General features: G+C 67.1%; 53 protein-coding genes, 2 tRNA genes and 1 pseudogene (2 of these 56 only partly in view). 30 read left to right on the top strand and 26 right to left on the bottom strand.

All coding sequences use genetic code 11. The features are described 5' to 3' along the window. The 3 genes from CJ022_RS16325 to CJ022_RS16315 all read right to left on the bottom strand — a co-directional run. On the bottom strand, nt 1–1186 hold the 5' portion of the coding sequence (locus CJ022_RS16325) for an acetyl-CoA C-acyltransferase (protein WP_101927688.1). Its footprint begins 20 nt before the window's first position; the window shows 1186 of its 1206 coding nt (coding positions 1–1186); it begins with the start codon at nt 1184–1186; the stop codon falls past the left edge of the window. Nucleotides 1187–1334: 148 nt separating this feature from the next. Continuing rightward, nucleotides 1335–3707 carry a 3-hydroxyacyl-CoA dehydrogenase/enoyl-CoA hydratase family protein gene (locus CJ022_RS16320; protein WP_101927745.1) on the bottom strand — a complete coding sequence of 791 codons (2373 nt, stop codon included), beginning with the start codon at nt 3705–3707 and terminating at the stop codon, nt 1335–1337. 41 nt (nt 3708–3748) lie between these two features. Further along, nucleotides 3749–4366, bottom strand: a complete 618-nt coding sequence (locus CJ022_RS16315) for a TetR/AcrR family transcriptional regulator (protein WP_101927687.1) — start codon at nt 4364–4366, stop codon at nt 3749–3751. Between the two features lie 220 nt (nt 4367–4586). On the opposite strand from CJ022_RS16315, the gene ndk reads away from it, so the two are divergent. The 11 genes from ndk (at nt 4587) to CJ022_RS16260 (ending at nt 15686) form a co-directional block, all read left to right on the top strand. Next, complete coding sequence (gene ndk / locus CJ022_RS16310) at nt 4587–5012, top strand: nucleoside-diphosphate kinase (RefSeq protein ID WP_101927686.1); 426 nt, start codon at nt 4587–4589, stop codon at nt 5010–5012. A 32-nt stretch (nt 5013–5044) separates the two neighbouring features. Continuing rightward, the gene (gene rlmN, locus CJ022_RS16305; protein ID WP_101927744.1) at nt 5045–6196 is read left to right on the top strand and encodes a 23S rRNA (adenine(2503)-C(2))-methyltransferase RlmN; all 1152 of its coding nucleotides are present in this window, start codon (nt 5045–5047) and stop codon (nt 6194–6196) included. Next, nucleotides 6177–6995, top strand: a complete 819-nt coding sequence (gene pilW / locus CJ022_RS16300) for a type IV pilus biogenesis/stability protein PilW (protein ID WP_101927685.1) — start codon at nt 6177–6179, stop codon at nt 6993–6995. Before rlmN ends, pilW begins: the two co-directional genes overlap by 20 nt. Beyond that, on the top strand, nt 6992–7828 hold the full coding sequence (locus tag CJ022_RS16295) for a helix-turn-helix domain-containing protein (protein WP_101927684.1): 837 nt from the start codon (nt 6992–6994) through the stop codon (nt 7826–7828). The genes pilW and CJ022_RS16295 overlap by 4 nt, the downstream gene beginning before the upstream one ends. Nucleotides 7829–7926: 98 nt before the next feature. Next, nucleotides 7927–8559, top strand: a complete 633-nt coding sequence (locus CJ022_RS16290; RefSeq protein ID WP_101927683.1) for a YfgM family protein — start codon at nt 7927–7929, stop codon at nt 8557–8559. 11 nt (nt 8560–8570) lie between these two features. Continuing rightward, nucleotides 8571–9782 (top strand): outer membrane protein assembly factor BamB, encoded by a 1212-nt coding sequence (gene bamB / locus CJ022_RS16285; RefSeq protein ID WP_101927743.1) that lies wholly within the window; start codon nt 8571–8573, stop codon nt 9780–9782. A 105-nt stretch (nt 9783–9887) separates the two neighbouring features. Further along, nucleotides 9888–11300 carry a ribosome biogenesis GTPase Der gene (gene der, locus CJ022_RS16280; RefSeq protein ID WP_101927682.1) on the top strand — a complete coding sequence of 471 codons (1413 nt, stop codon included), beginning with the start codon at nt 9888–9890 and terminating at the stop codon, nt 11298–11300. Continuing rightward, nucleotides 11297–11887: a molybdenum cofactor guanylyltransferase gene (gene mobA / locus CJ022_RS16275; protein ID WP_233198849.1), complete on the top strand. Its 591-nt coding sequence runs from the start codon at nt 11297–11299 to the stop codon at nt 11885–11887. The genes der and mobA overlap by 4 nt, the downstream gene beginning before the upstream one ends. Continuing rightward, nucleotides 11880–13112, top strand: coding sequence for a molybdopterin molybdotransferase MoeA (locus CJ022_RS16270; RefSeq protein ID WP_101927681.1), 1233 nt, complete (start codon nt 11880–11882; stop codon nt 13110–13112). Before mobA ends, CJ022_RS16270 begins: the two co-directional genes overlap by 8 nt. Nucleotides 13113–13411: 299 nt before the next feature. Continuing rightward, complete coding sequence (gene moeB / locus CJ022_RS16265) at nt 13412–14545, top strand: molybdopterin-synthase adenylyltransferase MoeB (protein WP_101927680.1); 1134 nt, start codon at nt 13412–13414, stop codon at nt 14543–14545. 85 nt (nt 14546–14630) lie between these two features. Continuing rightward, nucleotides 14631–15686, top strand: a complete 1056-nt coding sequence (locus CJ022_RS16260) for a DUF2272 domain-containing protein (protein WP_101927679.1) — start codon at nt 14631–14633, stop codon at nt 15684–15686. Nucleotides 15687–15693: 7 nt separating this feature from the next. On the opposite strand, the gene CJ022_RS16255 is transcribed toward CJ022_RS16260, so the two are convergent. Both CJ022_RS16255 and CJ022_RS16250 read right to left on the bottom strand, forming a co-directional pair. Beyond that, a complete protein-coding gene (locus CJ022_RS16255; RefSeq protein WP_101927678.1) occupies nt 15694–16461 on the bottom strand; it encodes an alpha/beta hydrolase in 768 nt (255 codons plus the stop codon). 5 nt (nt 16462–16466) lie between these two features. Next, entirely contained in the window at nt 16467–16808 is a 342-nt protein-coding gene (locus CJ022_RS16250) for a DUF1244 domain-containing protein (protein WP_101927677.1), read from the bottom strand. A gap of 118 nt (nt 16809–16926) precedes the next feature. Between CJ022_RS16250 and folD the strand changes: the two genes are divergently transcribed. From folD to guaA, 3 genes and pseudogenes are all read left to right on the top strand, one after another. Then, entirely contained in the window at nt 16927–17811 is an 885-nt protein-coding gene (gene folD, locus CJ022_RS16245) for a bifunctional methylenetetrahydrofolate dehydrogenase/methenyltetrahydrofolate cyclohydrolase FolD (RefSeq protein WP_101927676.1), read from the top strand. Nucleotides 17812–18052: 241 nt separating this feature from the next. Further along, nucleotides 18053–19510, top strand: a complete 1458-nt coding sequence (guaB, locus tag CJ022_RS16240; protein WP_101927675.1) for an IMP dehydrogenase — start codon at nt 18053–18055, stop codon at nt 19508–19510. Between the two features lie 120 nt (nt 19511–19630). Next, nucleotides 19631–21142: pseudogene (guaA, locus tag CJ022_RS16235) on the top strand (glutamine-hydrolyzing GMP synthase). A 357-nt stretch (nt 21143–21499) separates the two neighbouring features. Here the strand turns inward: guaA and CJ022_RS16230 are convergent. Next, nucleotides 21500–22597, bottom strand: a complete 1098-nt coding sequence (locus tag CJ022_RS16230) for a branched-chain amino acid aminotransferase (RefSeq protein ID WP_101927674.1) — start codon at nt 22595–22597, stop codon at nt 21500–21502. A 98-nt stretch (nt 22598–22695) separates the two neighbouring features. On the opposite strand from CJ022_RS16230, the gene CJ022_RS16990 reads away from it, so the two are divergent. The 4 genes from CJ022_RS16990 to tadA all read left to right on the top strand — a co-directional run bounded on the left by CJ022_RS16990 (nt 22696) and on the right by tadA (nt 25791). Then, nucleotides 22696–23073, top strand: coding sequence for a hypothetical protein (locus CJ022_RS16990; protein WP_143704029.1), 378 nt, complete (start codon nt 22696–22698; stop codon nt 23071–23073). After that, nucleotides 23073–24623: a cryptochrome/photolyase family protein gene (locus CJ022_RS16220; RefSeq protein ID WP_101927672.1), complete on the top strand. Its 1551-nt coding sequence runs from the start codon at nt 23073–23075 to the stop codon at nt 24621–24623. The genes CJ022_RS16990 and CJ022_RS16220 overlap by 1 nt, the downstream gene beginning before the upstream one ends. Before the next feature lie 103 nt (nt 24624–24726). After that, on the top strand, nt 24727–25284 hold the full coding sequence (locus tag CJ022_RS16215; RefSeq protein WP_101927671.1) for an NADPH-dependent FMN reductase: 558 nt from the start codon (nt 24727–24729) through the stop codon (nt 25282–25284). A gap of 6 nt (nt 25285–25290) precedes the next feature. Beyond that, a complete protein-coding gene (gene tadA / locus CJ022_RS16210; RefSeq protein WP_255407598.1) occupies nt 25291–25791 on the top strand; it encodes a tRNA adenosine(34) deaminase TadA in 501 nt (166 codons plus the stop codon). 4 nt (nt 25792–25795) lie between these two features. On the opposite strand, the gene CJ022_RS16205 is transcribed toward tadA, so the two are convergent. Continuing rightward, entirely contained in the window at nt 25796–26290 is a 495-nt protein-coding gene (locus tag CJ022_RS16205; RefSeq protein ID WP_101927670.1) for a DUF2721 domain-containing protein, read from the bottom strand. Nucleotides 26291–26353: 63 nt separating this feature from the next. On the opposite strand from CJ022_RS16205, the gene orn reads away from it, so the two are divergent. Continuing rightward, entirely contained in the window at nt 26354–26935 is a 582-nt protein-coding gene (orn, locus tag CJ022_RS16200; RefSeq protein WP_101927669.1) for an oligoribonuclease, read from the top strand. Here the strand turns inward: orn and CJ022_RS16195 are convergent. Together CJ022_RS16195 and ppsA are read right to left on the bottom strand one after the other, a co-directional pair. Next, entirely contained in the window at nt 26932–27825 is an 894-nt protein-coding gene (locus CJ022_RS16195) for a mechanosensitive ion channel family protein (RefSeq protein WP_158238447.1), read from the bottom strand. The two genes, orn and CJ022_RS16195, sit on opposite strands and share 4 nt — an antisense overlap. A gap of 127 nt (nt 27826–27952) precedes the next feature. Beyond that, nucleotides 27953–30325: a phosphoenolpyruvate synthase gene (ppsA, locus tag CJ022_RS16190; RefSeq protein WP_101927667.1), complete on the bottom strand. Its 2373-nt coding sequence runs from the start codon at nt 30323–30325 to the stop codon at nt 27953–27955. A 115-nt stretch (nt 30326–30440) separates the two neighbouring features. On the opposite strand from ppsA, the gene ppsR reads away from it, so the two are divergent. Both ppsR and CJ022_RS16180 read left to right on the top strand, forming a co-directional pair. Beyond that, nucleotides 30441–31262, top strand: coding sequence for a posphoenolpyruvate synthetase regulatory kinase/phosphorylase PpsR (gene ppsR, locus CJ022_RS16185; RefSeq protein ID WP_101927666.1), 822 nt, complete (start codon nt 30441–30443; stop codon nt 31260–31262). A 117-nt stretch (nt 31263–31379) separates the two neighbouring features. Beyond that, a complete protein-coding gene (locus CJ022_RS16180) occupies nt 31380–31883 on the top strand; it encodes a DUF1249 domain-containing protein (RefSeq protein WP_101927665.1) in 504 nt (167 codons plus the stop codon). 94 nt (nt 31884–31977) lie between these two features. Here CJ022_RS16180 and CJ022_RS16175 read toward each other — a convergent pair. Beyond that, nucleotides 31978–32053 (bottom strand) — tRNA-Glu (locus CJ022_RS16175). A 45-nt stretch (nt 32054–32098) separates the two neighbouring features. Further along, nucleotides 32099–32174, bottom strand: a tRNA-Ala gene (locus CJ022_RS16170). Nucleotides 32175–32756: 582 nt separating this feature from the next. Between CJ022_RS16170 and CJ022_RS16985 the strand changes: the two genes are divergently transcribed. Both CJ022_RS16985 and CJ022_RS16165 read left to right on the top strand, forming a co-directional pair. After that, complete coding sequence (locus tag CJ022_RS16985) at nt 32757–32945, top strand: small membrane protein YohP (protein WP_143704028.1); 189 nt, start codon at nt 32757–32759, stop codon at nt 32943–32945. 300 nt (nt 32946–33245) lie between these two features. After that, on the top strand, nt 33246–33563 hold the full coding sequence (locus tag CJ022_RS16165; RefSeq protein ID WP_101927664.1) for a DUF3653 domain-containing protein: 318 nt from the start codon (nt 33246–33248) through the stop codon (nt 33561–33563). A gap of 126 nt (nt 33564–33689) precedes the next feature. On the opposite strand, the gene CJ022_RS16160 is transcribed toward CJ022_RS16165, so the two are convergent. From CJ022_RS16160 to CJ022_RS16130, 9 genes are all read right to left on the bottom strand, one after another. Next, entirely contained in the window at nt 33690–34877 is a 1188-nt protein-coding gene (locus CJ022_RS16160) for a zonular occludens toxin domain-containing protein (RefSeq protein WP_101927663.1), read from the bottom strand. 2 nt (nt 34878–34879) lie between these two features. Further along, complete coding sequence (locus CJ022_RS16155) at nt 34880–35173, bottom strand: hypothetical protein (RefSeq protein ID WP_101927662.1); 294 nt, start codon at nt 35171–35173, stop codon at nt 34880–34882. A 4-nt stretch (nt 35174–35177) separates the two neighbouring features. Then, complete coding sequence (locus CJ022_RS16980) at nt 35178–36713, bottom strand: hypothetical protein (RefSeq protein ID WP_143704027.1); 1536 nt, start codon at nt 36711–36713, stop codon at nt 35178–35180. Nucleotides 36714–36852: 139 nt separating this feature from the next. Then, nucleotides 36853–37101 (bottom strand): hypothetical protein, encoded by a 249-nt coding sequence (locus CJ022_RS16145; protein ID WP_101927660.1) that lies wholly within the window; start codon nt 37099–37101, stop codon nt 36853–36855. Nucleotides 37102–37115: 14 nt separating this feature from the next. Then, on the bottom strand, nt 37116–37316 hold the full coding sequence (locus CJ022_RS16140; RefSeq protein WP_101927659.1) for a hypothetical protein: 201 nt from the start codon (nt 37314–37316) through the stop codon (nt 37116–37118). Nucleotides 37317–37441: 125 nt separating this feature from the next. Beyond that, on the bottom strand, nt 37442–37780 hold the full coding sequence (locus tag CJ022_RS16135) for a single-stranded DNA-binding protein (RefSeq protein ID WP_158238446.1): 339 nt from the start codon (nt 37778–37780) through the stop codon (nt 37442–37444). Further along, nucleotides 37777–38634 carry a rolling circle replication-associated protein gene (locus CJ022_RS16975; RefSeq protein WP_143704026.1) on the bottom strand — a complete coding sequence of 286 codons (858 nt, stop codon included), beginning with the start codon at nt 38632–38634 and terminating at the stop codon, nt 37777–37779. Before CJ022_RS16975 ends, CJ022_RS16135 begins: the two co-directional genes overlap by 4 nt. After that, nucleotides 38631–38795: a hypothetical protein gene (locus CJ022_RS17165; protein WP_158238445.1), complete on the bottom strand. Its 165-nt coding sequence runs from the start codon at nt 38793–38795 to the stop codon at nt 38631–38633. The genes CJ022_RS16975 and CJ022_RS17165 overlap by 4 nt, the downstream gene beginning before the upstream one ends. After that, nucleotides 38792–38974 (bottom strand): hypothetical protein, encoded by a 183-nt coding sequence (locus CJ022_RS16130; RefSeq protein WP_101927657.1) that lies wholly within the window; start codon nt 38972–38974, stop codon nt 38792–38794. The genes CJ022_RS17165 and CJ022_RS16130 overlap by 4 nt, the downstream gene beginning before the upstream one ends. A 133-nt stretch (nt 38975–39107) precedes the next feature. Between CJ022_RS16130 and CJ022_RS16125 the strand changes: the two genes are divergently transcribed. The 5 genes from CJ022_RS16125 to CJ022_RS16105 all read left to right on the top strand — a co-directional run bounded on the left by CJ022_RS16125 (nt 39108) and on the right by CJ022_RS16105 (nt 45093). Beyond that, on the top strand, nt 39108–39497 hold the full coding sequence (locus tag CJ022_RS16125; RefSeq protein WP_101927656.1) for a DUF3693 domain-containing protein: 390 nt from the start codon (nt 39108–39110) through the stop codon (nt 39495–39497). Nucleotides 39498–39575: 78 nt separating this feature from the next. Next, complete coding sequence (locus tag CJ022_RS16120) at nt 39576–40298, top strand: ABC transporter ATP-binding protein (RefSeq protein WP_101927655.1); 723 nt, start codon at nt 39576–39578, stop codon at nt 40296–40298. Further along, nucleotides 40295–41734 (top strand): ABC transporter permease, encoded by a 1440-nt coding sequence (locus CJ022_RS16115; protein ID WP_101927654.1) that lies wholly within the window; start codon nt 40295–40297, stop codon nt 41732–41734. Before CJ022_RS16120 ends, CJ022_RS16115 begins: the two co-directional genes overlap by 4 nt. Then, nucleotides 41731–42981: a DUF3526 domain-containing protein gene (locus CJ022_RS16110; RefSeq protein ID WP_101927653.1), complete on the top strand. Its 1251-nt coding sequence runs from the start codon at nt 41731–41733 to the stop codon at nt 42979–42981. The genes CJ022_RS16115 and CJ022_RS16110 overlap by 4 nt, the downstream gene beginning before the upstream one ends. 69 nt (nt 42982–43050) lie before the next feature. Continuing rightward, nucleotides 43051–45093, top strand: coding sequence for a TonB-dependent receptor (locus CJ022_RS16105; protein WP_101927652.1), 2043 nt, complete (start codon nt 43051–43053; stop codon nt 45091–45093). 336 nt (nt 45094–45429) lie between these two features. On the opposite strand, the gene CJ022_RS16100 is transcribed toward CJ022_RS16105, so the two are convergent. From CJ022_RS16100 to CJ022_RS16095, 3 genes are all read right to left on the bottom strand, one after another. After that, nucleotides 45430–47649 carry a TonB-dependent receptor domain-containing protein gene (locus CJ022_RS16100; protein WP_101927651.1) on the bottom strand — a complete coding sequence of 740 codons (2220 nt, stop codon included), beginning with the start codon at nt 47647–47649 and terminating at the stop codon, nt 45430–45432. Nucleotides 47650–48224: 575 nt separating this feature from the next. Further along, complete coding sequence (locus tag CJ022_RS16970) at nt 48225–48647, bottom strand: hypothetical protein (protein ID WP_143704025.1); 423 nt, start codon at nt 48645–48647, stop codon at nt 48225–48227. 124 nt (nt 48648–48771) lie between these two features. After that, nucleotides 48772–50064, bottom strand: coding sequence for a replication-associated recombination protein A (locus CJ022_RS16095; protein ID WP_101927740.1), 1293 nt, complete (start codon nt 50062–50064; stop codon nt 48772–48774). Nucleotides 50065–50192: 128 nt separating this feature from the next. Here CJ022_RS16095 and CJ022_RS16090 point away from each other — a divergent pair, with 128 nt between their 5' ends. Continuing rightward, entirely contained in the window at nt 50193–51041 is an 849-nt protein-coding gene (locus tag CJ022_RS16090; RefSeq protein ID WP_158238444.1) for a TraB/GumN family protein, read from the top strand. A gap of 69 nt (nt 51042–51110) precedes the next feature. On the opposite strand, the gene lolA is transcribed toward CJ022_RS16090, so the two are convergent. From lolA to CJ022_RS16075, 3 genes are all read right to left on the bottom strand, one after another. Next, nucleotides 51111–51749: an outer membrane lipoprotein chaperone LolA gene (gene lolA / locus CJ022_RS16085; protein WP_101927649.1), complete on the bottom strand. Its 639-nt coding sequence runs from the start codon at nt 51747–51749 to the stop codon at nt 51111–51113. Nucleotides 51750–51854: 105 nt separating this feature from the next. Next, nucleotides 51855–54230 carry a DNA translocase FtsK gene (locus CJ022_RS16080; protein WP_101927648.1) on the bottom strand — a complete coding sequence of 792 codons (2376 nt, stop codon included), beginning with the start codon at nt 54228–54230 and terminating at the stop codon, nt 51855–51857. A 46-nt stretch (nt 54231–54276) separates the two neighbouring features. Then, nucleotides 54277–55344 (bottom strand): alanine dehydrogenase, encoded by a 1068-nt coding sequence (locus CJ022_RS16075; protein WP_101927647.1) that lies wholly within the window; start codon nt 55342–55344, stop codon nt 54277–54279. A gap of 154 nt (nt 55345–55498) precedes the next feature. On the opposite strand from CJ022_RS16075, the gene trxB reads away from it, so the two are divergent. Then, nucleotides 55499–56364, top strand: partial view of a thioredoxin-disulfide reductase gene (trxB, locus tag CJ022_RS16070; RefSeq protein ID WP_101927646.1) — the 5' portion only. Its footprint extends 109 nt past the window's final position; the window shows 866 of its 975 coding nt (coding positions 1–866); it begins with the start codon at nt 55499–55501; the stop codon falls past the right edge of the window.

Genomic DNA, 56364 nt, shown 5'->3' with positions numbered 1-56364 from the left:
CCGCCGCGCCCATGCCTGTTCCGATGCACATCGTCACCAGGCCGTACTTCTGCTGGCGACGCCGCATTCCGTGCACGATCGTCGCAGTGCGGATCGCGCCCGTCGCGCCGAGCGGATGGCCCAGTGCGATCGCGCCGCCCAGCGGATTGACCTTCGACGGGTCGAGGCCGCTGTCGCGGATCACGGCGAGCGCCTGCGCTGCGAATGCCTCGTTGAGTTCGATCCAGTCGATCTGGTCGAGTGTCAGGCCCGCCTGCTTCAGCGCCTTCGGGATCGCGGCGATCGGCCCGATGCCCATGACCTCCGGGCGCACGCCCGCGACGGAGAAGCTGACGAGGCGTGCGATCGGCGTCAGACCGTAGTCCTTGATCGCCTGCTCCGAGGCCAGCAGCACCGCCGCTGCGCCGTCGCTCATCTGCGAGCTGTTGCCGGCGGTCACGCTGCCGCCGAACTGGCCGTTGCGGAACACCGGGCGCAGCTTGGCGAGTCCTTCCAGGCTCGAATCCTGGCGCGGGCCTTCGTCGTGCTCGACTAGCAGCTTGCGCAACTGCACGGTATTGCCGGCGAGGTCGGGCTGGTGGGAGTGGATCTCGTAGGGCGTGATCTCGTCACGGAATTCGCCCGCCGCGATCGCCGCGATCGCCTTCTGGTGCGAGGCGAGGGCGAAGGCGTCCTGGTCGTCACGCGACACCTTCCATTCCTCGGCGACCTTCTCGGCCGTGATGCCCATGCCATAGGCGATCGCGACGTGGTCGTTCTTGAACACGCTCGGGCTCAGCGCAACCTTGTTGCCCATCATCGGGACCATGCTCATGCTCTCGGTGCCACCGGCCAGCATCAGGTCGGCATTGCCGAGCCGGATCTGGTCGGCCGCGAGGGCCACGGCCTGCAGGCCGGAGGAACAGAAGCGGTTGATGGTCTGCGCCGCGACGGTGTCGGGCAGCCCGGCCAGCAGCACCGCGATGCGACCGACGTTCATGCCTTGCTCGCCTTCCGGCATCGCGCAGCCGATGACGGCGTCGTCGATGCGCGACAGGTCGATGCCCGGCGCCTGCGCGACCACGGCCTTGAGCACGTGGGCGAGCATGTCGTCGGGGCGGGTGTTGCGGAACACACCCTTCGGCGCCTTGCCGACCGGTGTGCGGGTGGCGGCGACGATATAGGCGTCCTGGACTTGTCTGCTCATGGTGTTCTCCGAAGCCGGGGCGGGTGTCCGGGAGGCGTCCGACGGGGTCGGATCCGCGCTCGCGTGGACGTCCCGCCGCCGAGGGCAATTGGGATGTCGGGGGATCCGGGCGCCGCTCGATGCGGCGGCCGGACCTGGATCGGTGGACTCAGTTGCGCAGCGGCTTGCCGGTCTTGAGCATGTGGCCGATGCGCGCCTGGGTCTTCTCCTGCTGGGCGAGTTCGACGAAGTGCTGGCGTTCGAGCTTGAGCAACCACGCTTCGTCGACCAGCGCGCCGCGGTCGATCTCGCCGCCGCACAGCACGGTCGCGATCCGCGACGCGATCTCGTAGTCGTATTCGCTGACGAAGCGACCTTCGAGCATGTTGACCAGCAGCATCTTGAACGTGGCGATGCCGACGTCGCCGGCGACCCGGATGCGGCGCGCCGGGAGCGGCGGCCGGTAACCGGACTCGGCCAAGGCCGACGCCTGCTGACGTGCGATGTGCAGCAGCTCATAGGCGTTGAACGCGACCAGATCATCGGCGCGCAACAGGCCGAGCTGCTTGGCGTCGACCGCGGATGCCGAGACCTTGGCCATCGCCACGGTCTCGAACGTCTTCTTCAGCTCGGCGAACACGTCGCCGTTGTCGCCCGCGGCTTCCGACGCACGCAACGCCAGTTCCTTCAGTCCGCCACCGGCCGGCAGCAGGCCGACCCCGGCCTCGACCAGGCCGATGTAGCTCTCCAGCGACGCGACGGTGCGGGCGCTGTGCATCTGGAACTCGCAGCCGCCCCCGAGGGCGAGGCCGCGGACCGCCGCGACGACCGGCACCAGTGAATACTTGATGCGCTGGCTGGTCGCCTGGAAGTTCGCGACCATCGCCTCGAAGGCGTCGAGCTTGCCGGCCTGCAGCAGGCCGAGCGCGCCGGACAGGTCGGCGCCTGCGGAGAACGGCTCCTTCGGCTGCCAGATCACGACGCCCTTGAAGCTCCTCTCGGCGAGGCCGATCGCTTCCTGGATCCCGTCGAGCACTTGGTCGGACACCGTGTGCATCTTGGTCTTGAAGCTGATCACGCCGATGTCGTCGCCGTCCGTCCACAGGCGGATGCCGTTGTTCTCGTAGACGGTATCGCCCGAGGCGAAGTTCTCGCCGAGCAACGCGTCCGGAAAGCGCTGGCGCCGGTAGACCGGCAGCGAAGAACGAGGGAGCTTCGCGTCGCGTCCCGGGCTGTAGCTGCCCTCGGCGCCATGCACGCCGTCGCGACCGTCGAACACCCAGTCGGGCAGGGGCGCGCTGCTCATGGTCTTGCCGGCGACGATGTCCTCGGCGATCCAGTCGGCAACCTGCTTCCAGCCGGCGGCCTGCCAGGTCTCGAACGGACCCATCGACCAGCCGTAGCCCCATCGGATCGCCAGATCCACGTCGCGCGCGGTCTCGGCGATGTCTTCCAGGTGCACCGCGCTGTAATGGAACAGGTCGCGGAACAGCGCCCAGACGAACTGCGCCTGCGGATGCGGGCTGGCGCGCAGCTTGGCGAACTTGTCGGCGGGATCCTTGATCTTCAGGATCTCGACCACGTCCGGCGCCGCGCCGCGGTCCGCGGGGCGGTAGTCCTGCGTCTCGAGGTCGAGAACATGGATGTCCTTGCCGACCTTGCGGAAGATGCCGGCGCCGGCCTTCTGGCCCAGCGCGCCCTTGTCGATCAGCGCCTTCAACCACGCGGGCGACGCGAAGTATTCGTGCCACGGATCGTCGGGCAGGGTATCAGCCATCGTCTTGATGACGTGGGACATCGTATCGAGGCCGACCACATCGGACGTTCGGTAGGTCGCGGATTTAGGGCGGCCGAGCAGGGGGCCGGTCAAGGCATCGACCTCGTCGAAGCCCAGTCCGGACTCCTGCGTGTGGTGGATCGTCGACAGGATCGAGAAGACGCCGATCCGGTTGCCGATGAAGTTCGGCGTGTCCTTGGCGTAGACGACGCCCTTGCCCAGCTGGGTCGTGAGGAAGGTTTCGAGACCTTCGAGCACCGAGGCGTCGGTGCCCTTGGCGGGAATCAGCTCCGCCAGATGCATGTAGCGCGGCGGATTGAAGAAATGCACGCCGCAGAACCGGTGCCGCAGTTCTTCGGGCAGCACGTCGGCCAGCGCGTTGATCCCGAGGCCCGACGTGTTGCTGGCCAGTACCGCATGCGCCGGCACGTGCGGCGCGATCTTGCGGTAGAGGTCCTGTTTCCAGTCCATCCGCTCGGCGATGGCCTCGATGATGAGATCGCAGGTCTCGAGTTCCGCCAGGCCGGTCTCGTAATTCGCCGGCGTGATCGCAGCGGCGAGCGCCTTGCTCGCAAGCGGTGCGGGGCTCAGCTTGGCGAGGTTGGCGATAGCCTTCTGCACCACGCCGTCCGCATTGCCGTCCTTGGCCGGCAGGTCGAACAGGACCGTATCGACGCCGGCATTGGTCAGATGCGCCGCGATCTGCGCCCCCATGACGCCGGCGCCGAGCACCGCGGCGCGTCTTACGAGTAGTTTCTCAGACATGTATTCCATCCCGTTGAAATTTGAAGATTTATGCCGCTCGCTCAGGCCTTGAAGCCGGCTGCCGAGAAGCGGATGAGTTCGTTGGCGATCGCAGTCCGATGCTGCGGCTCCGTGACCCCGGGCGGCCGCTTGATCAGGCCGAAATCGGCCATCGCGTAAGTCAGTGCACCCGCGAGGAAATCGAGACGCCCGTACAGCTGGCCCTTGTCCAACGCCGGCACGCAGACCGCGAGCGCGCTGGCGAATTCACGCGGCACGTGGCCGTACTGGTCGGAGAGGAACTTGCGCAGGGCGTCGTTCTTCTCGACGTAGGCGCGTGCGATGACGCGCACGAACGCGCCACTGCTGCACCGTCCGCTGGCCATGTCCAGCGCGGGCTGGACGAACGCGGCGATGATCGGCTCGATCTCGCCCGGATGCTCGGCGACGGCCGTTCGCAACTGCGCCAGACGCTGCGCGCTCATCTGGTCCATGCGCCGGCGGAACACCTCGTTGACGAGGTTCTCCTTGCTGCCGAAGTGGTAGTTGACCGCGGCGATGTTGACGTCCGCGCGGCTGGTGACCTGGCGCAGCGACGTTCCGGCGAAGCCGTGGGCCGCGAAGAGTTCCTCGGCGGCGCCCAGAATCTTGTCCTTGGTCGAGAATTGACCGATGTTCATCCGTAGTCCCGGCATGTGCTGAATCAAACGCTTGTTTGATGCTAGACGCCAGGATGAACCCCGTCAACGCCGGACCACGCCGGGTGGCTGCAAGCCGGGCACCGGATACGTTAGAATTACCGCAGCCATGTTGGCTAAACCCGCGTCCCGTCGCGGGTTTTTCCATGTAGACTCGGCCGTTCCGGAGTGGACGGCCTCACCCCAGAACCGGAGAACTTCAATGGCGCTCGAGCGCACCCTGTCCATCGTCAAGCCCGACGCCGTCGCCAAGAACGTCATCGGCGAAATCTATTCCCGCTTCGAAAAGGCCGGCCTCAAGATCGTCGCGGCCAAGTACAAGCAGCTGACCCGCGAGGAAGCCGAAGGCTTCTACGCCGTGCACCGCGAGCGTCCCTTTTTCGGCGCGCTGGTCGAGTTCATGACCTCGGGCCCGGTGATGATCCAGGCGCTGGAAGGCGAGAATGCCGTTGCCGCGCACCGTGACCTGCTGGGTGCGACCAACCCGAAGGACGCCGCGCCGGGCACGATCCGCGCCGATTTCGCCGATTCCATCGACGCCAACGCCGCCCACGGCTCGGATTCGGTCGAGAACGCGCAGACCGAGATCGCGTACTTCTTCAAGAACGACGAAGTCGTTTCCCGCTGAGTGATCAGCCCGTGACCGAGGTCGCCGCCGACATGACTGCCGCCAAGCAGAACCTGCTCGACCTCGATCGCGAGGGACTGGAGCGCTTCTTCGCCGAGACCCTCGGCGAGAAGCGATTCCGTGCCCACCAGGTCATGAAGTGGATCCACCACCGGCACGTCACCGACTTCAACGAGATGACCGATCTGGGCAAGGCGCTCCGCGCCAAGCTCGAGGCGCATGCCGAAGTCCGGGTGCCGCAGATCCAGTTCGAGAAGCCCTCCACCGACGGCACTCACAAGTGGTTGCTGGCGATGGACGGCCTCAACGCGATCGAAACCGTCTTCATCCCCGACAAGGGCCGCGGCACGCTGTGCGTGTCGTCCCAGGTCGGCTGCGCGTTGAACTGCCAGTTCTGTTCGACCGCGACGCAGGGCTTCAACCGCAATCTGTCGACCGCCGAGATCATCGGCCAGGTCTGGGTCGCCGCGCGCCATCTCGGCAACGTGCCGCACAAGCAGCGCAAGCTCACCAATGTCGTGATGATGGGCATGGGCGAGCCGCTGATGAATTTCGACAACGTCGTGCGCGCGATGAGCGTCATGCGCGACGATTTGGGATACGGCCTCGCCAACAAGCGCGTGACCCTCTCGACCGCCGGCATGGTGCCGATGATCGACAAGCTCGGCGAGGTCAGCGACGTGTCGCTGGCGGTGTCGCTGCACGCCGCGAACGATGCCCTGCGCACCGAGCTGGTGCCCTTGAACAAGAAATATCCGATCGAAGCGCTGATGGCCGCCTGCCAGCGCTACGTGCTGCGCAAGCCGCGCTCGTCGATCACGTTCGAATACACGCTGATGAAGGGCGTCAACGACCAGCCCGTCCACGCCCGGCAGCTCGCGCGGCTGATGCGCCAGTTCGACAACGCCGTCCAGATGAAGGACGCGGGCAAGGTCAATCTGATCCCCTTCAACCCCTTCCCGGGCACGCGCTTCGAGCGGTCCGACGAAGCCGACATCCGCGCGTTCCAGAAGCTGCTGCTCGATGCCCAGGTGCTGACGATGGTGCGGCGCACCCGCGGCGACGACATCGACGCGGCCTGCGGCCAGCTGAAGGGCCAGGTCGCGGACCGTACCCGCCGCCAGGCCGAACATCGCAAGCGCCTGGAAAGCGGCGACGGCGGGGATGTCGATGCCGCTGCGTAAGGGCTGGCTCTGCCTGTTCCTGCTGCTGGCGGTCGCCGGCTGCTCCCGTCTCGACTTCATCAAACCCAGCGGCAAGAACAATTACCGCCCCGAAGCCCGCGAGTACGACTTCCGCGATCCGCCGGAAGTCCGCCGCCGCAGCGAAGCGCGCGACCAGATCGGGATCGCGACCCGTGACCTGCAGGCGGGCGACGATGCGGCCGCCGAACGTGCCGCACGGGCCGCCCTCCGCCTCGACCCCGCATCCGCCGATGCCTACACGCTGCTCGCGGTCATCAGCGCGCGTCAGGGCAAGCAGGCCGAGGCGGGCGCGGCCTATCAGAAAGCGGCGGAGCTCGCGCCGGGGCAGGGCGCCGGCCTCAACAACTACGGCACCTGGTTGTGCGGCAACGGGCGCGCCGCCGAATCGCTGGCGTATTTCGAGCAGGCCCTGGCCGATCCGCAATACGGCGACCGCGCCTCGGCGCTGGCCAATGCCGGCGCATGCGCGATGCGCAGCGGCGATCTGTTGCGGGTCGAGCCGAATCTGCGCGCCGCGCTCGAGCTCGATCCGGAGAACATCGTCGCTCTCGAATCGATGACCTCGTACCTGCTCGGGCACGGCCGGTATTTCGATGCGCGCGCTTTTTCGAGCCGACGGCTTGCTGTTGCCCCCATAACTGCGGCAGCATTGCAATCGGCCGCGGAGATCGAGCAGAAGCTTGGGGACGCCCGCGCCGCCGATCGCTACCTCCGACGCCTGCAGACCGAGTTTCCGCAGGCCGCGACTCTTCAGCCAAGGGATGCCAGTTCACCATGAGCGCTTCGAACCAGACCGCATCTGCCACACCGTCTGGGGTCGGGGAGCAGCTGCGTCATGCACGCGAGCGTGCGGACTGGAGCGTGGCCGAAGTCGCATCGCGCCTGCGCATGCAGATCCGCGTCGTCGAAGCGCTGGAGCGTGAGAACTGGGCCCGTCTGGGCGCACCGGTCTTCGTGCGCGGCCAACTGCGCAGCTACCTGCGACTGCTGAAACTGCCGGAATCGCTGGCCGACACTGTCTCCGATGCGACCCAGGTCAGCCCACCGACGCTGACCCCACGCACCTACACCCCGCCGATGCAGCGCATGCTCGACAAGGCGATGGGACGCGCGGTGTACGTCGTGATCACCGCGCTGATCGCGGTGCCGGTCTGGATGGCGGCGCGCCCGCATCTGGGCATGCCGACCGTGACCGAGGTCGCATCGCTGGGCATCGCCGATGGCGACGACGCCACCGCCGCGACACCCGCGGACGCCGAACCGCGTGGACCGACCGCACTGACCGCGTCGCTCGCGAACCTGCCCAAGCGCACGCCGGCGGCCGCACCTGCCGCGGTGCCGGAAACGACGATGCTGGAGCTGCGCTTCTCCGGGCAGAGCTGGATCAACATCAGCGCGCCCGATGGTGCGCAGGTCGAACAGGCCCTCATGCAGGCGGGCGAACAGCGCCGCTTTGAAGCCGACGACGTCGGCCGCATGGTGCTCGGCAACGCGGGTGCGGTGGAGCTGCTCCGCGATGGCGTTGTTCAGGATCTGTCCCGGTTCAAGCGGGCGGACGTGGCGCGCTTTACGGTATCCTCTGACGGCGTCCTCGCCCCCGTCGCCGAGTAATCGCGACGCGATGCGATTCCGCTCCGGCACACCGCGTGCGCGGACCGGACTTTCCTTTTTCGCAGTGACCCGCCGACGTATGCGGGCGTAGAGAATTTATGGCCATCGACGATTTGCCGGACGAGCGCGAGCAGGGAGAGCGGGTCAAGTCCTGGCTTCGCGACAACAGCGTGGGACTCATCGTCGGTGTCGTCGTCGGGCTGGGCCTGATCTTCGGCTGGACCTGGTGGAAGCAGCACACCTACGACCAGCGGGTTGCCGAGCACGCGACCTACCAGGATGTCAGCGCGGACATCGCCGCCGGCGACCTCGACCAGGCCGCGACCCGGATCGACGATCTGCCCGATACCGCCTACGGCGAACTGATGGCGTTGCAGCTCGCGAAGGCGCAGCTCGACGCGGGCGATCGCGATGCCGCGATCACGACCCTGCAGGCCGTCCGCGGCGCCGATGCCGGCGTGTCCGCGGTTGTCCACCAGCGGTTGGCGCGCCTGTTGACCGATGCGGGGCGCGGCGAAGAAGCCGTGACCCTGCTGGCCGAGGCCGACAATGCCGTCGCGCTCGAAGCGCGTGGCGATGCCCATTTCGCACTCCAGCAGACCGACCGGGCGCGCGACGACTACGCCGAAGCGCTGCGCAAGCTCGACAGCGCCGCGCCGCAGCGCGGCCTGCTGGAACTGAAGCTTTCCGAAGTCGGCGGCACTCCCGACGCACCCGAGGTTGAATCCTGATGACCCAGCAGATGGCGTGCGCCGCCGTTCCGCGTTCTTCGTCCCGCGCCGTGCGCCTCGTGGCCGTCGCCCTGTGCGTGGTCGCGGTCAGCGGCTGCAGCACCGTCCGCGGCTGGTTCGGCGGCGACAGCGAAAAGGCCCAGCAGAAAGCGTTGTCGGAACCGGCGCCGCTGATCGACATCACGCCGTCGATCACCGTGTCCCGCATCTGGTCGGCGAACGCCGGCAAGGGCGAGGGCCGGCTGGGCGTGCGCCAGAGCCCCACGATCGCGGACGGACGCGTCTACGTCGCCGCGATCGAAGGCGGGGTGCGTGCGCTCGACCTGCAGACCGGCGACACCGCGTGGGAATACGAATCGGACCTGCGCCTCAGTGGCGGCCCGGGCGTCGGTGACGGCCTGGTCGTCGTCGGCAGCCTGGACGGCGACGTGATCGCACTCGACGCCGCCACCGGCACCCCACGCTGGGAAGCCAAGGTCGGCAACGAAGTGATTTCCGCGCCGGCCATCGGCCAGGGCGTTGTGCTGGTGCGCTCCAACGACGGCCGCGTGACCGCGTTCGACGCCAGCAACGGCGGCCGCCGCTGGTTCTGGATCCGCGAAATGCCGCCGCTGACCGTGCGTGGCAACGATGCGCCGGTCCTCGGCCCAGGCTTCGGCTTCGTGGGCAACGACGACGGCACCGTGGCGGCCCTGTCCCTGGCGGACGGTCGCGTCATGTGGGAGCAGACCGTCGCCCAGCCCGACGGCCGTACCGAGCTCGAGCGCATGGCCGATGTCGACGGCACCCCGGTGCTCGACGAGGCCGTGCTGTTCGCCAGCAGCTACCGCAAGCAGACCGTCGCCATCGAAGGCCCGAGCGGTCGTCCGCTGTGGACCAGCGAGCACGGCGGCGCGAACCGGCCGGGCCTGTCGCCGCAGCGCGTGGTCGTCACCGATCGCGACGGCACCGTCTGGGCGCTCGACAAGTACAGCGGCACGGCGGCCTGGCAGCAGAACCAGCTGGCCCGTCGCAACCTGACCGGCGCGGCGATCCAGGGCGACTACGCGGTCGTCGGCGATTTCGACGGCTACCTGCACTGGCTGCGCCTCGACGACGGCGAATTCGCCGCCCGCGAGCGCGCCGGCCGGGATGCCCTGCGTGGTGCGCTGGTCGTCGCCGACGACATCCTCGTCGTCCAGAACGTCGACGGCAACGTCAGCGCGTGGCGTATCGGGCAGTAAGCCCGGCCCGCTGGTGCGACAATACGGCCCCGGGCAGTCCTGCTGCCCGGGGTCTCGCGTCTTGGCGCGGCTGTAATTCCCGATTCCCTTTCCGGTGTCTTCCGTATGCTTCCGCTCGTCGCCCTCGTGGGCCGCCCCAATGTCGGAAAGTCGACGCTGTTCAACGCGCTGACCCGCACCCGCGACGCGCTCGTCCACGACGAGCCGGGCGTCACCCGTGACCGCCACTACGGCGTGTGCCGGCTCAATCCCGACGTGCCGTTCGCCCTGGTCGATACCGGCGGCATCGCAGGCGAGAACGTGCACCTGGAAGGCACCGGCCTGGCCGGTCCGACCGCGAAGCAGTCGCGCGCCGCCGCGGCCGAAGCCGATCTCGTGCTGTTCGTCGTCGATGGCCGCGAAGGCGCGTCTGCGCTCGACGACGAGATCCTGCGCTGGCTGCGCAAGATCGACAAACCCACGTTCCTGGTCATCAACAAGACCGACGGGCTCGATGCGCGCGCGGCCGAGGCCGACTTCTCGCGCTACGGCTTCTCCGACACGCACGCGATCTCGTCGGCGCATCGCCACGGCATCGACGAGCTGGTCGACGAGATCCTCGAGAAGCTGCCGGAAGTGGGCCAGTCCGAGCAGCTCGACAGCGATCCCGACCGCGTCCGCGTGACCTTCGTCGGCCGCCCGAACGTGGGCAAGTCGACGCTGGTCAACCGCATCCTCGGCGAGGAGCGGATGATCGCCTCCGAAGTCGCCGGCACCACGCGCGATTCGATCGAGGTCGATCTCGAACGCGACGGGCGCAAGTACCGTCTGGTCGACACCGCCGGCATCCGCCGCAAGTCGAAGGTGGACGAAGCGGTCGAGACGTTCTCGATCATCAAGACGCTGCAGGCGATCGAGCATTCGCAGGTGTCGGTCGTGATGATCGACGCCAGCGAAGGCGTGACCGACCAGGACGCCAGCGTGCTCGGCGCGGTGCTCGATTCGGGCCGCGCGCTCGTCGTCGCGGTCAACAAGTGGGACGGCCTCACCGACTACCAGCGCGAGCAGACCGAAGCGCTGCTGTCGCGCAAACTGGCGTTCGTGCCGTGGGCCGAAGCGGTGCGCATCAGCGCCAAGCACGGCTCGGGTCTGCGCGAACTGTTCCAGGCGATCCATCGCGCCCACGCGTCGGCCAACTACAAGTTCGGCACCTCGGAGGTCACCAAGGCGCTCGAGATCGCCTACGAGACCAATCCGCCGCCGGTCGTGCGCGGCCACGCGCCGAAGCTGCGTTACGCGCATCCGGGCGGCGAGAATCCGCCGACGATCATCGTCCACGGCAACCGTCTGCGGACGCTGCCCGACAGCTACAAGCGCTATCTGGAGAACTTCTTCCGCAAGCGTTTCAAGCTGGTCGGCACGCCGGTGCGCTTCCTGTTCCGCGAGGGCGACAACCCCTACAAGGACAAGAAGAACGTGCTCAACGATCGCCAGCTGGCGAAGAAGAAGCGGCTGATCCGGCACGTCAAGCGCAAGTGATCCCGCCGCCATCCCGCGACACGCTGACCGTCGGCCTGCTGGCCGGCGGGCGTGCGACGCGGCTCGGCGGTCTGGACAAGGCCTGGCTGATGCGCGATGGCGTGCCACAGGTCGAACGACTCCGCGAAAGTTTCGCTGCACACGCGTCGCGCATGCTGGTCAGCGCGAATCGCGACCTGCCGCGTTATGCCGCCGCTGGCATCGACGCGATTCCCGATCGTCATCCGGATACCGGTCCGCTGTCGGGTCTCGACGCGCTCGCGGCGGCGACCATGACGCCGTGGCTGTTCACGCTGCCGGTGGACGCGTTGCATGTCGAGGCGGACGTGCTGTCCCGACTGGTCGATGCCGCTGGCGACACCACCGGGGCCAGCGCCGAAGACGACGACGGCCTGCAGCCGCTGGTCGCGTTGTGGCCGGTGGCGGCATTGCGCGTGGCCGCTGCCGCTGCGTTGACCGGCAACGACTTCTCCGTGCGCGGCCTGCAGCGCGCACTCGGCATGCGGACGGTGCGCTTCGCGCAGGTCCGCCTCGGCAACCTCAACACGCCCGACGATCTGGTCCGGGCCGGAGTCATCCATGACTGAGCCCTCGTTTCCGTTCCGTGTGCCGTTCGACGAGGCCTGCGCGATCGTCGATGCCGTCGCTGCCGAGCGTCGTCTGCAGCCGCAGACCGTCTCGCTGTCGCGCGCGCATGGCCACGTGCTGGCGCGCGACGTCGTCGCGACGCTGCCGCAGCCCCCGTTCGACAACTCGGCGATGGACGGCTTCGCGCTGCGTCATGCCGATCTCGCGACTGATGACGCACCGACCCGTTTGCGTCTGACCGGCGAGCAGTTCGCTGGCCTCGATGCGGCGCTGACCGTGGAGGCGGGCACCTGCGTGCGCATCACCACCGGCGCGCCGCTGCCGGCCGGCGCCGACACCGTCGTGATGAAGGAGAACACAGCGCTCAACGGTGATGACGTCATCGTGCGGGTCGCGCCGCGTCTCGGCCAGCACGTGCGCCGCGCCGGTGAGGATTCGAACGTCGGCGATCTGCTGCTGCAGGCCGGCGACACGCTGACGCCAGCGCGCATCGGTCTCGCAGCCTCGCAGGGGCTCGCGCAACTCGACGTCGTGCGCAGGCCGACGGTCGCGGTATTCGCGACCGGTGACGAGCTCGTCGAGCCCGGCATGTCGCTCGGCCCCGGGCAGATCTACAACTCCAACCGCGACCAGCTGATGGCGCTGCTGCGCGCCGAAGGTCTCGAGCCGGTCGCGTTTCCGACCCTGCCCGACGACGCCGCGCAGGTGACCTCCGCGCTGCGCCATGCCGGCGAAGCCTTCGACCTGGTGCTGACCTGCGGCAGCGTGTCGGCCGGCGAGAAGGACCTGCTGCCCGAGCTGCTGCAGCGCCGCGGCCGCGTGCGGGTCTGGAAGGTCATGATGAAACCCGGCATGCCGCTGTTGCTCGCCGAAGGCGACACGCTCGGTCCGGCACTGTTCCTGTGCCTGCCGGGCAATCCGGTGTCGGTGCTCGCGACCTGGCTCGCGCTCGGGCGTCGTCTCGTCGACGGGCTGCAGGGCAGGGCACCGCGTGCGGTGCGACGTGCGCGTCTGGCCTCGGACTGGACCAAGACGCACGAGCGCCTCGAGCTGCTGCGCGGCCGCTGGTGGATCGACGACGACGGCATCTCGTGGGTCGAGCCGAATCCGGCGGACGGTTCGCACCGCATGCAGGCGGCCGCGGATTCGGACGCGCTGATCGTGCTCGACGCGGGCCCGCGCGATTACGCGAGCGGCACGCCGGTGGACGTCCTGCCGTATTGACGCCTCGTTGGAGGCGCGCGCTCGCGGGCGATGAGGCTGCGCCGGCAATGCCTTCGCGGGCAGGCGCGCTCCCACAGGGTGTTCGAGTGATGGGGCAGCAGCCGCGTGTGCCGCATCGCGCTGCGGCGCCGGGGCCACACCCGCGAGCGCACCCCAACGCCACAGGGGCACGCCGGACGTGCTGCCTTCCATAAGAGCGAGTTCACGCACGGCCGGCTGTCCTGGTATTGCCTCGCGCGCGAGCGCGCTCACAGGAGGACGCGAGGCGCGGCCTCTGCATTCCGCGCGATAATCGGCCCATGTCCGTTCTCCAACTCACGCCGGCGCAGGCCCGGCAACGCCAGCAGCAGGGCGTACGCCTGATCGATGTGCGCGATGCGCACGAGCGGGTCACCGGCATGGCCGAGGGCGCGGACGGCATCGACCGCGCAGCGCTCGAAGCCGCGCCGCAGACCCATCTGCCCGATCGCGACACGCCCGTGCTGCTGATCTGCCAGAGCGGCCAGCGCTCCCTGCAGGCGGCCGACACCCTGGCCGCACTCGGATACAGCGACGTCGCCTCGGTCGCCGGAGGCACCCGTGCGTGGCAGGCCGACGGGCTGCCGACCGTGCTCCCCGACGGCGATGTCGATCTCGATTTCCACGAGCGCTATTCGCGGCACCTGAAGCTGCCGGAGATCGGCCTGACCGGCCAGCAGCGGCTCGCCGAAGCGACGGTGCTGGTGGTCGGCGCCGGCGGTCTCGGATCACCGGCCGCGTATTACCTGGCCGCCGCCGGTGTCGGCACCTTGCGTATCGCCGACGACGACGTCGTCGACCGCAGCAACCTGCAGCGGCAGATCCTGCACGCGGAAGACCGCATCGGCCAGCCCAAGGTCGGCTCGGCCGCGACGACGCTGGCCGCGCTCAATCCGCGCACGCGGATCGAGCCGGTGGCCGAACGGGTGACCGCGGCCAACATCGACCGGCTGCTGGCGGGCGTCGATGTCGTGCTCGACGGCGCCGACAATTTCCCGGTGCGCTATCTGCTCAACGATGCCTGCGTGCAGCACGCCACGCCGCTGGTCTACGGTGCCGTGCACCGCTTCGAAGGCCAGGTCAGCGTGTTCGACGCCGGTCGCCACCGCGGTGCGCAGCCCTGCTATCGCTGCCTGTTTCCGGAGCCGCCACCGCCCGAGGCCGCGCCCAACTGTGCCGAGGTCGGCGTGCTCGGCGTGCTGCCGGGTGTCATCGGCCTGCTGCAGGCGACCGAAGTGCTGAAGCTGCTGCTCGGCATCGGCACGCCACTGTCGGGCCGCCTGCTGCAGTTCGACGCGCTCGGCCTGCGCTTCCGCGAGACGCGTCTGGGCGCGGATCCGGAGTGCGCGGTCTGCGCGCCGGGACGCGGGTTTCCGGGCTATATCGATTACGCCGCGTTCTGCGCGGCCGGCTGAGCACGCGCGCGGACCGCACCTTCACGCCTGGATCGGGCACGATGCCGGCAGCGCGCTGCTTCCAGCGCAACTCCGGACCGACGCGATGACGCACACGATGTTCCCGCGCCTGTGGCTGGCGACACTGCTGGTGCTGGGCCTGGCCCTGGGCCTGCCACGCGATGCGGTCGCGGCCGATCCCTGTCCGATCGCGCGCGGGCAGGTCGACAATGCGGATCCGGCGACCCGACTCGCGGCCGCCGCGTGCGAAGAGCACCAGCTCTGGCATCGCCCCTTCATCGATGCCGAAGGCCGTTATGCGGGCTCGACCGTGCGCGAGGCCGAGGCGGCGTTGCTGACCAACGGCGAGCAGGCCTGGCGTCGCGTCGCCGGCTACTGGCGCGGCGCGGATCTGCTCGCGCGCATGCAGGGCCGGCCCGGCGCCAGCGATTGCCTGTACGCCGGCCTGGCGACGATGCCGTCCGCGGCCTGCCGGGCCTTCGTCGTCGATGTGCCGTGGTCGGCGGCCTTCGTGTCCTGGGCCGCACGCCGCGCGAGGTTGCCGGGGTTCAACGGGTCGCCGAGCCATGTCGATTACGTCCGCGACGCCTACCGCAATCCGGCGACCAGTCCCTACCGCGTGGTCGATCCGCAGGCCGCACGTCCGGCGCGTGGCGACATGCTGTGCTACGTGCGCGCGGCGAACCGGGTGTTCGGTTTCGCCGGCCTGGCCACGCTGCTGAGCAGCGACGAGAGCGGTCTGGGTATGCATTGCGACATCGTCGTCGCCGCGGCGGAGCAGGGTGACGGGCGCGCCTATCTGGTCGGCGGCAACGTGCTCGATGGCGTGACCATGCGGCTGATGCCGTTGACTGCCGGCGGCCAGTTCGACCGGCTCGCGGTGCGCACGCTCACCGATCCGCCCTGCAGCCCGGACACGCCGGCGGGCTGCAACGCGAACCGCCAGGACTGGGCCGTGCTGCTGCAGCTGCGGCCCGCGGCTGAACTGGCCACGCTGCTGCCGGCACCGCCGATGGGCGGCGTTCCCGTGCTGCCGGCGCCGACACCGACGACGCCGGGCACCGCGCCCGCGCCGATGTGCTGCGTCGAGTGCACCGTCGGCGACGGCCTGCCGCGCTGCCCGGTCCCGCCGTCGCGCTGAGCCGCACTCAGTCGAGGAACGCGGACAGCGTATCGGCGTAGCCGGGCTGTGCCTGGATGTCGTTGTGTCCGGCGTCCGCGAACGACGCGACGTCCGGCGTGCCGGGCAAGTGCGCGAGGAGGCGGTCCGTGTGCCGAGGCGGCACCACCGCATCGCGTCCGGCGCGCAGCACCAGCACGCGGCCGTCGAATGTCGCCAGGTCCGCCGCGACGTCGTGGTCGTCGCGCAGCAGCCAGCGCACCGGCAGCCACGGGTAATGCCCCTGTGCCACGTGCGCCAGCCGGTCGAACGGCGTGATCAGCGCGAGCCGCCGCACGTCGCGCTGTGCGGCGACATGGCTGGCGATCCCGCCGCCCAGCGAGCGGCCGATGACGTCCACGGCCTGCCCGGGATGGTGACGTCGCACCGCGTCGTGAAACGCGAGCGCATCCGCGCGCATCGCGGCGCCGTCCGGATCGCCGTCGCTCGCGCCGTAGCCGCGATACGCCAGCAGGTAGACGCGCCGCTGCGGCAGCCAGCGGGCGAAGTCGTCCCGGTTCTGCTCGACGCGCTCGCTGTTGCCGCCGAAGTACAGCACCGGCGCGCCGGCCTCCGGACCGATGGCCCAGCCGCGCAGCGTGACGTCGCCGCGGGCGACCTCGAACGTCGTCGTCGCCGGATCCACCCGCGTCGCCGCCGGGAAATACAGCAGGCTGCGCTGCATGAGGAACATCGCGACGCAGACGCCCGCGTAGGCGAGCACCGCCAGCGCGGTCAGCAGGCCGAGCGCACGCATGCGCGTCAGCCGCGCGGATGGGCGCGCTGCACGGCCTCGAAGGCGGCCAGCTGCTCGGGGGTGGCGTCACGCTGGTGCTGCGCCTTCCACCCCGCGAACGGCATGCCGTAGACCGCCGTGCGCGCCGCCTCCTTGTCGAGCGCCACGCCTTGCGCCTGCGCGGCGTCGCGATACCAGTCGCCGAGACAGTTGCGGCAGAAGCCGGCGAGGATCATCAGGTCGATGTTCTGCACGTCCGGGCGCGCCTCGTTGAGGTGCGACAGCAGGCGCCGGAACGCGGCGGCCTCGATCTCGGTGCGGATCTGCGCGGGCAGGGTGGCCGGGTCGAACGGAACGGGGGAAGACATGCGGAACTCCTAGGCGGCATCGCGACAACAGGCGCGCCAGCATCGCGTCGGCCACGTCTGCCTGCAAGGCCGGGCCGGAATCGGGGACAATGGGCCGCCCGCATTCCACGACCTCCGCATGACTGCTGCAGATTCCACTCCGGCCCGCATCCTCGACGGCAAGCGCATCGCCGACACCCTGCTCGACGAGCTGCGGGTACGCGTCGACGCACGGCTGGCCGCCGGGCTCTCGCGACCCGGGCTGGCGGTCGTGCTGGTCGGCGGCGATCCGGCCTCGCAGTCCTACGTGCGCAACAAGCGCCGCGCGGCGGAGAAGGTCGGCATCCAGGCGTTCGATCACGATCTGCCGGTCGGCACGACCGAGGCGGAGCTGATCGCCCTGATCGATGCGCTCAATGCCGATCCCGCGGTGCACGGCATCCTGATCCAGCTGCCGCTGCCGGGCATTCCCGATGCCAGCCGCCTGATCGAGCGCATCGATCCGCGCAAGGATGTCGACGGCTTCCACCCGGCCAACGTCGGCCATCTGGCCCTGCGCCAGTTCGGCCTGCGCCCGTGCACGCCGCGCGGCATCACCACGCTGCTGGCCTACACCGATCGCCCGGTGCGCGGGCAGAGCGCGACCATCGTCGGCGTCAGCAACCACGTGGGCCGGCCGATGGCGCTGGAGCTGATGATCGCCGGCTGCACCGTGACCACCTGCCACCGGTTCACCCCGCAGGACGTGCTGCGCCGGCACATCGGCGAGGCCGACATCCTGGTCGTCGCGGTCGGCAAGCCCGCGCTGATTCCCGGCGACTGGATCAAGCCGGGCGCGGTGGTCATCGACGTCGGCATCAACCGCCTCGGCGATGGCCGCCTGGTCGGGGATGTGGGCTATGCCGACGCCGCGCGCCGTGCGAGCTGGATCACCCCGGTGCCCGGCGGCGTCGGCCCGATGACGGTCGCCACGCTGATGCAGAACACCCTGGAAGCCGCGGACGCGGTCGACCGGCGCAGCTGAGTCCCGCAGCCGGTCCGCTCGACGCGGCCCGGACCCGGGCAACGCAGCGCAGAGACACCGTTCGCGGGACGCTGCGTTCGGATGCGCCGGCGGAGAACGCGACTACCGGCGATCATCCGCGCCGTCCGCGCGTTTCCGCGTGGATCCGACGGCGAACACCCCGCGCCCGGACCGTCCGCGCGCCGCCGCCGCGCGTGCAAACGCGATAGAATGGCGCGCTTCCTCCTCCCCGGCACCCCGCATGCTGCGCATCCAGGCCGAAGCACTCACCTACGACGACGTCTCGCTCGTTCCCGCCCATTCGACGGTCCTGCCCAAGGACGTCGTGCTCGCCACCCGGCTCACCCGCGACCTGCGCCTGAACCTGCCGATCATCTCGGCAGCGATGGACACGGTGACCGAAGCCCGCCTCGCCATCGCGATGGCCCAGCTCGGCGGCATCGGCATCGTGCACAAGAACCTCAGCGTCGAGCGCCAGGCCGCCGAGGTGTCGAAGGTCAAGAACTTCGAGACCGGCGTGATCCGCGAGCCCTTCACCGTCGGCCCGGACGCGACCATCGCCGAAGTGATGAAGCTCACCCGCGCGCGCAACATCTCGGGCGTGCCCGTCGTCGACGGCGGCCAGCTGGTTGGCATCGTCACCGGGCGCGACCTGCGCTTCGAGACCAAGCTGGACGATCCGGTCCGCAACGTGATGACCAAGCAGGACCGCCTGATCACCGTGCGCGAAGGCGCCAGTGACGGCGAAGTGCTGGCGCTGCTGCACAAGCACCGCATCGAGAAGATCCTCGTCGTCAACGATGCGTTCGCGCTGCGCGGACTGATCACGGTCAAGGACATCCAGAAGGCCCACGACAATCCCAACGCCGCCAAGGATGCCGACGAGCAGCTGCTGGTCGGCGCCGCGCTCGGCGTCGGCGGCGACACCGAGCGGCGCGTCGAGGCACTGGTCGCGGCCGGCGTCGACGTCGTCATCGTCGATACCGCGCACGGCCATTCGCAGGGCGTGCTCGATCGCGTCGCTTGGATCAAGAAGCGCTACCCGACGCTGCAGGTCATCGGCGGCAACATCGTCACCGGCGATGCGGCGAAGGCGCTGGAAGATGCCGGCGCGGACGCGGTCAAGGTCGGCGTGGGTCCGGGTTCGATCTGCACCACGCGCGTCGTCGCGGGTGTCGGCGTGCCGCAGATCACCGCGGTCGACATGGTCGCCGAGGCGCTGCAGGACCGTATTCCGCTGATCGCCGACGGCGGCATCCGCTATTCGGGCGACATCGGCAAGGCGCTGGTCGCCGGCGCCTCGTCGGTGATGATCGGCGGCCTGTTCGCCGGCACCGAGGAATCGCCGGGCGAAACCGAACTCTTTCAGGGCCGCAGCTACAAGAGCTATCGCGGCATGGGCAGCCTCGGCGCCATGGAGCAGGGCAGCAAGGACCGGTATTTCCAGGACTCGTCGGACGCCGACAAGCTCGTGCCCGAAGGCATCGAAGGCCGCGTGCCGTACCGCGGCCCGCTGAGCGGCATCATCCACCAGCTGGCCGGTGGCCTGCGCGCAACCATGGGCTATGTCGGCTGCGCGACGATCGAGGACATGCGCACGCGGCCGCAATTCGTCAAGATCACCGGCGCCGGGCAGCGCGAGAGCCATGTCCACGACGTGCAGATCACCAAGCAGCCGCCGAACTACCAGGCGGGGTGAGGCACGACACAGGGCACTGCAACCGGGATTCGCGAAAGCGGATCCCGTTTCGTATCCGGCCTTCGACCTCCTCCTTCCCAGCGCACCGCACGCGCTGTCACCACTTCAAAAGCCAAGCCGATGACCGACCTGCACAGCGACAAGATTCTCATCCTCGATTTCGGCGCGCAGTACACGCAGCTGATCGCCCGCCGCATCCGCGAGCTGGGCGTCTACTGCGAAATCTGGGCCTGGGACCACGATCCGGCCGAGATCGCCGCGTATGCGCCCAAGGGCATCATCCTGTCCGGCGGCCCCGAATCGACGACCGAGCACGGGTCGCCGCGCGCGCCGCAGCAAGTCTTCGATTGCGGCCTGCCGCTGCTCGGCATCTGCTACGGCATGCAGACGATGGCCAAGCAGCTCGGCGGCGAGACCGAGGCCGCCGACGCGCGCGAGTACGGCCACGCCGAGGTCACGCTGGTCGCCGCCGACCGCCTGTTCGAAGGCCTGAAAGATCATGCCGGGCGACCACGTGTCGAAGGCACCACCGGAGTTCACCGTCACCGCGAAGACCGACCGCGTGCCCGTCGCCGCATTCGCCAACGAGGCGAAGCGCTGGTACGGCGTGCAGTTCCATCCCGAGGTCACGCACACCAAATCCGGCCAGGCGATGCTGCAGCGGTTCGTCGTCGACATCTGCGACTGCGCCACGCTGTGGACCGCGGCCAACATCATCGACGACCAGATCGCGCGCGTGCGCGAGACCGTCGGCAGCGACCGGTGGTCGCGGCACTGCTGCACAAGGCGATCGGCGACCAGCTGACCTGCGTGTTCGTCGACACCGGCCTGCTGCGTTTCCAGGAAGGCGACCAGGTCATGACGACCTTCGCCGACGCGTCCAACGACAACGGCCTCGGCATCCGCGTGATCCGCATCGACGCGCGCGAGCGCTATTTCAGCGCGCTCGAAGGCGTGTCGGATCCGGAAGCCAAGCGCAAGATCATCGGCAACCTGTTCGTCGAGATCTTCGACGAAGAGTCCAACAAGCTCACGAATGCCAAGTGGCTGGCGCAGGGCACGATCTATCCAGACGTCATCGAGTCGGCCGGCAGCAAGACGGGCAAGGCCCACGTCATCAAGAGCCACCACAACGTCGGCGGCCTGCCCGAGCACATGAAGCTGGGCCTGGTCGAGCCGCTGCGCGAGCTGTTCAAGGACGAGGTGCGCCGGCTCGGCGTGGAGCTCGGCCTGCCCAAGGCGATGGTCTACCGCCATCCGTTCCCGGGCCCGGGGCTCGGCGTGCGCATCCTCGGCGAGGTGAAGCCCGAGTACGCCGACATCCTCGCCAAGGCCGACCACATCTTCATCGAAGAGCTGCGCGCGGCGGATCTCTACGACAGGACCAGCCAGGCCTTCGCCGTGTTCCTGCCGGTGAAGTCGGTCGGCGTGGTCGGCGACGCCCGCGCCTACGAATGGGTGATCGCGCTGCGCGCGGTGGAGACCATCGACTTCATGACCGCGCACTGGGCGCACCTGCCCTACGACTTCCTCGGCCGCGTCTCGAACCGGATCATCAACGAAGTCCGCGGCGTCTCGCGCGTGGTCTACGACATCAGCGGCAAGCCGCCGGCGACGATCGAGTGGGAGTGAGCGGGTCCTTGTCTGCCTAGCCGCTATCGAAGAAGGCCCGCCCTGATGCGGGCTTTTCTTCGACCGGCTCTCAATGTCCAGAGCTTTGTTTAACGGAGTGCAGACGAATCACCCCACCGGTCATGTCCTTTTTTTTTGGCGAGGGGCAGACTTCGTCCGGCTGTCGAATGCGGACTTCCGTGTCTGATGCAGAGCCGCTCGTCGGAAATGACCAACTTGCGCGACCATCGGTCTGCTTGCGGCCGAGGGCACGCATCAAGAGCTGCGCCGTTTACGCTCTTCTTGTTGGGGCCACGAGGTGACGAAACGAAAACGGCCCGCTGTGCGGGCCGTTCCCGTATTCCCTGTGGCGGCGGCTCACACCAACTGCGTCAACCAACCATGCCGATCCGGCACTCGGCCGTACTGGATGTCGAGCAGGTCTTTGCGGATCGCCATCGTGACCTCGCCCGGCTGTGCATCGGCATCGCCGACGCTGAAGTCGGCTCCCTTGAGGACGCCGATCGGGGAGATGCTGGCGGCGGTGCCGCAGGCGAAGACCTCGGCGATCTCACCGGAACGCACGCCGTCGATCCATTCGGTGATCTCGACGCGGCGCTCGGTCACGGTGTGGCCGCGGTCGCGCAGCAGCTGGATCACGCTGTCGCGGGTGATGCCCTCGAGGATGCTGCCGGTCAGTGCGGGCGTGATCACGCTGCCGTCTTTCTGGACGAGGAACACATTCATGCCGCCGAGCTCTTCGACGTACCGGCCGGTTTCCGCATCGAGGAACAGCACCTGGGCGCAGTCGTTGGCGACCGCTTCGCGCTGCGGAAGCAGGGACGCAGCGTAGTTGCCGCCGCACTTGGCCGAGCCGGTGCCGCCGCGTCCGGCGCGCGCGTAATCGCGTGACAGCCAGATCGAGACCGGCTTGATGCCGCCCTTGAAGTAGGCGCCGGCTGGGCTGGCGATGACGTAATAGGCCACGCGACGGGCCGGGCGCACGCCGAGGAAGTCCTCGTTGGCGATCATGAAGGGCCGGATGTACAGGCTGGATTCGCCGCCGTCCGGCACCCAGGCCTGGTCGGTGCGGACCAGCTGGCGGATCGATTCGACGAACAGATCCACCGGCAGGTCGGGCAGCGCCATGCGGCGCGCGGAATGCTGCAGACGGCGGCCGTTGGCGTCGGGTCGGAAGGTCCAGATCGAACCGTCGGCATGGCGGAACGCCTTCATGCCTTCGAAGATTTCCTGGCCGTAATGCAGCACCGCGGCGGCCGGCGAGAACGTTAGCGGACCGAAGGGCCGCACGTGCGCGTCGTGCCAGCCGGCGTCGACCGTCCAGTCGATCGCGACCATGTGGTCGGTGAAGTGCGCGCCGAAGCCGGGGTCGGCGAGGATCGCCTCGCGGTCGGCCTGCTGGCGGACCTGCTGCGACGGGACGATGCGGAAGGTGTGGATCGGCTCGATGGTCATGCGGCGCGGCTCGGATATGGAGGGCGTGACAGGGCAGGGCGCGTGACATCGTGCGCGGCGCTGCCCGGCGTCGGGTGGGGGAATGGTACCGGGATGTCGTGCCGGCCCGCCTCCGCGACGATGCGATGGTCGATCGCGCTCCTCATCTGGACGTCGGTACGACGACGGCCTGGTGCGCGGAGCACCATTCGGATCCGAACGGTTCGAAGGCGCAGGACGCGCCCGACACCACGCTGCACGACGCGCGCACGGTCGCGTTGGGCATCATGACGGCGTTCCCGACCCGAGCCTGCCCGCCGATAGCACATGAACACAACTGCGAAGCCTCGGGCAGCACGTCCACGCTGCCAAACAGGTCATGCGCGGTCTGCGATGGCACGCGGATCATTCGGCGTGCCCGGACGCCTGCCTGCCGAGCGGCGCATGACGGCACCGAATACAGCAGGACAGCGCGGAATGACCGGCGTGTCGCGTGATGTCTGACCGACCGGTCCGCCACCTCATCGTCGTGCTGGGCGACCAGCTCGACGCGTCGGCGTCCGCTTTCGATGGCGCCGAACCCGCGCACGACGTCATCTGGATGGCGGAAGTCGCCGAGGAGTCGACGCATGTGTGGTCGGCCAAGGCGCGCACCGCCCTGTTCCTGAGCGCGATGCGGCATTTCGCGCAGGACCGGCGTGCCGAGGGCTGGAACGTGCAGTACCGGGCGCTGGACGACGCGGACAATTCTGGCAACCTCGGCGCCGAACTGGCATCCGCGATCGCACGCCTGCGCCCGCGGACCGTCCGGCTGACCGCGCCCGGTGACTGGCGCGTCCTGCAGCTGATCCGCGCGGCGACAGCGGCCGCGGACGTGCCGCTGGTCATCGCGCCGGACCGGCATTTCTACTGCGACGTGCGCGCGTTCGCGGACTGGGCGCGCGAGCAGCGGGAACTGCGGCTGGAGTCGTTCTACCGGCATCTGCGCCGTCGACATGGCGTGCTGATGGACGGCGACGCGCCCGCAGGCGGACGCTGGAACTTCGATCCGGAGAACCGCGCACCGTTCGACCGCCAGGGACCCGGCGTCGTGCCGCCACCGCCGCGCGTCGAACCGGACGCGATCACGCGTGACGTGCTCGACCTGGTCCGCACGCGGTTCGCGGATCATCCCGGCGAACTCGAGCCATTCGCCTGGCCGGTGACACGCGCCGAGGCCCTGCACGTGCTCGACCACTTCATCGACGAGCGCCTGCCGGCGTTCGGCCGCTGGCAGGACGCGCTGTGGCCCGATGCGCCGTGGCTGTGGCATTCGCAGATCGCGTCGGCGTTGAATCTGAAGCTGCTAAATCCGCGCGAGGTGGTCGGGGCCGTCGAAGCGGCCTGGCGGGCGGGCAGGGCGCCGCTGGCGGCCGCGGAGGGTTACATCCGCCAGATCCTCGGCTGGCGCGAGTATGTGCGCGGGGTCTACTGGACGCAGATGCCACGCTACGCGGACACCAACGTGCTGCAGGCGAACGGCGATCTGCCCGGCTTCTACTGGACCGGCGACGCGCCGATGCCGTGTCTGGCCGATGCGCTGCGGCAGACCCTGTCGCTGGGCTACGCGCACCACATCCAGCGCCTGATGGTCATCGGCCTTTACGCGCAGCTGCTGGGCGTGGAACCGGCGCAGGTGCATCGCTGGTTTCTCGCCGTCTACGTCGATGCGGTGGAGTGGGTGGAAATGCCCAACGTGCTGGGCATGAGCCAGTTCGCCGATGGCGGATTGATGTCGAGCAAGCCCTACATCGCCAGCGGTCGCTACATCGAACGCATGAGTGCGGGCGCCTTCTGCCGGCAATGCCGGTTCGATCCCGGGCAGCGCACCGGGCCACGGGCGTGCCCGTACACGCGGCTCTACTGGGACTTCATGCTGCGGCACGAGGCCTTGCTGGCGGACAATCCACGGATGCGCCCGCAGCTCCGCAGCCTCGAACGGCTGGACGACGCGGAGCGCACGATCATCCGCGACGAAGCCGCGCAGTGGCGCCGGGATTCGGTCTGAGCGTCGCCCGCGTGCGCCGCGTCTGCGCACCGCGGCACGCCTGCGGTACAGTCGCCGCCGAGCTGCGGTGCGGTACCGCCAGCCCCAGCGCGCAGGTCGCGACATGATCAGGATCCTCGGCATTTCCGGCAGCCTGCGTGCGGGCTCGTATAACACCGGCCTGCTGCGCGCGGCGCAGGCATTCTCGAACGACGCGATGGCGATCGATGCCGCGACGCTGCACGGTATTCCGCTCTACGACGGCGATGTCGAAGCCCGCGACGGTATTCCGGACGCCGTCGAGTCCCTGAAAGAGCGGATCCTCGGCAGCGACGGCCTGCTGCTGGTCACGCCCGAATACAACAACGGCATCCCGGGCGTGTTCAAGAACGCGATCGACTGGCTGTCGCGTCCCGGCAGTGGAATTCCCGCGCTGTTCGGCGACCGGCCCGTCGCTGTCATCGGCGCATCCCCCGGCGGCTTCGGCACGATCCTGGCGCAGAACGCATGGCTGCCGGTACTGCGCACGCTGGGCGCCGCGCACTGGGCCGGTGGCCGCCTGCTGGTATCGCGCGCCGGCCAGGTCTTCGATGCAGAGGGATCGCTGCGGGACGACAAGGTCCGCGCGCAGCTCGACGCGTTCGTCGAAGGTTTCGCCGCGCACCTCCGCGCTGCACGCTGAGCCTTCGTGTCCTTGCCGCCGATCCCACCGCAGGTCGACGAGGTCGACGCCACCTGGATGGCGCGGGCCCTGGCACTCGCCGAGCGCGCGATGCACGACGACGACGAGATCCCGGTCGGCGCGCTGGTCGTCGACGCGGCCGGCCAGGCGATCGGCGAGGGCTGGAACCGCAACATCGCCGAGCACGATCCCAGCGCGCATGCGGAAATCATCGCGATGCGCCATGCCGGGCGTGCGCTGGCCAATCACCGGCTGGTGGGCTGCACCGTCTATGTGACGCTCGAGCCCTGCGCGATGTGTGCGATGGCGATGATCCATGCCCGCGTCGCCCGCGTCGTGTTCGGCGCCTTTGATCCGAAAACCGGCGCGGCCGGCAGCGTGTTCGATGTGCTCGGCGACGCGCGCCACAACCATCGGGTCGAGGTCACCGGCGGCGTCATGGCCGAGGTGGCGGGACCGATGCTGACGAACTATTTCCGCCGCAAGCGCGGCCTGCCGCCGCGCTGAGCGCTCAGGCCGCCGGCGGCGCCGGCAGTCGCCGGTTGGCGCGGCGATGCGCGTCGTCCATCTCGTCGTTGACCGCGCGCACCGCCATCGACGCTTCGCGTGCCAGCAGCAGGCTCGCGGCGAACATCGCCAGCACGCCGAGGGCGGCCAGGATGGTCGGCAATGCGGCGTAGCGGTGGTCGAGGAACGAGTCGCCGGCGACGCTGAGGCTGGTGCCGACGAAGCAGCTGATCGCCACGTACAGCAACTGGCTGCCGCGCAGGATGATGCGGCTCCGCGTGCGCTGCAGGGCGATGCGCTCTTCGAGGATCTGGCGGTCGTCGGGATTGTTGTGGTCGTCGTCGGCGAGTTCGCGCAACAGCGCGCGCGTGCGGTCGATGACGCGCGCCAGGCGTGCATTGGCGGTGCCGAGCAGCGACGCGGTCGCCGTCAGGAAGAATGCCGGCGCGAGCATCGCCGCGAGAATCGCGTAGTGGGACAGGGCAGCGTTCGTGGGCATGGGCGGGCGCGGTAGAGAAACAGGCTGCGATATGATGCGCCGTCACTTCATCGAACGCGACCCATGACGCCGAGCGCAGACCCCGCCACCGACGGACGACTGATCTGGATCGACCTCGAGATGACCGGTCTCGACACCGACAACGACCAGATCCTGGAGATCGCGACCGTCGTCACCGACGCGCAGTTGCAGGTCCTGGCGGAAGGCCCGTCGCTGGCGATCACCCACACGCTCGCGACGCTCGAGGCGATGGACGACTGGAACCGGACCCAGCACCGGCGCTCCGGCTTGTGGCAGCGTTCGATCGAGTCCGGTGTCAGCCTAGCCGACGCCGAAGCGCAGACGCTCGACTTCCTCGGCCGCTGGCTCGCGCCCGGCAAGTCGCCGATGTGCGGCAACTCGATCTGCCAGGACCGGCGCTTCCTGCACCGGCAGATGCCGACGCTGGAACGGTTCTTTCATTACCGGAATCTGGACGTCAGCACGATCAAGGAGCTGGCGCGGCGCTGGGCCCCGGATGTGCTCGCGGGGCTGCGCAAGTCGGCCGCGCACACCGCGCTCAGCGATGTGCACGACTCGATCGACGAGCTGCGGCACTACCGGCCGCACCTCGGACGCTTCGCGGTGCCGGGCGTCGACGCCTAGCCGCGCGCGGGACCCGTCGCCGGGAGGCTGCGCTCGCCATCCGGCGCGGGCAGGGCGGGGTCGCGACCGTCGTGGTGATAGAGATGCACGTCACGCTGCGGGTATGGAATGCCGATGTCCGCGGCGTCGAAGCCCTTCTTGATGCGTTCGGTCAGCGCGCACTTTGTCGCGAAGAAGTCGGCGTTGGCGACGTGGCAGCGGATGCCGAGGTTGACGCTGTTGTCGCCCAGCGAATAGACCAGCACATCCGGCGCCGGCTCCGGGAGCAGGCGCGGTTCGTTGTGCATGATCCGCATCGCGACCTCGCGCGCCGTATCGATGTCGTCTTCGTAGCCGATACCGATGATCAGCTCGATGCGACGGCGCGTGTCGGGCGTCAGGTTGATGATCGAATCGGTGGTGATCAGGCTGTTGGGCAGCACGATGACCTGGTTGTCGGCGCCGCGCACGCGAGTCTGGAAGATGCTGACGTCCTCGACGGTGCCGGTGACGCCGTTGATCGTCACGAGATTGCCGACGCGAAAGGGCTTGAGCGTCACCAGCATCACGCCGGACGCGATGTTGGACAGCGAATCCTTCAACGCGAGGCCGATCGCCAGGCCGGCCGCGCCGAGCACCGCGATCATCGACGTCATCGGTACGCCGATGACCTGCAGCGACGCGAGCACCAGCACCACCATCAGCAGCACGTAGGCGACCTTGCGCAGGAACTGGGTCGCGGTCGGCTCGACATGGGCGCGGGTCAGACCGGTCTCGGCGAGCCCCGCCACCCATTTGGCGATCCGCATGCCGATCGCGAACACCAGCAACGCGCCGATCACGCGTATGCCGACGGCCAGTGCCATTTCGGTCCAGCCGGCCGTGCGCAGGCCACTCCACATGTTCTCCATCGTTCGTCTCCGTCGCGGCGACCGCCGCGGTTGCGGGTGCCGCACCAGCGGCGGCACGGCCCAAAAAAAAGCCGCCCCGGGTGAGCGGGGCGGCATCCAGCGTACGAACTACCGCGTGAGGCGTCGGTTAAGCCTTGCGCGCCTTGGCGAGCTTGAGCCAGGTATCGACCACGGTATCGGGATTCAGCGACACCGAATCGATGCCTTCTTCCATCAGCCACTGCGCCAGGTCGGGATGATCGGACGGGCCCTGGCCGCAGATGCCGACGTACTTGCCCTTGGCGCGCGCCGACTTGATCGCCATCGACAGCAGCTTCTTGACCGCCGGGTCGCGTTCGTCGAACAGGTGCGCGACGACGGCCGAATCGCGGTCCAGGCCCAGCGTCAGCTGGGTGAGGTCGTTGGAACCGATCGAGAAGCCGTCGAAGATGTCGAGGAATTCATCGGCCATCAGCGCGTTCGACGGCACTTCGCACATCATGATGATCTTGAGGCCCGCTTCCCCCTGCTTGAGGCCGTTCTGCTCCAGCACCTCGATGACCTTGCGGCCTTCGTCCAGCGTGCGGACGAACGGGATCATGACCCACAGATTGTCGAGGCCCATGTCGTTGCGGACCTTGAGCACGGCCTTGCACTCGAGTGCGAACGCTGCGGAGAACGACGGATCGACGTAGCGGCTGGCGCCGCGGAAGCCGATCATCGGGTTTTCTTCTTCCGGCTCGTAGCGCGTGCCGCCGATGAGATTCGCGTACTCGTTCGACTTGAAGTCCGACAGGCGCACGATGACCGGGTGGGGCGCAACCGACGCAGTCAGCGTCGCGATGCCTTCGGCCAGGCGATCGACGTAGAAGCTGACCGGATCGGCGTAGCCGCGCGCCTTCTCGTCGATCTTCTTCTTGATGTCGCCTTCCTGCTTGTCGTACTCCAGCAGCGCGTTCGGATGCACGCCGATGTGCGCGGCGATGATCATCTCCAGGCGCGCCAGGCCGATGCCGGCGTTCGGCAGCTGGCCGAAATCGAAGGCGCGCTCGGGGTTGGCGACGTTCATCATGATCTTGAGCGGCGCTTCGGGCATCGACGTCAGGTCGGTGGTGATGCGCTCGAACTCGAGAATGCCGTCGTAGATGTAGCCGGTATCGCCCTCGGCGCAGCTGATCGTGACTTCGCTGCCATCCTCGATCAGGTCCAGCGCGTTGCCGGTGCCGACGACGGCCGGCACACCGAGCTCGCGCGCGATGATCGCGGCGTGGCAGGTACGGCCGCCGCGGTTGGTGACGATCGCGGACGCACGCTTCATCACCGGCTCCCAGTCGGGATCGGTCATGTCGGCGACCAGCACGTCGCCCGGCTGCACGCGGCTCATGTCGTCGAGCGACCGCACGACGCGCGCGACGCCGGCCCCGATCTTCTGGCCGATCGCACGGCCTTCGGCCACCACGTCGCCGCGGGCGCCGAGATGGAAGCGCTCGATCTGCGTCGCCTTCGCGCGCGACTTCACCGTCTCCGGCCGCGCCTGCACGATGAACAGCTTGCCGCTGACGCCGTCCTTCGCCCACTCGATGTCCATCGGGCGCTCGTAGTGCTTCTCGATCGTCAGCGCCTGGCGCGCGAGCTCATGCACGTCCTCGTCGCTGATGGAGAAGGTGTGGCGCAGCTCGGCCGGCGTGTCCTCGGTGCGCACCCGCTCGCCGGGCGTGTCGGAATACACCATGCGCAACTGCTTGCTGCCGATCGAACGCCGCAGGATCGCCGGCTTGCCCTTGGCGAGCGTGGGCTTGTAGACGTAGAACTCGTCGGGATTGACCGCGCCCTGGACGACCATCTCGCCGAGGCCGAAGCTCGAGGTGATGAAGACGACGTCGCGGAAGCCGGATTCGGTGTCGAGCGTGAACAGCACGCCCGACGAGCCGACGTCGGAGCGCACCATCAGCTGCACGCCGGCCGACAGGAACACGTCTTCGTGCTTGAAGCCGTGATGCACGCGGTAGGCGATCGCGCGGTCGTTGTAGAGGCTGGCGAAGACTTCCTTGACCTTGACGACGACATCGTCGGCGCCGGTCACGTTGAGGAAGGTTTCCTGCTGGCCCGCGAACGACGCATCGGGCAGATCCTCGGCCGTGGCCGACGAACGCACCGCGACCGCGATCTCGCCACCACCGTTGTCGGCCGCCAGCGTCTCGTAGGCGCTGCGGATGTCGGCATCGAGATCCGGCTGCAGCGGCGCACCGATGACCCAGTCGCGGATCTCCTTGCCGGCGGCGGTCAGCGCCGCGACGTCCTCGACGTCCAGCGGCGCGAGCCGGTCGAAGATGCGCTGGTGCAGATCGTTGTGCGCGATGAATGCCTTGAACGCATCGGCCGTGGTGGCGAAACCGCCCGGCACCGAAACGCCGAGGTTGGCGAGGTTGCCGATCATTTCGCCGAGCGATGAATTCTTGCCGCCGACCTGGGCCAGGTCGGTGAGGCGCAGGTCGTGCAACCACAGGATGTTGGCACTCAAGGGACAGACTCCGAAACGCGTGATCAAGGAGGTCACCGGGCGGGCGGTCCCGGTACGGAACGGGTATTTTAGCCTTCCCGGGCGTCGAGACGCTCGTCCGCACCGCGGAGCGCGCATGTCCAGTCCCCGTCCCGTGTTCTATGTTTCCGATGGCACCGGTATCACTGCCGAAACCATCGGCCACAGCCTGCTGACCCAGTTCAGTGGCACCCAGTTCAGCACCAACCGCATTCCGTTCGTCGACAACGAGACGCGCGCGCGTGAGGTCGCCGGCCTGATCCGCGCGCGCGGCGAGGCGATGGGCACGCGTCCGATCGTCATCAGTTCCTGCGTCGATACCGGCCTGGCCCTGGTGCTCGGCGAGAGCGGGGCGCTGGTGCTCGATGTCTTCGCCCCGTTCATCGAGCCGCTCGAGCGCGAGCTGCTCGAGAACCGCGAATCGCGGGTCGGACGCGCGCACGGCATGGTGGATTTCGAGGCTTACCACCGCCGCATCAATGCGATGAACTTCGCGCTGACGCACGACGACGGCATGTCGATCAACTACGACGAGGCCGACGTGATCCTCGTCGCCGTCTCCCGCGCAGGCAAGACGCCGACCTGCGTCTACCTGGCGCTGCATCACGGCGTGCGCGCGGCGAACTACCCGCTGACCGACGAGGATCTCGAGCACGACCGCCTGCCGCCGCGCCTGCGCGCGCATCGCAGCAAGCTGTTCGGGCTGACCATCGATCCGGTCAGGCTTGCGCAGATCCGCCAGGAGCGCCGGCCGAACTCGCGCTACGCGAAACTCGAAACCTGCAAGCACGAAGTCAGCGCGGCGGAGGCACTGTTCCGCGCCGAACGCGTGCCGTCGCTGAGCACCACGCACACCTCGATCGAGGAGATTTCCAGCAAGGTGCTGGCCACGCTCGGCATCGAACGCGTGATGTATTGACCTTTGCGGCGAGTCACAAGGCGGGGGCAGGGCACGGCGATGCGCCCTCGCAACTGGAACCGGAACGGGCCTACGGCGACGCTGCTCGATTCATTGGCCAGCGTGTAGCATCGGGTGATGTCGAATGTCCTGACCCGACGGCCACGCGTCCCCGCTCTGGGGCGTTTCGGCTGGCTGATGGCGCTGTACGCGGAGAACCACACGCGTCTCACGCGCCTGTTCCATCCCGGCGACCTCGCGCCCGGCCTCTATCTGTCGGACGCGCCGGGCACGCTTCCGGTGCGGCTGGACATCATCGCCCAGCATCCGTACACGACCGAGTTGCGCCTGAGCTACACGATGATCGATCCGAGCACCGGCGAACTCGATCCGTCGGCGTATCTGCGGGTCTACCGGGATGCGCGCCAGGTCGAGGCCACGCACTGTTACGTGGGCCGGCGCTGGCAGGACGTCATCGGCATGTTCCCGCCACCGTCGGAAGTCGTCGATCACCGGATGCGGATGAACACCTTCCTCGGCAAGTGGCTGCAGTACCTGGTCGAACAGGGACACGGCGTCGCGACCTTGCGACCCGCGAGCGATGAGGAAGTCGGATCGATGCCGGCGGTGACGCAGCGCTAGTCCTCCCCCATCAGGAACGGGACCGCCGCAGGCGCAGCCGTCACCGAACCGCACAACGAAAAAAGCCCGCGTGAGCGGGCTTTCCTCGAAGAAGTGGCGTCCCCACGGGGATTCGAACCCCGGTGTCCACCGTGAAAGGGTGGTGTCCTAGGCCTCTAGACGATGGGGACGCAGTTTCTTGAACCATCACCGGATCGGCCTGTGACCCGGAAATGTGGTGGAGCCAGGCGGGATCGAACCGCCGACCTCCTGCATGCCATGCAGGCGCTCTCCCAGCTGAGCTATGGCCCCGTTGTTGGGAGCGCGAAATTGTATGAAGTGAAACGCAGACCGTCAACAACTCTTTCATGATTTTTTCGATGGACGGGTTCGAAGTGCATCTCGCTGCATCCGCGAACGCGACGACGCGGCGCGACAGGGCCTACGGCTGCGGCTGGGGGTGCCGCACGCATTACGGCGTTCCGAGGATTTCGAACGTAGAGATCTCGTCGAAGTTCCAGAGCGTCCTGCAGGCGAGGGCGAGGGCGCAACGCTGCAGACGGGCTTCGCGGTCGTGCAACCTGGCGTCAGGCCTGCGTGCTCCAGCTCTGACGCCGATTCGAACGTCGAACTGCATCCAGTGCTGTTCGCGGGTCGGGGCGTCGAGATCACTGGATCGATCGTCGGGATCACGGCATCAATCTTCCGGGTCGATACCATCCGCGTTCGCTGAAAAAACAGAGTGGCGAGCACGTCGCCCGGCACGTCGGCGCACGCACTGCATCGGGCAGCGGGCGAAGTTCGAGCTTGCCCGCGTGCGTGGCGCCATCGGAACGGACGACGACGCGAGAGATCCCGTCCGTCGCCGCACCTCGGCTTCACTGGACGGCGCTCGTGCTGCGTCATGCCCGCGTACGCCGAACGTATGCGCAAGGCCATCGAAACGCGCTTTGGCGACCACTAGGCTGGTCGCTCATTCGTTATCAGGTGACTGCAATGCTCAAGTTTCTCGGAACAACCGCCGGAATCATCTTTCTCATCGGTCTGGTCGTGGTGATCGGTCTTCTGATGCTGATCTTCTGATCGATCAGACGGTGGATCCCGCATCCTCGGAGAACAGAGCTGCCCATCGGCAGTCGTTCTCCCTAGATGCGGGAATCGCGAGGCGTCCGTGCCACGTCGACATCCGGGACGTGTGATTCGGAAAGTCGGTGGTGACAGGCGTTATCAGGATCCAGGGGAGATGGCACAAGGCGGAACGAGGCGAAGCAAACCTAGTAGCTCATAAGATAAGACTTCGCATAATGTACATTATGTTAATCGTCACGCGGTGGCTGCGACGGCTTCGGCAGCGTCGGCCGGCCGTACTGTGGAGGCAGGCCCATGCGTGATCGACAACTGACCGGCCCTTGGGCCGGTTTTTCGTTCCGCGGCGACAAGCTGGTGTCGCCCGAGGGACACGAGTTTGGACCCGATGACCTTGGATACCTGGCACTGACGGTGGGCATCGCGCAAGAATGGCGAGCCATGATGCAGGAGGACCGCGAGCAGCGGCCGTTCCGGTTCGATGCCAAGATCGTGCACTTCCGGGACGGCGTGCGACGCCGGTACGCGCAGAAGCGGGTTTGCGGGGTGGATGGCTCGGGGCCGGGGCCGGGGCTGCGCGAGAACGTGCAGAAGGCGCTCAGGGGCGGCGTGTAGCGTCAGGAGCGTATCCGCAGGGCGATGCCCTGCACCCCTGATTGTTCTATTTCCGACCAGACGTCGGAATTCGAGGAACACAGGCGGAGTTCGAGTTCCAGAAATGGAACACCGCTCGAGCGGAATTCAGCGACCGACGCCCTGCCCGATGTAGCGGCCTGTCTCGATCCCGTAGTCGCCATAGGAGGCCGTGGCACCGTAGGAGGGGCCGACGCCCACGACGGTCGCGGGTTGGGCGCCGGCGGGCTGCGTGGGGGCCTGCTGTGGCTGCTGGGGCTGCTGCTGTTGCTGCTGGCGGTAGGGGTTATAGGGGGCGCCGTGCAGCGCGACCGTGCGGCACTCAGCGTCGCTGATGTCCCAACGTGTGCCCTGCTCCGTCATGCAGCTGCAGGACGGTTCCTTGTAGTCGCCCAGCGCATTGAGGCCGCCGGACGAGGACAGGCAATAGAGCTGCGGGTCGGCCGTCACGGCGCGCTGATCGAAAATCGGCGCCGTCCACGGCATGGTGCCGAATCGCGGGAGGTGATCGATGGCGTAGTCGGTGGCCGTTTCCCAGCGCGGTTCGACCTTGGAATCGGCGGGACCACTGCCAGCGGTGGCGCTAGGCGGCTGAGTCGCCGCTAGCGCGCCACCGCTGGCAGTGGCACCCGCCTCCTTCTTGGACGCAATGTCTCTGTAAACGAACAACGCGACGGCGCCGAAGATGAGCAGCGCGATAGCGGCAAGAATGATGGCCCGCTTGTACTTCGCTTTGAACACCCGCTTGACGGTGTGCACCTCCGCGCTTTTGTAGAGTTCGAAAACCTCCTTCGGGTATGCCCAGGTGTGATGATCTTCCGTCGCGAGCGCCCTATCGCTGCGCACATTGTCGATGACACGCGACCGCGTGTAGACCGTCACGGACTGCTTACCATCCTCGCGCACGATGTGCTCATGCATGCCGACCAGCGCACGGATATTGCCGTGGATCAGCGCGGGATGCTGAGTCAGCAGGATGAGCCGGATGCCCATGTGCCGGATCGTCTCCATCTGCGCGATATAGCTCGGCAACGACTTGCCGGCGCCCATGCCGGCGCGGAAAAAACGCTGACACTCGTCGACGATGAGCACGGCGCCGGCGGGCAGGTCCTCCCACTTCGTGGGGTCCGGAAATTCGATCACGCCTTCAACGGCCATGCCGTTGACGTTGCACTGAAACACGGTCTCGCCCGCGTCGACAGCTTGCTTTGCGTACCACACGGCGCGCAGCGTCTTGCCGCTGCCGGGAACGCCTGTAATGAGGGTGATCGATGAGGTTTTCGCAATGGCACTCATGGTCAAGCCCTCGCGATAAAGACGCGTTTGAAGCCGATGAGCGTCATGCCAGTAACCATGATCGACGCGACCTTGGTGACGCCAAGAAGCGAGAGCCAGCACTGCATGCCGGCGGGGATGGTCATCCACATCGTGGTGACGTGCTCGATCAAGGGTTCCATGGCGAACTCGTTGGTCGCGAGAACGACACCAAGCCGAGCCATAAAGCCGGCGACGATCAAGACACCCTTGACCATCATGAAACGCGCGATCCAAGGACCTACGGCGGCGAAAAATGCAGCGAGCAGTGCGGGCATGAGGTCAGTCTCCGAGCCTGATAGCGAGTGCGAGATAAGCGGACGCGACGAGCAACCAGCCAATCCAATGTGCGAGCTGCCAGAAGGATGCTGGCGGGTCCATGAGCTGCATGCCCATGAGATTCAACCCGGCAGGAACGAGCGGGCATTGCGTGACGGAGCCACCGAACAGCGTTTCGCTAATGGAACCTTGATCGGGATCGGACTGCGCCCATGCGTCGGACTCTTGGACGCCTTCTAGGCCGTCACCCTGAGCCGCTACGGCGTTCGCTGCATCGGTGTCGGACTGGCGTGCGGATTGCAGCCAATCGACAGTGTCGTCACCGCCGGGAGCGCCTCCGCCTTCACCTAGGCTCTGTGCGATCGCTTCAAGGTGACAGGTGGCGCGAAACTGCTGGATGAGCTGCGACTGCTCCATCGCGTTGCAATTCTCGCCGACGCATCGCGGTTCGTTACCGCAGCTGCCACCGGTCATGTTGACGCGGCGACGCGTGTTGCAGTCGATTCGCCACTGGATGCGCGCTTGACCGCAAAGGATAGGGTTACCGTTGCAAGACGGTGGCGCGCTGCAGGAGTCGCCGCCGGCGAAGGTGTCAGCGTCGGGGTCAGTGCCCTCGCCTTCGCTATCGGGGACGCCATCGCCGTCGCTGTCGCGCTTGCATGTGCCGTCTTTGCCTCGGGCCTCGCCTGCAGCGCACTGACCTTCTCCGGGCAGGCATCCGCCGTTGGGTGATTTGATTTGTCCAGGCGGGCACGTATCGCCTTCGGGGCTGCAGCTGCCGTTATCGGTGACGACCATTCCGGCAGGACAACCACCGCCTTTGCACTCACCGGTTACGGGGTCTTTGATCTGGCCTGCAGCGCATTCCTGCGGTGGATCCATGCAGCCCCAAGGCCCGGACACGCGGCCGGTGAGCGCACAGGTTGCGCTATCAGGGAGGCCGTCGCCGTCGCATTGCGCGTTGCTGACGTGCACGCCGGTGTAGGTGCCATCTTGGTTGTTGACGAACTGGACGTAGCAGCTATTCGAGCACTGGCCGAAGTTGGACGGACTGCCCATACCTGCAGGCGCAAAGGGAGGCTTCGTTGTCGTGATATCCGGCTTCGAGGTGCACTGCTGCGTGCATTGGCCGGTGGTGGGATTCCACGGCGCATTGGCAGGGCAATCCGCGGTCCAGCGGAACGCTTGCGCTGTCGATCCGACGAAGCCGGAACTCGTCTGATTACAGGGCGGCGTGTTCGAAAAATTGTCAGCGCGAAGGCGATAGCTAGTACCTTCGTCTGAGCAGGTGAGATTGCGGCGAATGACACCGGAGAAGGTCTTACCTTCGTTGGCAGCGGCATCGGCTTGGCATGCTGCGTAGGCCTCCGGTCGCGTGGGATATGTACCAGACCGGGTGATGCCAGGACCAACACCTGCAGGGCACGCCTGCGCGTGAGCAGGCGACACCCAGCCGATGGCCGCATAGACGACGAGACCGACCAGAATCCAGATCACGCGACGCACAGCGGTGCGTGCGATGAAGCTTGACCACTTCATCAGTCCCACCCCGTGGATGCAATAACGCCGGCGCACATCCACCAGATGAGCGTGATTAGCGGTAGGAGGTGTTCGGCGAAGGACATGACATTCCCCAAAGAAAACGGGGACCGGATGGTCCCCGCTTGTTACCGGTGAATTACTGCTTGGGCTTCATCAGGCTGGCGCCGCGGATCGACCACAGCACGGCACAGAACGCGATGATGAGACCGACCGCAGCCGCGCCGTAGAGCACGAAATTGGCTTCGATGTCGGTCGTATCCGGCGCCTGCGCGAAGGCCGGGACCGAGGACATGGCGACGAGTGCGCCGGCGCCGATGCGGTTGCGGAGGCTCGCGGTCTTGTCACGGACACGGAGGGAGACGGACTGTGCATTGCGGACGTTCATGGTGATTCCTTGAGTCAGAGGTTGCGAGGAGGTTTAAGGGTTCTTGCGACGAAAGCGATGAGGATCAACGTTCCGAAGAACGCACTACCAACGATGTTCGCTTCGGCCATCGTGGGCAGCATGTCCGCTAGTCCGCCCTGCTCGATCCACGCCGTTTGAAGGCACTGGCCGTCGGGTTGTGGTGACGGGTCGATGCAGGTCAGGACGCGGGGCATTTCAGCGGTTCCTACAGTTACGAATGACGCTCACTGCGGTGACCGAGCAGCAGAGGACGCCGAACGCGAAGCCGATACAGAGCAGCGTTCCGGGATGCGCGATGGCGAGCCAGTACGGCATGGCGTTACTTGAGCCCGAGCTGCGAGAACGGGATCAAGCGAATACGACGCGCGACGCGGAGGCTGTCGAAATCGCCGACGTCGAGAGCTTCGCAGGACAGCAGATACTTGCCGGGCGGAAAGGGGTCCTGGCCTTCCTGCAGGTTGATGGTGAACGGCTCCGGGAAGTCGCGATCCGGCTTGACGATGGCTGCGCGCTGCTCGTTGAAGATCATCGAAGTACCGTCTTTCTTCTTGACGGTGCGCGGCGCTGCGCGACCGTTGACGATGACCAGATGCGGGATATCGGCGTTGATGCTGGCGACAGCGGTGGACGGTGATGCGGGTGCGGCTACGGTGCTCATAGAGCCTCCAATTTCCATGCGATGACCCGGCCCTTTAGGAAGAAAACGCGCCACGGTGAGGGCCAGAAATCACCAGTGAGCTTGTTGGCGTAACCGCCTTGAACCTTGCGGATGTCGGCATCCGGGCCGAGGGCTTCGCGCGCATCGCTGGGGGACTTCCACCAGCGAAGTTCACGCTTGCTTTCATCGCTCAATCCGCCGATGGCGTGCGTGCGAAATCCCTTGGGGAAATGCTCTGCACACGCAGCGGTGAATTTGCTCGCGTACTTCGCGAGATAGCCCACAGCGTTGCGGGCCTTTTCGATCTTCGTTGAGCCGTGAGGCCACCAGCCTTTGCGGTCGGCCTTCGGAATGAACATCCCGCGCGGGATGAAAATCAGGACGTGGTAGTGCGGTCGCAGTCGCTGGGTGAGTTCACCGACCCAGAGGTAACGGAAGCGCGGACGGTTAGCCCGGAATTTAAGTCTTGCAGCGCGATCGAAGAAGCCCCGGACTCGCTTAAGAAACTCGCTAATGTCGCGAGGGCTTGCACTGCCATCTGTTGCGTAGGTCGTGGTGAGCATGTACCACGCGCCCCGCGTGCTGCCCTTCGTGGCTTCTTGGTCATGGAGTCTGGCGCCCGTGATGATTGACTTCTTCAACCGCATGGCCCTGATGCGGTTCTGGTCGAGTTCGATTGAGATGCGCGACGCGCTTCGCGTGTCACTTGTTGAAGAATGGACAAGCCCAAGGCCGGCCGCTTCGCGGCCAGCCTTCGACGCGAACGGAAGGAAGGTCGCCAGGGACGCAGAAGCGTCCGCAGTGCGACGTGCGCGAGCCGCGCACATGACATCGGCGGTAAGTGCGCCGATCAACGGAGACTCCGCGCGTAGCGGGAAGCCGAGAGAACGAAATTAAGCCCTGAGATGATCGCGACGAATGCCGACCACACGTAGAGGCTCGGATCATCGGTCGCAACGAACATCTGCAGCACGGCAAGCTGCAAGACGACCACCCAGAGAATGACGCGGCTCACGCGCGCACCGCCGCGAGTTCGCATGCGATGTAGATGCCGCGCCACTCGATGGCTTCATCGCGACGAGCTTCGAACAGATCGTGCTGCGCGGCTGGAATGATGGCGCTCGCTGCGAGCGCCTCGACGTACCGTTCGAAGGCGGCGTCGGCCGCAGCTTCGATGACGTGCTGCATGGTCATGGATGTATCCCCTCCCCGGCCCCGGAAGCCCCGCCGCCGGTCCGGGGGAGGCCGGACGGCGGGTGCATCACTTCGTGAATGATGCGCGGCAATATAAACTCAGGAATGACACCACTGTCAATTGGAAAGTGATATGCAGACGCTAAATAAATTGCTTGACACGGCGCGAAAAACGTGCGACCGCGACAGCGACAGGGCATTAGCTCAAGCGTTGAAGGTGACCGGGCAGACGGTCATGCAGTGGCGCAAAGGCGTGAACCGAATCACGGACGAACACCTGATAAAGGTGATCGACATGGCGCAGGCAGACCCCGCTCTGATCGTGCTTGTGCGACAGGAAGGCGCAGAGGCGAAGGCGGAACGGAAGGCGTGGGGCGCACTGTGGGACAGACTGTCCCCGGTCACTACGGTGATCGGGGTGTGCTGTCTGGCGGTCGGCCTAAGCGCTCGAGCGTCGGAAGCTAAACCGCTTGAAATTCAGCAGTTTGCGGGCGCGGAGTCGGGCCGAATGTACATTATGTAATTTAAGATTGGCAGCTCAGCGTTATATGTAATGTTATTACATGATAGAGTGCGCGCCCATTTCTCAGGGCCGCTTCTGATGCCAAACGCTGGATCCGTCCTCGATATCCGAGCACTTCATGTCGCGTTCTCCGGCAAGCCCGTGCTCTCCGGCCTCGATCTGCGGATCGACAACGGACAGATCTATGCGCTGCTGGGTGGCAATGGCGCCGGCAAGTCATCAACGCTCAACGTCGTGCTCGGATTCCTGAAGCCGGATAGCGGCCAGGTCCATGTCGCCGGCATGACGCCTTGGCAGACACCGGATCGCACCCGCGCCCAGGTGGCTTACCTGCCGGAAAATGTCGCGCTTTACGACCATCTGACGGCCTTCGAGAACGTCGACTATCTGTTGTCGCTGGCCGGCCGGGACCACGACGCGACATCGATCCACGAGGCGCTGCGTGCGGCCGGGCTGCAGGAAGCGGCGTGGAGTCAGCGCGTGAGCGGGTTTTCGAAAGGCATGCGGCAGAAGGTCGCCATCGCGATCGCACTGATGCGGGACGTCCCACTGCTGCTGCTCGATGAGCCCACCTCGGGTCTGGACCCGGGCGCGAGCGCGGATTTCCATGGTCTGCTGGAAGCGGTGCGCGCGCGAGGCACGTCCGTGCTGATGGTGACCCACGACCTCATGGGGGCCGTGGAGGTTGCCGACCGGATCGGCGTGCTCGAGCACGGCCGGATCGTGCATGAGTCTGATCGCGCCGATTTCGATCTCGCGTCACTGCACGCGCATTTCTCGGGCCGGACGCGCCTGGCATGAGTGCATTCGTTCCGGTGATGCGCAACGAACTGCGCGCGATGGCGCGCAACCGCACCGCACTGGCAGGCATCGCGTTGCTTGCGATGCTGTCGCTTGTCGCGACCGTAGTGTCCCTGCACCACATGGACAGCGCCGCGGACCACCGCGCGCGGCAGCAGGCAGCCGCACAGGATGCCTTCAACGCGCAGCCCGACCGGCACCCGCATCGCGTCGTGCACTACGGCCATTTTGTCTACCGCCTGCCAAGCGCATTGGCCGCTTTCGACGCGGGCGTCGACCCGTTCACCGGTAGCAGCATGTTCCTCGAAGGTCACCGCCAGAACACCGCCAACTTCGGCGATGTCATGCAAGGCTCGATCCTCACCCGCTTCGGTCAACTGACACCTGCGTTCGTCCTTCAGATACTCGCCCCCCTCGTCCTGGTCTTCCTGGGACATGGTCTGCTGGCGGCCGAACGGGAGCGCGGGACGCTGCGGCAGTTGATGCTGCAAGGCGCGTCGCGCGCTTCGATCCTCGGCGGCAAGCTCGCCGCGTTGTTCGCGGTGGCCGCAATGTTCATGCTGCCGGCGTGGGTGGGACTGGCGATGATGGCAACCAAGCCCGGCGCATCTCTCGGCGTCACGCTGTTGCTCGTGCTCGCCTACGGACTGTACATGGCGTTGTGGTGCGCGCTGATCGCCTCGATATCGGCGCTGCTCGCCCGTCGTCGGGATGCGCTGCTCGCCCTGGTCGGCATCTGGGCCGTGTCCGCCCTCCTCGTCCCACGCATCGCGCCCGACCTCGCACACGCGGCGTATCCGTTGCCCGATCGTCTGCAGACCGATGTCGGTATCGGACGCGATCTCCGCGCGATCGGCGACAGCCACGATCCGAACGATCCCTACTTCGCCCAGTTCCGACAGAGCGTGCTCGACCGCTATGGTGTGGCGCGTATCGAAGATCTGCCGGTGAACTACAAAGGGCTGGTCGCAGTGGAAGGCGAACGGTTGACGTCGGGCCTGTTCGACCGGTACGCCGCCCGCAGCGCGCAGATCCAGCACCAACAGAACACGCTCGTGGCCTGGGCCTCGGTGTTGAGCCCATCGATTGCGTTGCGTCAGGTATCGATGGCCGCCTCGGCCACCGATCTGGCCGCACATCTGCGCTTTCTCGAGCAGGCGGAAGCGCATCGCTACCGGCTGGTGCAGCAACTCAACCAGCTGCAGGCGGACGGCGTGTCCTTCGCCGACGACACGGCGCAGGACGTCGGGGCCGACCGGCGCAAGCGCGTCGATCATCATCACTGGCAGGAGATCCCGCCCTTCGTGTTCGAGCCGGCATCTTCACCTACGTTGCTCGTGGCTATGGCACCCGGCGTGTGGGTGTTGCTTGGCTGGCTGATCGCAACCCTGTTGTTGCTCGGGTGGGCCGGTCGCCGATTGGGAGCAGCGCGATGAGCACGTGGCGATACGAATGGCGGCTGCTGCTACGTGCGCCTATTGCGGTTGTGGGATTGGCGTTGCTGACCCTACTCGCGATTGCAAGTCTCTTGTCCGGGGCGCAGCGCATCGATAGTCAACGCGATGCGATCGCGAGGATCGCATCCCTGCAGGCGACCGACCTGGCCGCAGTCGCGGCCGGTCATGGTGACTCCACGGACGCCGGCCGCGCGGCGTACTACACGTTTCACCCCACTTGGAATCCGCCCTCGCCGCTTGCGTTCGCGGCCGTGGGGATGCGCGACGTTGCGCCGTTCGTGCTGCGGATCCGGGCATTGGGACTTGAAGCCCAGATCCACGATGGCGACACGTTCAATCCGGAACTGGCACTGGCCGGCCGCTTCGACTACGCCTTCCTGCTGACGTTCCTGCTGCCCGTGTTCGTCATCGTGCTGTTCCACGATCTCCGGTCGAGCGAGACCGAATCCGGTCGCGAACGCGTGTTGCGCAGTCTGCCGATGCGGATGGGCGGACTCTACCTCCGGCGTTCCCTGCTCCGCGCCCTCGCCCTGCTGGCGGCGGTCGGTCTGCCATTCATCATGGTCGCGTGGTGGCAGGGCGTGCCTGCGCTGCACTTCGTCAGCGTCATCGGACTGGCCGCGGCTTACCTTGCATTCTGGATCGGCGTCTCTCTGCTACTCGCGCGGCGCGGATGGGGCTCGACGACCAACGCCGCGACGCTCGCCACGATCTGGGTCACGATCGCACTGGTGCTTCCCGCGCTCGCCCATGTGGCCATCGAACGTGCGATTCCGGTCGACCAGGGCGCGGAGATCGCGCGCGCGCAGCGCGAAGCGGTGAACCGCGCATGGGACATCCCGCGTGAGGACACCATGCGCCGCTTCTACACGCGCTATCCCGAGTGGAGCGATTCCGCGCCGCTCGGCACGGCCTTCCACTACAAGTGGTATCTGGCCTTCCACCAGAACGGTGACGACGATGTCGCGGCCATGTCGCAGGCCTACCGCGATGGGATCGAGCAGCGATCGCACGTGGCCTCGACGCTCGGCTGGCTGCTGCCACCTGTTGGCCTGCAGTCGGCGCTGACGCGTCTGGCAGACACCGACATGCAGGCGCATCTCGCCTACCAGGACCGGATCCGCGACTACCACGCGGCACTGCGTCGCCACTACTACGGCTACCTGTTCCGGGACCGCCCGTTCCACACATCGGACTACGCGGATACCCCCGATTTCCAGCCGTAAGGGTGCCCTGCCCCTTCCTTCACCAACACCGGCGCCTGGCGTCGGCATTCATCAGGTCTTCGATCGTCCATGACACCCCGTCGTCTCAGCCTCGCCCTGCTCACTGTTCTCTCCGCCGGCAACGTCAATGCTCAGCCGCCCGGCGTCACGACCTCGATGGGGACCGTGCACGTGCACCAGGCCCGTGGCCAACTCACCGCCCACGAGGTCCTTACGTCGGTCGACGTGCTCGGCGCCGAGCAGATTGCGGACCAGAACGTCGGCCAGAGCTGGGAACTGCTCGGGCAGATGCCGGGCGTCCAGCTCACCGAAACACGTCAGGGCGCCGAATCGGGCAAGGTCAGCTTCCGCGCGTTCAACGGCGAGGGCTATCTCAATGCCATCAAGACGCTGATCGACGGCATCCCCAGCAACGTCAACAGCGGCAACCAGCGTTTCATCGACATGCTGTTCCCGCTGGAGATCGACTACATCGAGGTCGTGCGCGGCACCAACGATCCGCGTTACGGCCTGCACAACATCGGCGGCAACATCAATTTCGGCACGCGCCAGGGCGGCACGTACACCGACGCGCGCCTGGGCTACGGCAGCTTCGACACGCGCCAGGCGCAGGTGGCGATCGGCCGCGAATCGGGCGGGTTCTCGCAGAACTACTTCGTCGGTGTCCAGACCTCGGACGGCTATCGCGACCACGACACCTCTGGGAAGGTATCGATCGGCGGCAAGTGGTTCTACGGCGCGCTCGACGATGGCATGCAGATCGGACTGACCGCCCGCGCCTATCGGCACGAGGCCGACGAGCCCGGCTTCATGACCGCCGAGGAACTCGCGACGGACCGGCGCAGCTCCGCGCGTCGCAACGCCAACGACGGCGACGACCGCGACATGCGCCAGATCGGCGTGCACATGGACCTCAAGCTCGCGGACAGCCTCGTTTTCGGGACCAAGCTCTACTACAACCGCTACGAGGACGACCGCCGCGTCACCTTCAGCGACCTGCCCACCGGCAACGCGCCCCGTCAACGCCGCATCTGGGACGAGAAGCAGACCGGCATGCTCGCCACGTTGACCTGGGTCGCCAGCGACACGCTCACGCTCGAGAGCGGCGCCAACTACGAGCAGCAGCACAACGGCTATGTCCGCGAGCGTTTCAACTACGTCGAGCCCACCGATTTCGACGCGCCTCCGGCCCGCGTGCAGAACGACGACTTCCACACCTTCGACAACGTCGGTGCGTACGTGCAGGCGATCTACCAGCCGAACGATGCGCTGAAGATCGTGCCGGCCTACCGCGTGGACCGCTTCGATGGCGCCACGCGACTACCGGGCGGCGTGCGTGCGCCGTTGCAGGACTACGGCACCATCGGCCAGCCCAAGCTCAGCGTGGTCTATGCGCTGTCGCCCGACACGAATGTCTACGCGAACTGGGGACGCACCTTCCAGGTACTGACCGGCTCCACAGCGCCGGCCTATCTCACCGCGGGCCAGGCCGCGATCCGCCCGTCCACCAATACCGGCATGGAAGCGGGTCTGCGATTCAGTCCGTCCGCCAAAACCCAGGCGCGTCTCGCGGTGTGGCAGCAGGATGCGGAGAACGAGGTCTCCAACATGCCGGCCACCGGCACAACCGTGGTGCTGGGCGAGACCCGTCGCCGCGGCGTGGATGCGCAGATCGACGCGCGACTGGGAGAGAAGTGGACGGTGTGGGCCTCGCATGCGTATCAGGATGCGAAGATCGAACGCGACGACCGCACTGCCGACCTGTCGATCGAAGGCAACGAAGTCGCCGCCACGCCGCGCACCATCAGCAACCTCGGGCTGGACTACCGGGCGACCGATGCCCTCGAGTTCGGCCTGCAGGCGCGCGCGCAGGGCGACTACTACCTCGAAGAGCAGAACCTCACCGGCAAGTTCGGTGATTTCGCGGTCGTGGATCTCAGCGCGAAGTACGCGATCAATCCGCGACTGCGCGTGGACCTGCAGGTCAAGAACGCGACCGGCCGCGAGTACGTGTACGCGTGGTACGACAGCTTCTTCCAGGACACCGCGCAACCGATGTTCTCGCCGTCGGCGGGACGTGCGTTCTACGTCAGCTTCAACCTCAAGCTCTGATCGCCCTGCGTCCGGCGCGCCTCTGGCGCGCCGTGTTCGCACACGCAGGAGGCGCAAGCCACCGAGGTGCAACTGCGCGCGCGATGCACCGTCGTAGGCGCGCCCTCGGGTGCGAATACCGTCTGCCGTTCGTGATCAGTTGCGCCTGGGGCGCGCCTGCAGTGCACCGCCGGTTCGGACTTCCGCAGCCAGGCAGCGCGAGACAAACGTCCGCGCCGCATGATCTCGCGAGACCACGCATCTACCCGCGTATCGGCATCGGGACGCGAGACACCCACGCCGCGGAGGTCGACGAACCGACCTCCGCGCTCGCGGTACAGGAGACCAGATGCAGGATCAGAACGCGTAGCGCACGCCGATCACCATGCTGCGTCCCCGCAGCGGCGACTGGTCCTTCACGAACGAGGTATGCACATACGCCGTTTCGTTGAGCAGGTTCGTGCCGCGCAGATAGAACTCGGCGGACTGGCGCGGCGTCAGGTCCAGCCGGTACGCGACGGTGCCGTTGAGCATGTCGTAACCGTCCGTCCGTGTTTCATATGTGGCGATGCGCGCCTGCGAGAACGTGTGGTAGTACTCGGCATCCGCCGAGAACGGGCCGCTCGACCACGCGTGTCGCACGCCCAGCCGGCCCGGCGGAATACGCGGCAGGTTGTCGTCCTCGCTCTCCAGTGTGCCCCGCACGTAATCACCGAACAGCGTCAGCCGGTGCTCAGGGTCGAGCTGGACGCTGACCTGTCCGTCGGCGCCGCTGAAGGTCGCGTCGGCCGCGGTATACAGCAGGAAGTTGTGCGGCACACCGGTCGCGTGTTCGGTTTCGACCAGACGCGCGAACACGTAGTCCTCGACATCCTGGTGGAACAGCCCCAGCTCGAACTCGACCGCACCGCCGGTCCTGCGGAAGGTCAGATCCGCCGAACGCGTCGTCTCGAGCACATCTGTGCGGCTCGCAGGAAACGTCGGCGACGCGCTACGCGAGCGGGCCAGTCCGACCTCGTAGCTGTTGGCTGCGAGATTGTTGCCGTAGGCATACAGCTCGCGAACGCTCGGCGCGCGTTGCGTGCGTCCGAGCGACAGCGCGGCCGAGTAGCCGTCGCGGAGGTTCCAGTTCGCGCCGATCGATGCGGACAGCGGGTTCACCCTGGATCCCGGGTTGCGGGTCGCGAAGCTGCCCACGACCTCCTCCTCGATGACCTGTTCCCAGTCGGGTCCGTACCAGCCTTCGAACAGTTCCCGGTACTGCGCGTCGAGGGTGTGTTTGAACGCAGGCGTCGGGATGCTGATCTCGCGCCAGTCCTTGCGTACGGCGATATCCACGTCGACAGCGCCCAGTGAGCGGCGCTCGCTCAGGAAGACGCCGATATTCCGGGTTTCGTGGAAGTACGGTGGCACCAGTCCGTAGCCGTTTTCGGCGAACGGCACATGCAGGTTGTTGACGTTGAGACCGCTGAACGTGCCATCGGTGTACTGCACGCCCAGGATGCCGCTGAAGCCCAGAAGCGGCGCGTGCGTCAGTTCGATCCGGCCGTCCTCGACATCGTTGGTGTAGCGGTTGAACAGCGCGGGCCCGTCGATCTCGTCGTGGTGATACTCGGTGGACGACAGACGCAGGCGGATATGATCGAAACCGGGCAGCGGATCGTCGAAATCACCACGTACATCAGTGCGCTCGCTGCGCAGCCGGATGAAAGCCGTGTGGTCATCGGATGAGCCGAATGGATCCTCGTACTCGCCATGCGCTTCGCAATGCAGATCGATGCCATGCGTGTGGCAAACGCCGTTGGCATGCGAATGCCCCGGCAGACCGTATTCGCTTTCCTGACGCGTGTGCGCGGCGCCGATATAGCCCTTGTCGGTGATCCACGAGGCACCGAAGGACGCCGTTGTGCCTTCCGCGAACGAATCCCGGAGCTGCCCGCCGGGAATGTCATAGTCGTCGCTGTGGTGACGGGCCACTTCCGCGTGAAGCGCGACCTGCCCCAGACCCGCCGTGACGCGCCCCACGCCGGTGTTGTTCTGGTCGCCGGAACCGAAGCGCACCTCGGCGCCACCGCTGACGCCGTGCTCGGGCAGCTGTTTGGGCACGCGACTGTCGATGAGATTCACCGCGCCGTTCATTGCATTGCCGCCGTAGATGACGGCGGCCGGTCCCCGGATGATCTCGATCGCGTCCAGCAACATCGGATCGGTGGCGATCGCGTGATCCGGCGACACCGACGCAGCGTCGAAGACATTGGCGCCGTCGGACAGGATCTCGATGCGCGGCAACGTCTGCCCGCGGATCACCGGGCGCGAGGCACCGCCGCCGAAGTTGTCCAGATGCACGCCGGGCAGACCTGCGAGCGTTTCGCCCAGCCCGCCCTGTCGTCGATGGGCCAGCGCGGCGCCGCTGAGGACCTGCATCGGCAGAAAGGGCCGCGCAGGCTCGGGGGTGCGCGCCCCGGTGACGACGAGTCTGTCGAGCTCGACCGGACTGCGGACGGCGTCCTCGGCGAGCGAAGCGGTCGGCGCGAGCAGCAGGCCAGCGATAGCGGCGGAAAGAACACGGGTTTGCATTTTCGGTCTCGTGAAATTGTCGGGAGTTAGATGAGCAGGGTTCTTATCGGCATGGACTACAGGAGGACGGCGACGACGCTGCCGCCTCTCCCGCAGGCCGCTTGGCGCTTCTCAGGGAGGGAGACGGCGCTGCGTTCGCCGCCGGCAGCTCCTCGGTGCGACGCATCGTGTTCTTGCGTTCCTGCCGCGCACGCGGTGCCGATGTCCGCTCCGCAGCGGACGAACCGTGGTGACAAGGAGGGACACGCAGTCGCGTCGGCCAGGGCCGACCCGAACGCCAAATCGCGAACGCCGCAATAATGAGATGTTATAACATCTTTAATTGGGCTGCCAAGAACGACAGTTGCGGCGCGTGGTGCGTTTCTTATCGCGTCGTGCCCAGGCCTTGCGTGGCAATCGCCGTGTGCATCTCGTCCTGCACGTTCAATGCTCACGTGGCGCGAGCCCCGCCCGCACTCGATGGTCGCGATACCGTCCTCCCGGCGCGCAGCTGATTGCAATGCAGCGCTTTGGGCACATCGCGAGCGGTTCAGCACATCGCAGACGCATCGATGCGCGCACCGAATTCGCACCCGCTACCGGTGATTGCACGCCGCCGAGACCCGGTCGTTGAGCGCGCGCAGCTGGTCGTAGGTGCGCTTGAGGCCCAGACGTCTGAGTTCCGCCTCGCGTCGGTCGCGTGCGGCCTCGCATCTTGCGTGCCGGTCCGGCGCCCGGGTCCGGGCGCGTTGACGCACGGTCGATGCGGCGTGTGCGCCCTGACGATGGGCACGAGGACGAGTGGCGCGGGTGCCGCCAGGCGGTTCGGCAGCCGCCGTTGGCACCGGATTCGCGCTCGGGCCGGCGAGCGCTTCGCCATCCCAGACCTGCAGCGCGTCGCCTGCCTCGCACGGTCGGGACTGGTAGGCGTGCCCACCCGTTGCCTGGCTGCACTTGTAGATCTGCTGCGCGAACGCAGGCGGCCCGCACAACAACAAGACCGCGAGCCAGATGCGCATACCGGGAATCCGATCACCAGAGACCGATGCAGGATTCCGGGGGCGCGTCCGCGTCGCCATCGGGACAGGGCGTCGCCTGGTATCGGGTTTTTGCTATGGAATCTGGCGCGGAACCGGCGTCCGCTCAGTGCTGGTCGCCCGTGTCGTCTTCCGCAGTCCGGATCGCCGCCGCGCGTGCGGCGCGGATCCGGTCGAGCTTGTCCTTGAGCTTGATTTCCATGCCCCGCGCGACGGGTTCGTAATACACGCGCTCGCCCATGGCATCCGGGAAGCCGGTCTGGTCGAGCGCAATACCGCCTTCGACTTCGTGGTCGTACTGGTAACCGGTGCCGTACCCGAGTTCCTTCATCAGCTTGGTCGGCGCATTGCGGATGTGCAGCGGCACGTCCTGCGTGCCGTATTCGCGCACGTCGCGCTTGGCCTGGTTGAAGGCCATGTAGGCGGCATTGGATTTGGCGGTGCTGGCCAGATAAATCACCAGCTGCGCCAGCGCCAGGTCGCCTTCGGGACTGCCGAGACGATCGAAGGTGTCCCAGGCATCGATCGCCATCTGCAAGGCGCGCGGATCGGCCAGACCGACATCCTCCACCGCCATGCGTGTCATGCGCCGAGCGAGATAACCCGGATCGCAACCACCATCGAGCATCCGCGTCAGCCAGTACAACGCGGCATCGGGGTTCGAGCTGCGCACGCATTTGTGCAGCGCCGAGATCTGGTCGTAGAACTGCTCGCCGCCCTTGTCGAAGCGGCGCGTGCGGTCGGCCAGCACCTGCTCGATGGTGGTGGCCGTGACCTCCCCGCCCTCGCCCGCCAGTTCGGCGGCGATCTCCAGAAGCGTCAGCGCCCGGCGCACGTCGCCATCGGCGGCAACCGCGATCAGCCGCAGCAGATCGTCGGCAATCCGCAGGCCGCGATCGCCAAGACCGCGCTCGGCATCGGCCAGTGCGCGCTGCAACGATTCGAGGATGTCGTCGGGCGACACCGATTCCATCACGAATGCGGAGTTGAGTTCGAAGGCCGGGTTCTCGGTGGTCGCGCCGACGAAGACGATCGTGCCGCGTTCGATATGCGGCAGGAACGCGTCCTGCTGGGTCTTGTTGAAGCGGTGTACCTCGTCGACGAACAGCACGGTGCGCCGACCGCCATCGAACCGGTGCGCGGCTTCTGCCAGCACCTGGCGCACCTCCGGCAGGCCGGACAGCACCGCCGAGATCGCCTTGAATTCGGCGTCCGCGTAATGCGCCAGCAGCAGCGCCAACGTGGTCTTGCCGCAGCCCGGCGGCCCCCACAGCACCATCGAATGGATCTTGCCGGCCTCGACGGCCGTGCGCAGCGCCGTGCCTTCGGTCAGCAGGCGGCGCTGGCCGACCATTTCGTCGAGCGTCGCCGGGCGCATGCGCTCGGCCAGCGGTCGCATGGCACTGCGGTCGACCTGCAGCAGGTCGCCGCCGTCGGCGCGGGATGGGCGGGAACGGGGCACGCGATTAACCTGTGGGCCGTGGACTGCAACGGAATGCCGGTATGACGATATTGCGCCAGAGTGACGTGATCACAACCACACGGCGGTCTCTGGCCCGGCTCGCAGGCGGTCTGTGCGTGCTCGCTGCGTCGTGGACGGCGACCGCGAACTGGCGCAGCGACGCGCTGCACACCTTGGTCCGCGAAGGCGGCGATCATCGTCTCGTGATCCTCGGCGAAATGCACGGCACGCGGGAGGTGCCGCTGCTGGCTGGCGATCTGGTGGAACACTGGAGCACGGCGTCGCCTGTCCTGCTCGCGCTGGAGATTCCCGCGGGCGAGCATCCGGCACTGCGCGACACGGTCGCGGGTGGCGCTACCGATGCGCTGATCGACGGTCTGCGACGACGTGCCTGGTGGGCGCTGGCGCCTGCACAGAACGATGGCCGGCGCAGCGAAGACGCGCTGGCGCTGGTGCAACGCGTCGGCGCCCTGCGTCGCGCCGGACGCGACGTCGCGATCCTGCCGTTCGATCCACGCGACCGGCGCTGCGTCGAACTCGACAACTGTGACGCGGCGATGGCCCACGTCATCCGACGCGCCCATGCCGCATTGGCAGGTGGGCGCGTCGTGGTGATCACCGGCAACGTGCACGCCATGCGCCAGCGTCCGCGCAACGCCCCTGCCCTGTTTCCGCAGCGGCCGATGGCCGCGCATCTGCGTGACCTCGCACCCGTCTCGATCGAGATCTCGGCGGCGCACGGTGCGTTCTGGGCCTGTGTCGACGAGGCGCCCTGCGGCGCAGTGACGGCGGAGACCTTGCCACGCGAGGGTGGACGGCAGTCCGACGATGCGCCGTTCGACTATCGACTCGTGCTGCCGGTCTTCACGCCGATCCGGCAGGTGGGCGCGCCGGAGCGCTCACTTTCAACGTAAGCGGCCACCCGAAGGCGGCCGCCCGATGGAGAGTTCTCGCGTGTCCCGCGACGCCCAGAAGGCGACTGCTTACTCTTCGCCGACCACATCCACACCGGCCGGCGGCGTGTACCGGAATGTGTCCGCAGGGAACGTCGGGTTGCGACGCCAATCGGTGAACGTGATCACCGTGCGCTGACCCAGCGCATCGAGGATTTCCATCCGCGCCAGGCCGCCGGCGTTCGAGAAGCCGAGGCGCGCGTCCTGGAACGCAGCGTTCTCCGCCTGCTTCGGCTTGAGCTCCAGCCAGCCCAGGCCATTCGCGGTGCCCGCCTCCTCGACGATGAAATCGCGATCCAGTCGCGACGGGTCGATCAGCGCGGCGAGCGGGCTGTCCTGCTCTTCGCTGCCCTGCGAGCGACGCGTGACCTGCTGCAGGTCGGGATCGAAGACCCACACGGTGCGGCCGTCAGCCACGATCAGCTGCGGATACGGCTTGACGTACTCCCAGCGGAACAGGCGCGGCGCCGACAGCGCAACACTGCCGCTCGAGGTCTCCCGCACGCGGCCGTTGGGATCGGTCACCTGCTGGGCGAACTGGCCCTGCAGCCCGGTCAGGCCGCGCGTGAACCGGTCCAGCTGGTCGCGGGTGCCTGCGGCGTGGGCGGCGCCGGCGACCAGCACCATCGCAATGGCGAGCCAGCGGGTCTGACGGAGGATCGGGCGCATGCGGAGTCCTTGTGTGCTGTGGCGATGGAAGGCCCGCAGTGTGCGAACGTCATGCTGAATGCGGACGCGACACGCGCAAACCCCGCGATCGCGTCCGGCCCCGACTCAGCGCGGCGGCGGCGGCGGGGCCAGCACGCTGCGGTCGCCGTTGTGCTCGGGCGGGGTCACGACGCCGGCCGCTTCCATCGCTTCCACGAGGCGCGCGGCACGGTTGTAGCCGATCTTCAGGCGACGCTGCACACCGGAAATCGACGCGCGCCGGGTTTCGGTGACGATGCGCACCGCGTCGTCATACAGCGGGTCGCTTTCGTCGCCGCCACCGCCGCCGGTTTCCGGCAGGCCGGTCGCGCCGACCACGGTGCCGTCGCCCATGGTCTGCACTTCGTCGAGCACGCCTTCGATGTAGTCGGCCTTCCCGGTCTGCTTCAGGTGTTCGACGACGCGATGCACTTCCTCGTCGGACACGAACGCACCGTGCACGCGCTCGGGCATCGCCGTGCCCGGCGGCAGGTACAGCATGTCGCCATTGCCGAGCAGCGTTTCCGCGCCGGACTGGTCGAGGATCGTGCGCGAATCGATCTTGGAGCTGACCTGGAACGCGATGCGGGTCGGAATGTTGGCCTTGATCAGGCCGGTGATGACGTCGACCGATGGCCGCTGCGTGGCCAGGATCAAATGGATGCCGGCGGCGCGCGCCTTCTGCGCCAGGCGCGCGATCAGCTCTTCGACCTTCTTGCCGACGATCATCATCATGTCGGCGAATTCGTCGATGAAGATGACGATGTACGGCAGCGGCTCCAGCAGTTCGGCGACGTCGCTGGTCTCGGGATTCGGCCGGAACAGCGGATCCGACATCGGCTGCCCGGCGTCCTGCGCGTCCTTGACCTTCTTGTTGAAGCCCGCGAGATTACGCACGCCGACCGCGCTCATCAGCTTGTACCGGCGTTCCATCTCCGCCACGCACCAGCGCAGGCCGTTGGCGGCCTCCTTCATGTCGGTGACCACCGGCGCCAGCAGGTGCGGGATGCCCTCGTAGACGCTGAGCTCCAGCATCTTCGGGTCGATCATCAGCATGCGCAGCTCTTTCGGGCTGGCCTTGAACAGCAGGCTCAACACCATCGAATTGACGGCGACCGACTTGCCCGAACCGGTCGTGCCGGCGACGAGCAGATGCGGCATCCGCGCGAGGTCGGCCACCGTCGAGCGGCCGCCGATGTCCTTGCCCAGCGCCAGCGTCAGCGGACTGCCGGACTTGTCGTATTCCTTGGAGCGCAGCAGTTCGCTGAGATAGATCATCTCCCGCGTTGTGTTCGGGATTTCCAGGCCGATCACCGACTTGCCGGGAATCACGTCGACCACGCGCACGGACTTCACCGACAGGCCGCGGGCGATATCCTTGTCCAGCGAGCTGATCTGGCTGACCTTGATGCCCGGCGCCGGCTCCATTTCGAACCGCGTGATCACGGGGCCCGGCTGGGCCTCCTTGACCTGCACGTCGATGCGGAAGTCCTTGAGCTTGAACTCGATCTGGCGCGACAGCGTCTCGAGCGTGTCCTCGTCGTAACCCTTGGGCTGCGGCTTCGGATCATCGAGCAGCGACAGCGGCGGCAGGTCCGAGCCGTTGGCGTTGACGCCATGGAACATCGGGATCTGCTGCTCGCGCTTGGCCCGTTCGCTCTTCTCGACGACCGGCGGCGCGGCCGGCGGTTCGATCTTCACGGGGGCACGCTTGGCGCGCAGCTCAGTTTCGATCTTGCGGGCCTCGGTACGCTCCTCGCGATGGACGCGGGCTTCCTTCCATTCGGTCGCCTGCTTGCTGCTGCGACGGAACAGCGCCGGCAGCTGCACCGCCCAGCCACCGATCCGGTCCATCAGCGCGAACCACGACAGGCCGGTCGCCAGCGTCACCGACACCAGGAACAGCGCGAGCAGGAAGAAATTGCCACCGACCGGCCCCACCGTGCCGAACAGCGAATTGCCGATCAGGCGGCCGAGGATTCCGCCGCCGCCCGCCGAGAGATTCTCGACCGCGGGTAATCGCAGATACAGCAGGCCGGTCGCACCGACCAGGAAACCGACGATCCCGACCAGCCGCAGCGCGGGACCGAATTCCGCGCCGTCCTCGCGCTCGCGATCGATGCCGAACAGCGCGATCCACGCGATCGCGCCGAGGATCAGCGGCAGCAGATAGGCCACGAACCCGAACAGGTGCAGCAGCACGTCCGCAATCCACGCGCCCACCGGTCCGCCGACGTTCTGCAGCGGCGAGGTCACGTTGCCGGCATTGGTCCAGCCCGGATCCGTATGCGAATACGTGACCAGGCAGGCCAGCAGGTACAGCAGCAACGGCGCGATCAGGATCAGGGCGATGTCGCGCACCAGACGCTGGCGACGCGGATTCGACGCGGCCCGGGATGCCGGCGGACCGGCATCCTTGGGGGCGCTGCGCTTCTTGGCGCGATCGGAAAGCGGGCGTGCCACCGTGCGTTTTTACCTGAGAAAGATCGGCTAGTGGGTTGATCTTACTTCAAAGTTTCATGCCCTGCAGCGCAGGATGCACAAGCTTGCCGCCTTCGACATTGATGCCGCGCACCAGCGCCTGGTTGTCGCGCCACTGGCCGGAGGCCAGCTTGTTGACCCACGGCAGGATCGCGGCGCAGATCGCCTGCGACGAGGTCTGCGGCACGGCGCCCGGCATGTTGGTCACGCAGAAGTGGGTCACGCCCTCCTCCACGTAGATCGGTTCCTTCCACGTCGTGCCGCGCGACGTCTCGAAGCAGCCGCCCTGGTCGATCGAGATGTCGACGAGCACGCTGCCGTCCTCCATCGACTTGATCATCTCGCGCGTGACGACGTGCGGCGCCACCGCGCCGGTCACCAGCACGGCACCGATCACCAGATCGGCCGAAGCGACTTCGCGCGCGACGACATCGTCGTAGGGATACAGCGCGGTGACGTTGTTGCCCAGACGCATCATCTGTTCCATGCGGTCCTGGCGCTTCTCGAACACCACGACATTGGAACCGCCTGCCGCGGCCAGCGCCGCCGACGCACCGCCGGCCACGCCGGCGCCGAACACCACGACCTTGCCGCGCTCGGTCGACGGCAGGCCGCCGAGCAGCTTGCCCTTGCCGCCCAGCGGCTGGTGCAGGTAATGCGTGCCGACCTGCACCGCGATCTTGCCGGCGATCACCGACATCGGCGCCAGCAACGGCAGGTCGCCGTTGTCGAGCTCGACGGTCTCGAACGCGACGCCGGTCAGGCCGATGTCGAGCAGACGCTTGGTCAGCTCCGGCAGCGGCGCCAGATGCAGATAGCAGAACAGCAGGTGATCCTTGCGCAGCAGCGCGAGGTCGCCCTCGATCGGCTCCTTGACCTTGACGATCAGCTCGCCCTTCTCATAAAGCGCGGCCGCATCCGGCGCGATCTTCACCCCCAGACGGGTGTAGGCCTCGTCGCTGAAGCCCGACTTCAGGCCAGCGCCCTGCTGCACCCACACCTCGTGGCCACGGTTGACCAGATCACCTGCCGCTTCCGGCACCAGGGCCACGCGGCCTTCGAGGGTCTTGGTCTCACTGGGAATACCGATACGCATGTCGCCGACTCCTGCACAAAAAAACGCCGCATTGAGGCGGCGTGTCGCGGATGGATTGTTCCGGCTGGCAGAAGCTGCCGCGCCTTGTTTTGCGGGGACTGCACCGCCAAGCTATGGGCACGCCACGCTGCGATGTCATTGCCCGCGAGTATACATGAGCCCCTCCCCCGTCAGTCCCGTCACGACCCGCCATATTCCCCTGCTGATCCTCGGTTCCGGCCCTGCCGGCTGGACCGCCGCGGTCTACGCCGCACGTGCCAATCTCAAGCCCGTGGTCATCACCGGCATGCAGATGGGCGGCCAGCTGATGACCACGACCGAGGTCGACAACTGGCCGGGCGACGCGCACGGCCTGATGGGTCCGGACCTGATGACGCGCATGCAGGCGCATGCCGAACGCTTCGACACCGAGACCGTGTTCGACCACATCCACACCGCCGATCTGTCGCAGCGTCCGTTCCGCCTGACCGGCGACAGCGGCGCCTACACCGCCGACGCGATCATCATCGCCACCGGCGCGACCGCGAAGTACCTCGGCATTCCGTCCGAGGAGGCGTTCAAGGGCCGCGGCGTGTCCGCATGCGCGACCTGCGACGGTTTCTTCTACAAGGACCAGGATGTGGCCGTGGTCGGCGGCGGCAACACCGCGGTCGAGGAAGCGCTGTACCTCTCCAACATCGCCAAGACCGTCTACCTGGTGCATCGCCGCGACACGCTGCGCGCCGAGAAGATCATGCAGGACAAGCTCGACGCCAAGATCCAGGCCGGCAAGATCGTGCCGGTGTGGCATCACACCGTCGACGAGGTGCTGGGCAACGAGGCCGGGGTGACCGGCCTGCGCCTGAAGTCCGTGCAGGACGACAGCACCCGCGAGATCGCCGTGCACGGTTTCTTCGTCGCGATCGGCCACACGCCCAACACCACGCTGTTCGAAGGCCAGCTGGCGATGAACAACGGCTACCTCGAGATCCGCTCCGGCCTGTCGGGCGGCGCGACCGAGACCTCGGTCCCCGGCGTATT

The sequence above is a fragment of the Luteimonas rhizosphaerae genome (assembly GCF_002849595.1).
GTDB lineage: Bacteria > Pseudomonadota > Gammaproteobacteria > Xanthomonadales > Xanthomonadaceae > Luteimonas > Luteimonas cellulosilyticus.
Note: the sequence above shows the minus strand (reverse complement) of the source record. Positions and strands in the feature narration are given on the sequence as shown.

Bases quoted from the DNA above. Each gene is read 5' to 3' on its own strand.
- CJ022_RS16160 (WP_101927663.1), bottom strand. From the start codon at position 34,877: ATGAGTGCCATTGCGAAAACCTCATCGATCACCCTCATTACAGGCGTT.
- CJ022_RS16270 (WP_101927681.1), top strand. From the start codon at position 11,880: ATGACTGAGCCCTCGTTTCCGTTCCGTGTGCCGTTCGACGAGGCCTGC.
- CJ022_RS16095 (WP_101927740.1), bottom strand. From the start codon at position 50,064: ATGCGACCGCTGGCCGAGCGCATGCGCCCGGCGACGCTCGACGAAATG.
- bamB (WP_101927743.1), top strand. From the start codon at position 8,571: ATGGCGTGCGCCGCCGTTCCGCGTTCTTCGTCCCGCGCCGTGCGCCTC.
- CJ022_RS16260 (WP_101927679.1), top strand. From the start codon at position 14,631: ATGACGCACACGATGTTCCCGCGCCTGTGGCTGGCGACACTGCTGGTG.
- CJ022_RS16290 (WP_101927683.1), top strand. From the start codon at position 7,927: ATGGCCATCGACGATTTGCCGGACGAGCGCGAGCAGGGAGAGCGGGTC.
- CJ022_RS16970 (WP_143704025.1), bottom strand. From the start codon at position 48,647: ATGCGCATCTGGCTCGCGGTCTTGTTGTTGTGCGGGCCGCCTGCGTTC.
- CJ022_RS16215 (WP_101927671.1), top strand. From the start codon at position 24,727: ATGATCAGGATCCTCGGCATTTCCGGCAGCCTGCGTGCGGGCTCGTAT.
- CJ022_RS16115 (WP_101927654.1), top strand. From the start codon at position 40,295: ATGAGTGCATTCGTTCCGGTGATGCGCAACGAACTGCGCGCGATGGCG.
- CJ022_RS16140 (WP_101927659.1), bottom strand. From the start codon at position 37,316: ATGCCCCGCGTCCTGACCTGCATCGACCCGTCACCACAACCCGACGGC.
- moeB (WP_101927680.1), top strand. From the start codon at position 13,412: ATGTCCGTTCTCCAACTCACGCCGGCGCAGGCCCGGCAACGCCAGCAG.
- CJ022_RS16165 (WP_101927664.1), top strand. From the start codon at position 33,246: ATGCGTGATCGACAACTGACCGGCCCTTGGGCCGGTTTTTCGTTCCGC.
- CJ022_RS16315 (WP_101927687.1), bottom strand. From the start codon at position 4,366: ATGAACATCGGTCAATTCTCGACCAAGGACAAGATTCTGGGCGCCGCC.
- CJ022_RS16145 (WP_101927660.1), bottom strand. From the start codon at position 37,101: ATGAACGTCCGCAATGCACAGTCCGTCTCCCTCCGTGTCCGTGACAAG.
- guaB (WP_101927675.1), top strand. From the start codon at position 18,053: ATGCTGCGCATCCAGGCCGAAGCACTCACCTACGACGACGTCTCGCTC.
- CJ022_RS16195 (WP_158238447.1), bottom strand. From the start codon at position 27,825: ATGGAGAACATGTGGAGTGGCCTGCGCACGGCCGGCTGGACCGAAATG.
- CJ022_RS16120 (WP_101927655.1), top strand. From the start codon at position 39,576: ATGCCAAACGCTGGATCCGTCCTCGATATCCGAGCACTTCATGTCGCG.
- CJ022_RS16295 (WP_101927684.1), top strand. From the start codon at position 6,992: ATGAGCGCTTCGAACCAGACCGCATCTGCCACACCGTCTGGGGTCGGG.
- CJ022_RS16205 (WP_101927670.1), bottom strand. From the start codon at position 26,290: ATGCCCACGAACGCTGCCCTGTCCCACTACGCGATTCTCGCGGCGATG.
- rlmN (WP_101927744.1), top strand. From the start codon at position 5,045: ATGACTGCCGCCAAGCAGAACCTGCTCGACCTCGATCGCGAGGGACTG.
- orn (WP_101927669.1), top strand. From the start codon at position 26,354: ATGACGCCGAGCGCAGACCCCGCCACCGACGGACGACTGATCTGGATC.
- CJ022_RS16230 (WP_101927674.1), bottom strand. From the start codon at position 22,597: ATGACCATCGAGCCGATCCACACCTTCCGCATCGTCCCGTCGCAGCAG.
- folD (WP_101927676.1), top strand. From the start codon at position 16,927: ATGACTGCTGCAGATTCCACTCCGGCCCGCATCCTCGACGGCAAGCGC.
- CJ022_RS16135 (WP_158238446.1), bottom strand. From the start codon at position 37,780: ATGAGCACCGTAGCCGCACCCGCATCACCGTCCACCGCTGTCGCCAGC.
- CJ022_RS16110 (WP_101927653.1), top strand. From the start codon at position 41,731: ATGAGCACGTGGCGATACGAATGGCGGCTGCTGCTACGTGCGCCTATT.
- lolA (WP_101927649.1), bottom strand. From the start codon at position 51,749: ATGCGCCCGATCCTCCGTCAGACCCGCTGGCTCGCCATTGCGATGGTG.
- der (WP_101927682.1), top strand. From the start codon at position 9,888: ATGCTTCCGCTCGTCGCCCTCGTGGGCCGCCCCAATGTCGGAAAGTCG.
- pilW (WP_101927685.1), top strand. From the start codon at position 6,177: ATGTCGATGCCGCTGCGTAAGGGCTGGCTCTGCCTGTTCCTGCTGCTG.
- ppsR (WP_101927666.1), top strand. From the start codon at position 30,441: ATGTCCAGTCCCCGTCCCGTGTTCTATGTTTCCGATGGCACCGGTATC.
- CJ022_RS16255 (WP_101927678.1), bottom strand. From the start codon at position 16,461: ATGCGTGCGCTCGGCCTGCTGACCGCGCTGGCGGTGCTCGCCTACGCG.
- CJ022_RS16100 (WP_101927651.1), bottom strand. From the start codon at position 47,649: ATGCAAACCCGTGTTCTTTCCGCCGCTATCGCTGGCCTGCTGCTCGCG.
- CJ022_RS16220 (WP_101927672.1), top strand. From the start codon at position 23,073: ATGTCTGACCGACCGGTCCGCCACCTCATCGTCGTGCTGGGCGACCAG.
- CJ022_RS16980 (WP_143704027.1), bottom strand. From the start codon at position 36,713: ATGAAGTGGTCAAGCTTCATCGCACGCACCGCTGTGCGTCGCGTGATC.
- CJ022_RS16130 (WP_101927657.1), bottom strand. From the start codon at position 38,974: ATGACCATGCAGCACGTCATCGAAGCTGCGGCCGACGCCGCCTTCGAA.
- CJ022_RS16075 (WP_101927647.1), bottom strand. From the start codon at position 55,344: ATGCGTATCGGTATTCCCAGTGAGACCAAGACCCTCGAAGGCCGCGTG.
- ndk (WP_101927686.1), top strand. From the start codon at position 4,587: ATGGCGCTCGAGCGCACCCTGTCCATCGTCAAGCCCGACGCCGTCGCC.
- CJ022_RS16155 (WP_101927662.1), bottom strand. From the start codon at position 35,173: ATGCCCGCACTGCTCGCTGCATTTTTCGCCGCCGTAGGTCCTTGGATC.
- CJ022_RS16180 (WP_101927665.1), top strand. From the start codon at position 31,380: ATGTCGAATGTCCTGACCCGACGGCCACGCGTCCCCGCTCTGGGGCGT.
- CJ022_RS16125 (WP_101927656.1), top strand. From the start codon at position 39,108: ATGCAGACGCTAAATAAATTGCTTGACACGGCGCGAAAAACGTGCGAC.
- CJ022_RS16320 (WP_101927745.1), bottom strand. From the start codon at position 3,707: ATGTCTGAGAAACTACTCGTAAGACGCGCCGCGGTGCTCGGCGCCGGC.
- CJ022_RS16105 (WP_101927652.1), top strand. From the start codon at position 43,051: ATGACACCCCGTCGTCTCAGCCTCGCCCTGCTCACTGTTCTCTCCGCC.
- CJ022_RS16250 (WP_101927677.1), bottom strand. From the start codon at position 16,808: ATGTCTTCCCCCGTTCCGTTCGACCCGGCCACCCTGCCCGCGCAGATC.